At 73.1% G+C, this 56,882-nt stretch carries 47 protein-coding genes, 1 tRNA gene, 1 pseudogene and 1 riboswitch (2 of these 50 only partly in view); of the genes and pseudogenes, 27 read left to right on the forward strand and 22 right to left on the reverse strand.

The window, feature by feature from the left end:
• The 4 genes from ACFVQG_RS13095 to ACFVQG_RS13110 all read left to right on the forward strand — a co-directional run.
• Positions 1–2,484, forward strand: the 3' portion of a protein-coding gene (locus tag ACFVQG_RS13095) for an alpha/beta fold hydrolase (protein ID WP_383380640.1). Its footprint begins 168 nt before the window's first position; 2,484 of the gene's 2,652 nt are visible here — the last part of the coding sequence; its start codon lies beyond the left edge, outside the window; it ends in the stop codon at positions 2,482–2,484.
• The gene (locus tag ACFVQG_RS13100; protein ID WP_383380644.1) at positions 2,481–3,350 is read left to right on the forward strand and encodes an ABC transporter permease; all 870 of its coding nucleotides are present in this window, start codon (positions 2,481–2,483) and stop codon (positions 3,348–3,350) included. Before ACFVQG_RS13095 ends, ACFVQG_RS13100 begins: the two co-directional genes overlap by 4 nt.
• Before the next feature lie 146 nt (positions 3,351–3,496).
• Positions 3,497–5,143 (forward strand): von Willebrand factor type A domain-containing protein, encoded by a 1,647-nt coding sequence (locus ACFVQG_RS13105; protein ID WP_383380648.1) that lies wholly within the window; start codon positions 3,497–3,499, stop codon positions 5,141–5,143.
• 103 nt (positions 5,144–5,246) lie between these two features.
• Complete coding sequence (locus ACFVQG_RS13110; RefSeq protein WP_383380651.1) at positions 5,247–7,169, forward strand: AMP-dependent synthetase/ligase; 1,923 nt, start codon at positions 5,247–5,249, stop codon at positions 7,167–7,169.
• 84 nt (positions 7,170–7,253) lie between these two features.
• Here the strand turns inward: ACFVQG_RS13110 and ACFVQG_RS13115 are convergent, their stop codons facing one another.
• The gene (locus ACFVQG_RS13115) at positions 7,254–7,646 is read right to left on the reverse strand and encodes a rodlin (RefSeq protein ID WP_383380654.1); all 393 of its coding nucleotides are present in this window, start codon (positions 7,644–7,646) and stop codon (positions 7,254–7,256) included.
• Positions 7,647–7,836: 190 nt separating this feature from the next.
• On the opposite strand from ACFVQG_RS13115, the gene rdlA reads away from it, so the two are divergent.
• From rdlA to ACFVQG_RS13130, 3 genes are all read left to right on the forward strand, one after another.
• Positions 7,837–8,226, forward strand: coding sequence for a rodlin RdlA (gene rdlA / locus ACFVQG_RS13120; protein ID WP_383380657.1), 390 nt, complete (start codon positions 7,837–7,839; stop codon positions 8,224–8,226).
• A gap of 241 nt (positions 8,227–8,467) precedes the next feature.
• On the forward strand, positions 8,468–8,719 hold the full coding sequence (locus tag ACFVQG_RS13125) for a chaplin (RefSeq protein WP_383380660.1): 252 nt from the start codon (positions 8,468–8,470) through the stop codon (positions 8,717–8,719).
• A gap of 134 nt (positions 8,720–8,853) precedes the next feature.
• Positions 8,854–9,453 (forward strand): chaplin, encoded by a 600-nt coding sequence (locus tag ACFVQG_RS13130; RefSeq protein ID WP_383381719.1) that lies wholly within the window; start codon positions 8,854–8,856, stop codon positions 9,451–9,453.
• A 66-nt stretch (positions 9,454–9,519) separates the two neighbouring features.
• Here ACFVQG_RS13130 and ACFVQG_RS13135 read toward each other — a convergent pair whose 3' ends face one another.
• Positions 9,520–10,821: an NAD(P)-binding domain-containing protein gene (locus tag ACFVQG_RS13135; RefSeq protein WP_383380664.1), complete on the reverse strand. Its 1,302-nt coding sequence runs from the start codon at positions 10,819–10,821 to the stop codon at positions 9,520–9,522.
• Positions 10,821–12,122, reverse strand: coding sequence for an ATP-grasp domain-containing protein (locus ACFVQG_RS13140; protein ID WP_383380667.1), 1,302 nt, complete (start codon positions 12,120–12,122; stop codon positions 10,821–10,823). The genes ACFVQG_RS13135 and ACFVQG_RS13140 overlap by 1 nt, the downstream gene beginning before the upstream one ends.
• A 149-nt stretch (positions 12,123–12,271) precedes the next feature.
• Between ACFVQG_RS13140 and ACFVQG_RS13145 the strand changes: the two genes are divergently transcribed.
• On the forward strand, positions 12,272–13,507 hold the full coding sequence (locus ACFVQG_RS13145; protein WP_383380670.1) for a glycoside hydrolase family 26 protein: 1,236 nt from the start codon (positions 12,272–12,274) through the stop codon (positions 13,505–13,507).
• A 25-nt stretch (positions 13,508–13,532) separates the two neighbouring features.
• Here the strand turns inward: ACFVQG_RS13145 and ACFVQG_RS13150 are convergent, their stop codons facing one another.
• Genes ACFVQG_RS13150 through ACFVQG_RS13190 form a run of 9 tightly spaced genes read right to left on the reverse strand, consistent with a single transcriptional unit; the run spans position 13,533 to position 23,825 of the window.
• Positions 13,533–14,642, reverse strand: a complete 1,110-nt coding sequence (locus tag ACFVQG_RS13150; protein WP_383380673.1) for a GNAT family N-acetyltransferase — start codon at positions 14,640–14,642, stop codon at positions 13,533–13,535.
• A complete protein-coding gene (locus ACFVQG_RS13155; RefSeq protein WP_383380676.1) occupies positions 14,639–15,313 on the reverse strand; it encodes a lipopolysaccharide biosynthesis protein in 675 nt (224 codons plus the stop codon). The genes ACFVQG_RS13150 and ACFVQG_RS13155 overlap by 4 nt, the downstream gene beginning before the upstream one ends.
• Entirely contained in the window at positions 15,310–16,494 is a 1,185-nt protein-coding gene (locus ACFVQG_RS13160) for a glycosyltransferase (RefSeq protein ID WP_383380679.1), read from the reverse strand. Before ACFVQG_RS13160 ends, ACFVQG_RS13155 begins: the two co-directional genes overlap by 4 nt.
• The gene (locus ACFVQG_RS13165; protein WP_383380682.1) at positions 16,491–17,258 is read right to left on the reverse strand and encodes a polysaccharide deacetylase family protein; all 768 of its coding nucleotides are present in this window, start codon (positions 17,256–17,258) and stop codon (positions 16,491–16,493) included. Before ACFVQG_RS13165 ends, ACFVQG_RS13160 begins: the two co-directional genes overlap by 4 nt.
• Positions 17,242–18,885, reverse strand: a complete 1,644-nt coding sequence (locus ACFVQG_RS13170; protein ID WP_383380685.1) for a lipid II flippase MurJ — start codon at positions 18,883–18,885, stop codon at positions 17,242–17,244. Before ACFVQG_RS13170 ends, ACFVQG_RS13165 begins: the two co-directional genes overlap by 17 nt.
• Entirely contained in the window at positions 18,882–20,138 is a 1,257-nt protein-coding gene (locus ACFVQG_RS13175) for an O-antigen ligase family protein (protein WP_383380688.1), read from the reverse strand. The genes ACFVQG_RS13170 and ACFVQG_RS13175 overlap by 4 nt, the downstream gene beginning before the upstream one ends.
• 6 nt (positions 20,139–20,144) lie before the next feature.
• Positions 20,145–21,557, reverse strand: a complete 1,413-nt coding sequence (locus ACFVQG_RS13180) for an exopolysaccharide biosynthesis polyprenyl glycosylphosphotransferase (RefSeq protein WP_383380691.1) — start codon at positions 21,555–21,557, stop codon at positions 20,145–20,147.
• Positions 21,554–22,732, reverse strand: a complete 1,179-nt coding sequence (locus ACFVQG_RS13185) for a glycosyltransferase (protein ID WP_383380694.1) — start codon at positions 22,730–22,732, stop codon at positions 21,554–21,556. The genes ACFVQG_RS13180 and ACFVQG_RS13185 overlap by 4 nt, the downstream gene beginning before the upstream one ends.
• A gap of 49 nt (positions 22,733–22,781) precedes the next feature.
• Positions 22,782–23,825, reverse strand: a complete 1,044-nt coding sequence (locus tag ACFVQG_RS13190) for a DUF3344 domain-containing protein (protein WP_383380697.1) — start codon at positions 23,823–23,825, stop codon at positions 22,782–22,784.
• A 243-nt stretch (positions 23,826–24,068) separates the two neighbouring features.
• On the opposite strand from ACFVQG_RS13190, the gene chpG reads away from it, so the two are divergent.
• The 8 genes and pseudogenes from chpG to ACFVQG_RS13230 all read left to right on the forward strand — a co-directional run bounded on the left by chpG (position 24,069) and on the right by ACFVQG_RS13230 (position 28,594).
• Positions 24,069–24,308: a chaplin ChpG gene (chpG, locus tag ACFVQG_RS13195; protein ID WP_383380700.1), complete on the forward strand. Its 240-nt coding sequence runs from the start codon at positions 24,069–24,071 to the stop codon at positions 24,306–24,308.
• 186 nt (positions 24,309–24,494) lie between these two features.
• Positions 24,495–25,145, forward strand: coding sequence for a hypothetical protein (locus ACFVQG_RS13200; protein WP_383380703.1), 651 nt, complete (start codon positions 24,495–24,497; stop codon positions 25,143–25,145).
• Positions 25,146–25,256: 111 nt separating this feature from the next.
• On the forward strand, positions 25,257–25,541 hold the full coding sequence (locus ACFVQG_RS13205; RefSeq protein WP_383380706.1) for a hypothetical protein: 285 nt from the start codon (positions 25,257–25,259) through the stop codon (positions 25,539–25,541).
• A 165-nt stretch (positions 25,542–25,706) separates the two neighbouring features.
• Positions 25,707–26,207 carry a DUF5949 family protein gene (locus ACFVQG_RS13210; protein ID WP_383380709.1) on the forward strand — a complete coding sequence of 167 codons (501 nt, stop codon included), beginning with the start codon at positions 25,707–25,709 and terminating at the stop codon, positions 26,205–26,207.
• Positions 26,208–26,280: 73 nt separating this feature from the next.
• A pseudogene (locus ACFVQG_RS13215) lies at positions 26,281–26,556 on the forward strand (vitamin K epoxide reductase family protein); the annotation flags it as partial.
• A gap of 122 nt (positions 26,557–26,678) precedes the next feature.
• Positions 26,679–27,200, forward strand: coding sequence for a hypothetical protein (locus tag ACFVQG_RS13220; protein WP_383380711.1), 522 nt, complete (start codon positions 26,679–26,681; stop codon positions 27,198–27,200).
• A 115-nt stretch (positions 27,201–27,315) separates the two neighbouring features.
• Entirely contained in the window at positions 27,316–27,744 is a 429-nt protein-coding gene (locus ACFVQG_RS13225) for a tyrosinase family oxidase copper chaperone (RefSeq protein ID WP_383380714.1), read from the forward strand.
• The gene (locus ACFVQG_RS13230) at positions 27,728–28,594 is read left to right on the forward strand and encodes a tyrosinase family protein (protein WP_383380717.1); all 867 of its coding nucleotides are present in this window, start codon (positions 27,728–27,730) and stop codon (positions 28,592–28,594) included. The genes ACFVQG_RS13225 and ACFVQG_RS13230 overlap by 17 nt, the downstream gene beginning before the upstream one ends.
• Before the next feature lie 241 nt (positions 28,595–28,835).
• Here ACFVQG_RS13230 and ACFVQG_RS13235 read toward each other — a convergent pair whose 3' ends face one another.
• Positions 28,836–29,141, reverse strand: a complete 306-nt coding sequence (locus ACFVQG_RS13235) for a chaplin (RefSeq protein ID WP_383380719.1) — start codon at positions 29,139–29,141, stop codon at positions 28,836–28,838.
• A gap of 207 nt (positions 29,142–29,348) precedes the next feature.
• Between ACFVQG_RS13235 and ACFVQG_RS13240 the strand changes: the two genes are divergently transcribed.
• The 3 genes from ACFVQG_RS13240 (at position 29,349) to ACFVQG_RS13250 (ending at position 32,751) form a co-directional block, all read left to right on the forward strand.
• Positions 29,349–30,536, forward strand: coding sequence for a hypothetical protein (locus ACFVQG_RS13240; protein ID WP_383380722.1), 1,188 nt, complete (start codon positions 29,349–29,351; stop codon positions 30,534–30,536).
• 184 nt (positions 30,537–30,720) lie between these two features.
• Entirely contained in the window at positions 30,721–30,885 is a 165-nt protein-coding gene (locus ACFVQG_RS13245) for a hypothetical protein (protein ID WP_383380725.1), read from the forward strand.
• Between the two features lie 33 nt (positions 30,886–30,918).
• Positions 30,919–32,751 carry an HEXXH motif domain-containing protein gene (locus ACFVQG_RS13250; RefSeq protein WP_383380728.1) on the forward strand — a complete coding sequence of 611 codons (1,833 nt, stop codon included), beginning with the start codon at positions 30,919–30,921 and terminating at the stop codon, positions 32,749–32,751.
• Positions 32,752–32,777: 26 nt separating this feature from the next.
• On the opposite strand, the gene fxsT is transcribed toward ACFVQG_RS13250, so the two are convergent.
• The 4 genes from fxsT to ACFVQG_RS13270 form a co-directional block, all read right to left on the reverse strand.
• Entirely contained in the window at positions 32,778–37,301 is a 4,524-nt protein-coding gene (gene fxsT, locus ACFVQG_RS13255) for an FxSxx-COOH system tetratricopeptide repeat protein (protein WP_383380731.1), read from the reverse strand.
• The gene (locus ACFVQG_RS13260) at positions 37,294–38,373 is read right to left on the reverse strand and encodes an AAA family ATPase (protein WP_383380733.1); all 1,080 of its coding nucleotides are present in this window, start codon (positions 38,371–38,373) and stop codon (positions 37,294–37,296) included. Before ACFVQG_RS13260 ends, fxsT begins: the two co-directional genes overlap by 8 nt.
• Positions 38,370–39,998 (reverse strand): hypothetical protein, encoded by a 1,629-nt coding sequence (locus ACFVQG_RS13265; RefSeq protein ID WP_383380736.1) that lies wholly within the window; start codon positions 39,996–39,998, stop codon positions 38,370–38,372. The genes ACFVQG_RS13260 and ACFVQG_RS13265 overlap by 4 nt, the downstream gene beginning before the upstream one ends.
• A 103-nt stretch (positions 39,999–40,101) precedes the next feature.
• Entirely contained in the window at positions 40,102–41,307 is a 1,206-nt protein-coding gene (locus tag ACFVQG_RS13270; RefSeq protein WP_383380739.1) for a hypothetical protein, read from the reverse strand.
• Between the two features lie 202 nt (positions 41,308–41,509).
• Here ACFVQG_RS13270 and ACFVQG_RS13275 point away from each other — a divergent pair, with 202 nt between their 5' ends.
• Positions 41,510–42,169: an ArsR/SmtB family transcription factor gene (locus ACFVQG_RS13275; RefSeq protein WP_383380741.1), complete on the forward strand. Its 660-nt coding sequence runs from the start codon at positions 41,510–41,512 to the stop codon at positions 42,167–42,169.
• Here the strand turns inward: ACFVQG_RS13275 and selD are convergent.
• Positions 42,153–43,217 carry a selenide, water dikinase SelD gene (selD, locus tag ACFVQG_RS13280; protein ID WP_383380744.1) on the reverse strand — a complete coding sequence of 355 codons (1,065 nt, stop codon included), beginning with the start codon at positions 43,215–43,217 and terminating at the stop codon, positions 42,153–42,155. The genes ACFVQG_RS13275 and selD overlap by 17 nt on opposite strands.
• An 859-nt stretch (positions 43,218–44,076) precedes the next feature.
• Here selD and ACFVQG_RS13285 point away from each other — a divergent pair.
• On the forward strand, positions 44,077–44,487 hold the full coding sequence (locus ACFVQG_RS13285) for a type II toxin-antitoxin system VapC family toxin (protein WP_383380747.1): 411 nt from the start codon (positions 44,077–44,079) through the stop codon (positions 44,485–44,487).
• A 275-nt stretch (positions 44,488–44,762) separates the two neighbouring features.
• Here the strand turns inward: ACFVQG_RS13285 and ACFVQG_RS13290 are convergent, their stop codons facing one another.
• Complete coding sequence (locus ACFVQG_RS13290) at positions 44,763–45,662, reverse strand: hypothetical protein (RefSeq protein ID WP_383380750.1); 900 nt, start codon at positions 45,660–45,662, stop codon at positions 44,763–44,765.
• 284 nt (positions 45,663–45,946) lie between these two features.
• Between ACFVQG_RS13290 and ACFVQG_RS13295 the strand changes: the two genes are divergently transcribed.
• Positions 45,947–46,717 carry a hypothetical protein gene (locus ACFVQG_RS13295; RefSeq protein ID WP_383380753.1) on the forward strand — a complete coding sequence of 257 codons (771 nt, stop codon included), beginning with the start codon at positions 45,947–45,949 and terminating at the stop codon, positions 46,715–46,717.
• 453 nt (positions 46,718–47,170) lie between these two features.
• On the opposite strand, the gene ACFVQG_RS13300 is transcribed toward ACFVQG_RS13295, so the two are convergent.
• From ACFVQG_RS13300 to ACFVQG_RS13310, 3 genes are all read right to left on the reverse strand, one after another.
• Complete coding sequence (locus ACFVQG_RS13300; protein ID WP_383380756.1) at positions 47,171–48,037, reverse strand: bifunctional 5,10-methylenetetrahydrofolate dehydrogenase/5,10-methenyltetrahydrofolate cyclohydrolase; 867 nt, start codon at positions 48,035–48,037, stop codon at positions 47,171–47,173.
• 22 nt (positions 48,038–48,059) lie between these two features.
• Positions 48,060–48,145: riboswitch (ZMP/ZTP riboswitch) on the reverse strand.
• 207 nt (positions 48,146–48,352) lie between these two features.
• Positions 48,353–49,459, reverse strand: a complete 1,107-nt coding sequence (locus ACFVQG_RS13305; RefSeq protein WP_383381722.1) for a hypothetical protein — start codon at positions 49,457–49,459, stop codon at positions 48,353–48,355.
• A 413-nt stretch (positions 49,460–49,872) separates the two neighbouring features.
• Positions 49,873–49,945, reverse strand: a tRNA-Arg gene (locus tag ACFVQG_RS13310).
• A 321-nt stretch (positions 49,946–50,266) separates the two neighbouring features.
• Here ACFVQG_RS13310 and ACFVQG_RS13315 point away from each other — a divergent pair.
• The 5 genes from ACFVQG_RS13315 to ACFVQG_RS13335 form a co-directional block, all read left to right on the forward strand.
• Entirely contained in the window at positions 50,267–51,874 is a 1,608-nt protein-coding gene (locus tag ACFVQG_RS13315; protein ID WP_383380759.1) for a dynamin family protein, read from the forward strand.
• Positions 51,875–51,877: 3 nt separating this feature from the next.
• Entirely contained in the window at positions 51,878–54,001 is a 2,124-nt protein-coding gene (locus ACFVQG_RS13320) for a GTPase (protein ID WP_383380763.1), read from the forward strand.
• Positions 54,002–54,181: 180 nt separating this feature from the next.
• Positions 54,182–54,667, forward strand: a complete 486-nt coding sequence (locus ACFVQG_RS13325) for a single-stranded DNA-binding protein (RefSeq protein WP_383380766.1) — start codon at positions 54,182–54,184, stop codon at positions 54,665–54,667.
• 359 nt (positions 54,668–55,026) lie between these two features.
• A complete protein-coding gene (locus ACFVQG_RS13330) occupies positions 55,027–56,391 on the forward strand; it encodes a Cys-Gln thioester bond-forming surface protein (RefSeq protein ID WP_383381725.1) in 1,365 nt (454 codons plus the stop codon).
• 6 nt (positions 56,392–56,397) lie between these two features.
• Positions 56,398–56,882, forward strand: the 5' portion of a protein-coding gene (locus ACFVQG_RS13335) for a hypothetical protein (protein ID WP_383380769.1). The gene runs 91 nt beyond the window's last position; 485 of the gene's 576 nt are visible here — the first part of the coding sequence; the start codon lies at positions 56,398–56,400; the stop codon falls past the right edge of the window.

Here is a 56,882-nt window from a genome sequence, read left to right on the forward strand (position 1 = left end):
GTGCGCGTCGACACCTCGTACTTCACCTCGGCCGACTCCGGACGCCGCCCCGCCGTGCTGCTGGGGCACGGCTTCGGCGGCAGCAAGGACGACGTCCGCGAACAGGCGGAGGAGCTGGCTGGGGACGGGTACGCGGTCCTGACCTGGTCGGCCCGCGGCTTCGGCCGCTCCACCGGCGAGATCGGGCTGAACGACCCCGAGGGCGAGGTCGCCGACGTCTCCCGGCTCATCGACTGGCTGGCCGAGCGGCCCGAGGTGCGGCTCGACCAGGACGGTGACCCGCGCGTGGGCGTCACGGGCGCCTCCTACGGCGGCGCGATCTCCCTGCTGGCCGCCGGGTACGACGACCGGGTGGACGCCATCGCCCCGGCCGTCACCTACTGGAACCTCGCCGACGCGCTCTTCCCGAACGGCGTCTTCAAGAAGCTGTGGGCGGGGATCTTCGTCAACTCCGGCGGCGGCTGCGACGCGTTCGAGGCGCGGCTGTGCGCGATGTACGAGCGGGTCGCCGAGTCCGGCACCCCCGACGCCGAGGCCCGCGAACTGCTCGAGCGGCGCTCGCCGTCCGCCGTGGCCGACCGCATCGACGTCCCCACCCTGCTGGTGCAGGGCCAGTCCGACTCCCTCTTCCCGCTCGGCCAGGCCGACGCCGCCGCCCAGGCGATCCGCGCCAACGGCGCCCCCGTCGACGTCGACTGGATCGCGGGCGGGCACGACGGCGGCGACCCGGAGACGGACCGCGTCCGCGCCCGGGTGACGTCCTGGTTCGACCGCCACCTCAAGGGCGACAAGGGCGCCGACACCGGCCCCGCCTTCCGCGTCACCCGCACCGGAGGCATCGACTCCACCGACGGCGCCGCCCTGTTGCGGGGTGCCAGCGCCGACAGCTACCCCGGCCTCGACAGCGGACGCCGCGCGATCCCGCTCACCGGCCGCGAACAGAGCTTCGACAACCCGCCCGGCGCCGCCCCGCCCGCCGTCTCCGCGCTGCCCGGCATCGGCGGCGCCGCGGGCGGCCTGTCCCGGCTGTCGTCCCTCGGCGTCGGCGTGTCCCTCGACTTCCCCGGCCAGTTCGCCCGCTTCGAGTCGGCGCCGCTCGGCAGCGACCTGCGCATCACCGGCTCCCCGAAGGCGACCGTCCACATCGAGTCCACCAGCGACGACGCCGTGCTCTTCGCCAAGGTGTACGACGTCGGCCCGGACGGCACCCAGCAGGTGCTGCCCTCCCAGCTGGTGACCCCGGTGCGGGTCGAGGACGCCAAGGCGGGCCAGGACGTCACCCTGACCCTCCCCGCCATCGACCACGAGGTGCAGAAGGGCCACCGCCTGCGCCTGGTCCTCTCCGCCACCGACCTCGGCTACGCCTCCCCGGCCGCCCCGGCGACGTACCAGGCCTCCCTGCAGGGCGATCTGGAGGTGCCCACCGCCCCCGGCGTGACGACGGCCGCCGCGCCGCTGCCCGCGTGGGTGTGGTGGCTGCCGCTCACCGCCGCCGTCCTCGCCGCGGCCCTGCTGCTCAGCGGCCGACGCCGCACCACCACGCCCGCCCCGGACCCCGCCCTCGCCGAAGTGCCGCTCCAGATCACCGGCCTGAGCAAGCGGTACGCCAGGTCGGCGGACCGGTACGCGGTCCGGGACGTCTCCTTCCGCGTCGAGAAGGGCCAGGTCCTCGGCCTGCTCGGCCCGAACGGCGCGGGCAAGACCACCACCCTGCGCATGCTGATGGGCCTGATCCGGCCGGACGACGGCGAGATCCGCGTCTTCGGACACGCCATCCGCCCGGGCGCGCCCGTCCTCTCCCGCGTCGGCGCCTTCGTCGAGGGCGCGGGCTTCCTGCCGCACCTGTCCGGCCGGGAGAACCTGGAGCTGTACTGGCGGGCCACCGGCCGCCCGCCCGCGGACGCCCACCTCGACGAGGCGTTGGAGATCGCCGGTCTCGGCGACGCGCTAGCCCGCGCGGTGCGCACCTACTCGCAGGGCATGCGCCAGCGCCTGGCCATCGCCCAGGCCATGCTGGGCCTTCCCGACCTGCTGATCCTCGACGAACCGACCAACGGCCTCGACCCGCCCCAGATCCGCGAGATGCGCGAGGTGATGATCCGGTACGCCGCGGCGGGCCGCACGGTCATCGTCTCCAGCCACCTCCTCGCGGAGGTCGAGCAGTCCTGCACGCATCTCGTGGTGATGGACCGGGGCAGGCTCGTGCAGGCGGGCCCGGTCGGGGAGATCATCGGCTCCGGAGACACCCTGCTCGTCGGCACCGCCACGCCCGTGGAGGAACCCGTCGTCGAGAAGATCGCCGCGCTGCCCGGCGTCACCTCGGCCGTCCGCGCGGACGACGGGCTCCTGGTCCACCTCGGCGCCGACGGCACCCCCGCCCGGCTGGTGGCGGAACTGGTCCGCCTGGAGGTGCCCGTCGCGTCGGTGGGCCCGCACCGCCGCCTCGAGGACGTCTTCCTCACCCTGATCGGAGGTTCCGCATGAGCGCCGGGACGCTGACCAAGCACACCGATGTGGCGTCCGGTTACCGGGCGGGCCGCACCCTGCCGCTGCGCGTGGAGCTGATCCGCCAGCTCAAGCGCCGCCGCACCCAGGTCATGTTCGCGATCCTCGCCGTGCTGCCGTTCGTGCTCGTCGCCGCGTTCGCCATCGGCGGCGATCCGGAGGGCCGCGGCGAGGGCATCACCCTGATGGACACGGCCACCGCGTCCGGCGCCAACTTCGCCGCCGTCAACCTCTTCGTCTCCGCGGGCTTCCTGCTGGTCATCCCCGTCGCCCTGTTCTGCGGGGACACGGTCGCCTCGGAGGCGAGCTGGTCGTCCCTGCGCTACCTGCTGGCGGCACCCGTGCCGCGCGCCCGCCTGCTGTGGTCCAAGCTGGTCGTCGGGCTCGGCCTGAGCCTGGCCGCGATGGTGCTGCTGCCGGTGGTGGCGGTCGGCGTCGGCACGGTGGCCTACGGCTGGGGCCCGCTCGAGATCCCCACCGGCGGCACGCTGGACGCGGGCACGGCGGCCGGGCGGCTGGTGATCGTGGTGGCGTTCATCTTCGTCTCCCAACTGGTCACCGCCGGGCTGGCGTTCTGGCTGTCGACCAGGACGGACGCGCCCCTCGGCGCGGTCGGCGGCGCGGTCGGCCTGACCATCGTCGGCAACGTCCTCGACGCCGTGACCGCCCTCGGCGACTGGCGCCACTTCCTGCCCGCCCACTGGCAGTTCGCCTGGGCGGACGCCGTCCAGCCCCACCCCGAGTGGTCCGGCATGATCCAGGGCACCGCGATTTCCATAACGTACGCCCTGGTGCTGTTCGCGCTGGCCTTCCGCGGTTTCGCCCGCAAGGACGTGGTCTCCTAGGTCACCGGAGGATCACCCACCGGTCTCGACACCCCGCCCCCGTGCCCGCATCGAGACCCTTCCGCAACGCCCCGTCCCGCACCTTCGGACTCCCCGCGCCGTCACAGTCACAGAAACCGACGCCGACGCGCACAGGGGAGCCCCGTATGAACACCACCGCACCCGCCGACCGGCAGCCCGCCCCGACGACGGGCGACGACCTGCGGGAGCACCCGCCGCCGAGCGGCGACCGGCGGCGGTGCGCGCGGCGGCTGCGGGCCACGCTGACCGCGCTGGCACTGGCGGGCGGCCTGCTCCTCACCGGCTGTAGCGGCGAGGTCGGGGACCAGAGCTACGCGCCCGACGGGAAGGGCGCCCGCGACTCCCTCGAGGACGGCAAAGCCCAGCCCGCACCCGGCTACGGCCAGGACCACGACACGCAGGACGGCACGGAGGGCGAGCAGGACTCCCGCGACATCGCCCCCGCGCCCGACTACCTCTCCACCTTCGCCCTGGACGTGGACACCGCCTCCTACGGCTACGCCCGCCGCACCCTCGCCGACGGCCGGTTGCCCGACCCCTCGACGGTGCGCCCCGAGGAGTTCGTCAACAGCTTCCGGCAGGACTACGAACGCCCCGACGGCGACGGCTTCTCGGTCACCGTCGACGGCGCCCGCACCCGCTCGGACGACTGGTCCCTGGTCCGGGTCGGGCTCGCCACCCGCCCGGCCGGGGAGGAGAGCGAACGCCCGCCCGCCGCCCTCACCTTCGTCCTCGACATCTCCGGCTCCATGGCCGAGCCCGGCCGCCTCGACCTCGCCAAGAAGTCGCTCGGCGTGATGACGGACCGGCTGCGCGACGACGACTCGGTGGCGCTGGTCACCTTCAGCGACGAGGCGGAGACCGTCCTGCCGATGACCGGGCTCGACGGCAACCGCGACGAGATCCACGACGCCATCGACGGCCTGCGGACCGAGTCCTCCACCAACCTCGGCGCGGGCGTCGAGACCGGCTACGAGACCGCCGTGGAGGGCCTGCGCGAGGGCGCCACCAACCGGGTCGTCGTGGTCTCCGACGCGCTCGCCAACACCGGCGACACCGACCCCGACACCATCCTCGAACGCATCGCGGAGCACCGCCGCGAGCACGGCATCACCCTGTTCGGCGTGGGCGTCGGCAGCGACTACGGCGACGCCCTGATGGAACGCCTCGCCGACCGCGGCGACGGCCACACGGTCTACGTCTCCGACACCGACGACGCCTACGAGGTGTTCTCCGAGCAGCTCCCGCGCAACGTCGACCTCACCGCCCGCGACGCCAAGGCGCAGGTCGCCTTCGACCCCGAGACGGTCGCCGAGTTCGCCCTGGTCGGCTACGACAACCGGCAGGTCGCCGACGAGGACTTCCGGGACGACGCCGTCGACGGCGGCGAGATCGGCCCCGGCCACACGGTCACCGCGCTGTACGCCGTGCGGACCCGGCCCGGCGCCTCCGGCCACCTCGCGACGGCCACCGTCCGCTGGCTCGACCCCGACAGCCGTACCCCGCACGAGGAGTCCGCCCAGCTGGAGACCGCCGCCGTCGACGACTCCCGCGCCACCGCCTCCCCGAGCTTCCGCGTCACCGCGGTCGCGGCCTACTTCGCCGACGCCCTGCGCCACCCCACGCCGGAGGGCACCCGCAGCAGCTCCCTCCCGGGCGCCCCGTCCCTCACCGAACTCACCGAGGAGGCGGAGGACCTGGCGCACGACACGGGCGACAGCGCGGTACGGCAGCTGGCCGACGCCATCCGCCGGGCGGACGCCCTGACCTGAGCGGGGCCCACCACACCACCGTCCGCGCCCGCCCCATTGACTCGTTCTTACTTGCGAGTAAGTTACTGTCGCGACAACATCGTTCGCCGGACCGGGAGCCGCCATGGGCGTACGCAGGGATCTGAAGCGGGCCAAGCAGCACTCCGGCCTGTCGGACCGCACCGGCATCGAGCTGGTCAGGGACGAGGACGGCACCGTGCGCGAGGTGCGGGCCGCGCCGCTCGCACCCCGCCTGGCGACGGGCAGCATCGCCGACATCCCGTACGTCAACGCCGCCGAGGCCCCCGACGCCGTGGTGATGCGCCGCCGCACCCCGGACGGGCGCTGGCGGCCGGTGACCGCGCGGGCCTTCGCCCAGGAGGTCACCGCGGTCGCCAAGGGCCTGATCGCGGCCGGACTCGAACCCGGCGGCCGGGTCGCGCTGATGTCGCGCACCCGCTACGAGTGGACGGTCCTCGACTTCGCGATCTGGGCCGCGGGCGGCCGTAGCGTTCCCGTCTACGCCACCTCCTCCGCCGACCAGGTGGCGTGGATCGTCCGCGACTCCGGCGCCCGTTTCGTCATCACGGAGACCGCCGAGAACGCCGCCACGGTCACCACCGCCACCGCCGACCACGCCGCGCGCCCCCGCGTCTGGGAGCTGGACGCGGGTGCCCTGGACGACCTCACCCAGCTCGGGCGGCACATCGCCGAGGAGGAGGTCACCAAGCGCCGTGGCGCCCTCACCCCCGGCACGGTCGCCACGATCTGCTACACCTCCGGCACCACCGGCCGCCCCAAGGGCTGCGTCCTCACCCACGCCAACCTGCACGCCGAGTCCGCGAACACCGTCGAACTCCTGCACCCCGTCTTCAAGGCGGTCACCCGGCAGACGGCCTCCACCCTGCTCTTCCTGCCGCTCGCCCACATCCTCGGCCGCACCCTGCAGATCGGCTGCCTGCTGGCCCGGATCGAGACCGGCCACTTCCCGAGCGTCAAACCGGCCGAACTGCGGCCCGCCCTCAAGGAGTTCCGCCCCACCTTCCTGGTCGGCGTCCCCTACCTCTTCGAGAAGATCCACGACACCGGCCGCGCCACCGCCGAGAAGCTGGGCCGCGGCGCCTCCTTCGACCGCGCCGACCGCGTCGCCGTCCGCTTCGGCGAGGCGTACCTGAACAAGTTCCTCGGCACCGGCAAGGGCCCCGCCCCCGCCCTCTACGCCGCCTGGGCCCTGTACGACCTGCTGGTCTACCGCCGGGTCCGCAAGGAACTGGGCGGCCGGGTGCGCTACGCCATCAGCGGCGGCTCACCCCTGGACCGCAACCTCAACCTGTTCTTCTACGCCGCCGGGATCATCGTCTACGAGGGCTACGGCCTCACCGAGACCACCGCCGCCGCCACCATCGTCCCGCCCCTGCGGCCCCGCCCCGGCACGGTCGGCCTCCCGGTGCCCGGCACCGCCGTGCGCATCGCCGACGACGGCGAGGTGCTGCTCAAGGGCGGCATCGTCTTCGGCGCCTACTGGAACGACCCCGAGGCCGCCGACGCCACCCTCACCGACGGCTGGCTCCACACCGGCGACCTCGGCGCCCTCGACCGGGACGGCTACCTCACCATCACCGGCCGCAAGAAGGACATTCTCGTCACCGCGGGCGGCAAGAACGTCTCCCCGGCCGTCCTGGAGGACCGGCTGCGCAGCCGCTCACCCGTCGGCCAGTGCATCGTCGTCGGCGACAACCGCCCCTTCGTCGCCGCGCTCATCACCCTCGACCCCGAGGCCGTCGCGCACTGGCTCGCGGTCCGCAAGCTGCCCGCCGACACACCCCTGTCCGAGGTCATCCGCGACGAACGCGTCCGCGCCGACGTCCAGCGCGCCGTCGACTACGCCAACGAGGCGGTGTCCCGCGCCGAGTCCATCCGCGCCTTCACCCTCCTCGACGGCGAGTTCACCGAGGACAACGGCCTGCTGACCCCGTCCCTGAAGATCAAACGCAACGCGGTGACAGAGACCTTCACGAAGGAGATCGACGCCCTCTACGGCACCTGAGAAACCAAGCCACCCGAAGACCAAAAGGGGGCGGGGCCACCGGAAGGATTCCAGCGGCCCCGCCCACACCCACGGAAGCAGGTGTCACTCCTCGCCGTTGTACGACAGGATCGAGACATCCTCCAGCAGATGCGCCAGCGCACCGTCGCGCTTGGACTGCGTGGAGTTCTCGGCACACTGCTGGGTCATTTCATCCGACAGGATCGGCACGTCCTGGATCGGGATCAGGTTGACAACGCTGACGGGAATGTCACTGACGGCAATGCAGGGCTTGTTGAAGGAACCCTGGATAAGCGCCATCTGCGGGCTCATGTTCCCGTAGGTGGCCGAGTTGCCGTAGAACTGTGCGGCACCATTGCCGTTCGCGGAGGCCGGACCGCTGTCATCGCCGATCGCCATCGCCTGCGGAGCGGTGACAGCGGATGCGCCCATGACGGACGCGGCGAGCGCCGCGGTGGCAACAACCTTCTTGATCACTGGCCAGTCCTTTCTGAGGAAACCCCGTCCACCGGAGCTCTCTGGTCAACTGTCCGTGTGCAGTGGGGTTTCTCCCGTTCACTCAGTCGGCCGATATGCGGGCCAACCGGGTGAACCGCCGCAACCAATCCTTCTCCGCCGTGTTGATGAGGCCGTAGGACATGCGTCGCTACGAGGAAAGGAATGCGAAGTGCTCAAGAAGGCAATGGTCGCCGCGGCGGCCGCCGCTTCCGTCATCGGTATGTCGGTGGCGGCCGCTCCCCACGCGCTTGCCGTGGGCGACGACTCCGGCCCGGCCGTGGCCAACGGCAACGGCGCCGAGTCGGCGTTCGGCAACTCGGCGACCAAGGGCGACATGAGCCCGCAGCTCTCGCTGGTCGACGGGTCGCTGAACAAGCCGTGCGTCGGCCTTGAGGACATCAACGTCGCGGTCATCAACCTGGTGCCGATCCAGGACGTGCCGATCCTGTCGGACGACCTGGCACAGCAGTGCACCGACAACTCCACCCAGGCCAAGCGCGACGCCGCCCTGTCGCACATTCTGGAGGACCTGTCGGTTCTGTCGGCGAACGGCGACTGACCCGGCCCCGGTCCAGCCCGGGTGGCCCGCCGCAGTGGTTGCGGAGGGCGCCCGGGCTTTTCCGGAGGTGCCCACCCGAATGCCATGGGAGAAACGGGTGGTGGCGAGCTGCGTTCGGGTGAATTCCCGGACGACTCGCGTTCCACGGTTCCGCCATCCGTCTATCCCTCCTTCTACAGCCTGCCGGTCATGGTGCGAGCCTGTGAAGCTGCGCTCGCTCGGTTTCGGCCGTCATAGGGGCATGACCGCAGAGAAGGGAATTCTCATGAAGAAGTGCGCTGCTGTTGTCGCGGGCGCGATCATGGCTTTGGGCGCGGCGACCCCGGCGTTCGCCGACGCGGAGGCCCACGGCGCCGCTGTCGGTTCCCCGGGTGTCCTCTCCGGCAATGTCGTGCAGGTGCCCGTCCACGTGCCCATCAACGTGTGCGGCAATTCCATCGGCATCGTCGCGGCGCTGAACCCGGCGTTCGGGAACAAGTGCGTCAACGGCTGACGGGGTAACGCACCGGCTCGTCCGGCTGCGTCCCCGGCCGGTCTCGGACAAGGGTTCTCATCCGTCCGAGGCCGGCTGTCCCATTTCTTCACACCAGGAAGACCACGAGATTGCGACAGACCCTGAGCAGGGGAATGGTCGCGGCGGCTGCCGCGACCGGAATTCTGTCCCTGTGCGGCACCGCCGCCGCGGACTCGACGGCCGACGGAGGCGCCCGGAACTCGCCCGGCGTCGCCTCGGGCAACGCCGTCCAGGCACCGGTGGAGGTACCGGTCAACGCCTGCGGCAACACCGTCGACATCGTCGCCGGGCTGAACCCGGCCTTCGGCAACTCCTGCACGAACGCCTCGGACACCCACGATGACGACGGGTACGGCTCCTCCCCCGAGGAGCCGCCGGGCTACGGCGACACGCCCTCCCCCCATCCGAGCACGCCCCCGTCCACGCCCGGCGGCGAGGAGAAGCCGCCCACGGAGGAGGAGCGGCCCCCCGCCCCCGAGGAACAGCCCCCGTCCACGCCTCCGGCGGCCGAACAGCCGCCCGTCGAGGAGGAGCGGCCACCCGCCCCCGAGGAACAGCCCGCCACCCCGCCCGGCGGCGGGCACCACGAAGCACCCCCGGCGCTGGCGGAGACCGGCGGTGGCGCCCTGATCGGCGCCTCGGCCGCGAGCGCCGCGCTGATCGCGGGCGGCGTCGTGCTGTACCGCAGGGGACGGGCCGCCGCGAACCGGTAGCAACCAGCGAGAGAAGCAACCCCGCCGCCCCGGGTGACGACCGACCGTCACCCGGGGCGGCGCCCTTCATCCCCGCGCCTCCGCCCGCGCCACCCACCCCCCGCCACGCCCCGGCGCCGGAATCGCCCCGACGCCCGCCCCCGTGGCCAGCCGCCGCCGCACCCCCCGTACCAGCGTGGGCGCCGTGAAGGCGGCGCCGTGCACGAAGCGCATCGCCGGGCCGAAGGCGCTCGCCGTCGTCAGACCGGCGAGAAAGAGCCCGGGATACGACGACTCGAAGTCACGCCCGACCGCCGGGGACCCGTCGGGCAGCGTGAGCAGGGTGCCGCGCAGGTCGGCGGTGAGCGGGGTGAGCCGGTCGGCGGTGGCGCGGAAACCGGTGGCGGCGACGACGTGCTCGGTCTCCAGCGGCCGGGCCCGGTCGGACCAGCCCGGGAGCGTCTCCGGCCCGGCCTCGGCCGCCCGCGCCCCGGCCCGGTGCCGGACCACCTCCAGGCGTACCCCGCCCGGCACCGGGTGGGCCGCGGCGATGCGGTGCCCGAGGTGGATCTCGACGGACGGCTCGACCCGGTCCCGTACCCACCAGGCGCCCGCGGGCCCGAGGGCGGTGGCGGCGATCCGGGTGCGGGTGAGGTCGGGCAGCCGGTGGAAGAGGCCGGGGTGCGCGGCGTAGAACCAGTTGCGCCAGCCGCGGCCGAGGGCGGTGTGCGGGGCGCGGGCCGAGCGCCACCAGGGGCGGCGCCGGGGCGGGGGCGCGTCGTTCCAGCGCAGCCGTGGCGCGCGGGCCAGGACGCGGACCCGGGTGCCCTGTTCGGTGAGCAGGGCGGCGGTCTCCAGGGCGGCCTGTCCGGCGCCGACGACGGTGACGTCCCGGCCGCGCAGATGGTCCAGGTCGGCATGGTCGCTGCTGTGCGAGACGAGCGCCGGGGGCAGACCGCGCAGGGCGGCCGGGATCTCGGTGAACGGCATGACGCCGACCGCGAGGGCGACGGTCCGGGCGCGCAGGGTGCGGCCGTCGTCGGTGACCGCCTCGAAGCCGCCGGGGCCGGGCGCGAGCCGGGTCACGGTGTGTTCGTCCACGTCGGGGACGGCGTTGCGGGCGAACCACAGGCCGTACTCGGCGAACGTCTCCACCGGGACCGGCTCGCCGTGCCGCACCGGTGTGAAGGCGTCGAGCGGCCAGCGGCCCTCGGGGTCGGCGAGGCTGGACGCCCAGGGCTCCGACTTCAGGAACATGCCGCGGGGCATGTGGTCGCGCCAGGACGCCATCGGGCGGCCCAGCACCCGCAGGGACAGCCCGGCCGCCGCGGCGTGGGAGGCGACGGACAGACCGTACGGGCCCGCGCCGACCACCAGCAGGTCGTACATCACAGGCTGCTCGCTTTCTCGTCGGTGGGCCGGGCCGCGGGGGTGTCCCCCGTGTCGTCGGCCGGGGCGGTGGCCTGGCGGACCACCCGGGGCTGGGCGCGGGCCGGGCCCGCGGGGGCGGGGCGGTGCAGCCGGGTGCGGACGCGGTGGGAGACATGGCGCGACCACAGGCCCCACAGCTCCCGGCCGGGTCCGCGGTCGTCGTCGGCGTGCCAGGCCAGTTCGCGTCCGGCGGGTGCCGGGCGGAGCGCGGTGAGGGGCGCGTAGTTCTCCACCACGAAGGTCCGCCCGGGACGCGGCTTGCCGGTGGGCAGCGGACGGTGGGTCAGGTCCAGGTGCAGGGCGCGTACGACGTCCAGGTCCGCGGTGTCGCTGAACAGCCGGAACTGGGCGCCGGGGCGCGGGTTGAAGTCGAGCAGGTGATAGCGGCCGGTGCGCCCGCAGCGGCGGAAGTCGAGGTCGAAGACGCCCCGGAAGCCCAGCTCGGCGGTGAGGCGTGTGGTGAGTGCGAGCACCTCGCGGTTCGGCGTCCACTCGCCGACCGCCGTCAGGCCCGCGCCGCGTGGCCAGGAGCGCAGCTTGCGGCCCGGACCGCCGCCGCGCACCGTCCCGGAGCGGTCGGCGTACCCGTGGCAGAACCAGTCGCGGCCGGTGCCGGGCGGCAGGAACTCCTGCAGCAGCAGCGCGCTCCCGGCGTCCGGCGTGCGCCCGTACAGTTCGCGGGCCTGTCGCGCGGAGTGGACCAGGGTCGTGCTGCGCAGCCCGGACCCGGCGGGCAGCAGCCAGGGGCGGCTCCACTTCGCCACCATGGGCAGACCGAGGCGCCAGACCGCGTCCGCGGCCCCGGCCGCGCTGTCGGGCACCAGGGTGAGCGGGTGCGGCAGGCCCAGCGCCGTGCACACGGCGGCCAGTTCGGCCTTGTCGGCGAGGCGTTCGGGCAGCGCGGCGGGCAGCGTGGGCAGCAGATAGGCGGGGGCGAGTTCCGCGCGCAGCCGCCCGACCGCGACCGCGCTCGCGTCGTCCATCGGGATCAGCACCGCGGGCCGGGCGATCCGGGCGGCCACCCGGCGCAGCGCCAGCGCGATCTCGTCGGCCGCCGCGCCCGGCCGGGGTGGCGCGTGCACCTGCCGTACGTAGCGGGACGCGCGCACGGGGCTGTCCGCGCAGTCGGCGACCACGTGCACGTCGAGCCCGGCCCGGCCGAGGGAGCGGACGGCACCGAGGGTGCCGTGGTGGAAGGGGTTCCGGTCGATCCGCAGCAGTACGGCGGGGACGCGGGTGTCGAACAGCGACACGGTCATGTTCCTCCGGTCGGTTCACCCGTGCGGGCGAGCGGGGACGCTCCAACGCCGCAGCCGCACTGGCGTACTTCCATGTGATGTGACTGGGTGTCAGTAGTGGACAGAGAACTGGACAGAAGTGATGCGCGCGCGTGGAGAGAGGAGCAGGCATGGCCCCACACCAGCAGCGACGGGCCCGGCCCAGACGGCTGGCACTCCTCGCGGCGACGGTCGCCGCGTCGGCCGTCCTGGCGTCCGGCCCCGGTTTCGCGGCGGGCCTGGGGGTGGTGGCGAACGCCGATCCCACCCCGCCACCGCCGACGGCCCCACCGGCGTCGAACGCCGGTCCCACCACCCCGCTACCGGCACCGAACGCCCCGGAGGCGCCCGCCTTCGGCGCCTACCTCGACTACGGCCCGCGCGGCGTGGCCCGGATGGCCGAGCTGAGCCGCTGGCTGGGCGGCGCCGAACTGCGCGTCGGGCACACCTATCTGCCCGGCGACCGCTGGAGCAACATCGAGGGCGCCCCCACCTTCCTGGAGGCCTGGGCGCGCTGGCGGACCGAGCGGCCCGACCGGATGCTGGTCCTCAACGTCCCCCTGCTGGAGCGCAACGAGGAGGGTGTCCCCGACGCCGAGGTCCGCCGCCAGCTGCGGCGCGGGGCGGCCGGGCGGTACGACCACCACTTCCGCGCCCTCGCCGAACGCCTGGTGGCGCTGAAGGTGCCGGACACCGTGCTCGTGCTCGGCTGGGAGATGAACGGCACCACCTACACCCACCGCTGCGGCCCGGACCCGCAGGCGTGGAAGGCGTACTGGAACCGGATCGTCACCACCATGCGCGCGGTGCCGGGCCAGCGGTTCCGCTTCGACTTCACCCCGAGCCGCGGCCGGGACGCCGTGCCGTGGACCCAGTGCTACCCGGGTGACGACACGGTCGACGTCATCGGCATGGACGCCTACGACCAGCCCGCCGGGCTCTCCTTCGACGACCAGGTCAAGGAGCCCTACGGCCTCCAGGACCACGTCGACTTCGCGAAGGCGCACGGCAAGGCGGTCTCGTACCCGGAGTGGGGGCTGTTCCGCAACGGCGACAACCCGGAGTACATGCGGCGCATGCTCGCCTGGATGGCCGAGCACAAGCCGCTGTACAACACGCTGACCGACTACTGCCCGCACGGCGTGTGGCAGTGCGCCGCCAACCCGAAGTCGGCCGAGGTGTACCGGGCCGCCCTCTCCGGCGGCGGCGAGCAGCCGCAGCCGACCCCCACCCCGACCCCGACCCAGCCCACCGATCCCACCGGGCCCCCGGCCGACTGCTCGCCGGTCGACCTGGGCGACTGGGTGGAGTACTGGCTCGGCGGGAAGCTGTGCATGCGGCTCGACTGGTGGTCGCGGCACCGCTGACCCGGCACGGTGGCGGCGGGCCCGCTCAGGACCTGCCGTCACCGTCGTGTCCTCTCCCTCGGCGCCACTCGGCCCGGCGACGCAGCAGTTCCTTGCCGCGCCGCCGGGCGGCCACGTCGCACACGGTGGCCGCGAGCAGCGCGGCGGTGCGCCGCCGGGCCAGCAACAGCCGCTGGTTGACGACGGGTTCGGGCCGCCAGTGCCGCTTGTACGGCTCGTCGCCGCGCAGCAGGCTCAGCGTGCCGTGGGCGTGCTCACTGGTCGCGTTCAGGAGCATCACCGCCACGTCCGCGCGGCGCTCGCGCAGACACGGGTGGGCGCCGTACAGGTAGCCGCCCGTCAGACCGTGCGAGCGCAGCGTCAGATCGACGGCCACCACGTCGTCGTCCAGCCGGAACTCGGTGACGACGGCGTCCCCGGAGCGCACCATCGGCTCCACCGAGCGCACCAGATGGAGCCGGAACCGCTCCCGCAGGTGCTCCGCGGTCACCTTCCGCCCCCGCCACTGCAACGCGTGCAGTTCCAGCAGCCGCCGCAGTGCCTTGTCGACCTCGCCCGGCGCCACCACGTGCCGCTCGACGCCGAGCGCGGCCAGCCTGCGCAGCTTGGCGCGGGCCCGCTGCTGGGACTTGCCCGACGGCAGCCGGGCGACCAACTGGTCCATGGGCACGGCGGGCAGCTCCAGGCACAGCGAGTCGGACACCCGGTGACGCGGCCCCGACCAGTGCTCGTAGACCCGCTCGGCGGCGCCGCCCGGCCGTACCTCGCGCAGGTCGACCAGCGCGGTGCGGGCGGCCCGCGCGAGCGCCTCGGTGAGCGCCGCGACGGCCCGCGTGCCGTGCCCGTCGTCCAGCAGCACGTCCCCGTAGTCGGAGATCGCCCCGCCGATCGGCACCAGGGACGGCACGGGACGGCACACCAGCGTCAGCGGTGCCGCGGCGACCAGTTCGTCCCCGTCGCGGACGACGACCAGCCGCAGCCGTCCCCGCCTGCCGTACGACAGCCACCAGGAGTGCAGCCAGGCGTGGCTCTGGAACGGGGTCGCGGCTGAGCAGTTGCCGTACAGCCGCGCCCAGTGCGGGGCGAGCGCGGCGAAGGCGTCCTCGTCGGTGACGAGTTCCGGCGTGTACGTCACAGCTGCCGGTGGGCGTCGGCGGCCAGGGCCGGACCCGGTACGGCGGCCGGGCGTCCGCCGTCGTCGGCGGCGCGGCGGGGCCGGACCAGCAGCGCGAGCCCGCCGAGCAGTCCGCCCGCGCTCGCGCCGACCAGCCCGGTCAGCGCGGCCGAGGCGGTGGACGGCTCGGTGGGCTCCACCGCGCGGGCGAACTGCCGCAGTTCCACGCGGGTGGCGTCGGCGCCGTCGCCCGCGTGCCGGGTGAGCGCGCGGGCGACGGCGTTGGCCATGTCGGCGGCGAGGTCGGGGCGTTCGGAGGTGGCGGTCACCGCGACCATCGGCGCGTCCGGTGAGGTCGCCGTGCGCACGCCGTCCCGCAGCGTGCCGACCGGCACGCCCGCCCACACCTGGGCGTCGCCGAGCACCGCGAGCTGGGTGGCGACCCGGCCGTAGGCCTGCGCGAGACCGAGCGCGGCGGACGGGTCCGAGTCCTCGCCGGGTACGGCGATGACGTAGCTGGTCGCCGCGTACTCGGGCGTCTGCAGCGCGCCGTAGGCGCCGCCGAGCAGCCCGCCGGTGAGGGCACCGGCCACGAGCAGCGACCAGGGCGGCAGCGTCCGGGCGCGGGCCAGGACGGCGCGGGCCGCGGCGGCCGGGGCCGCACGGCGTGCCGTGGAGGGGTTGTCGGTCATGACGGGCTGACTCCCTGGGCGGATACGGATCGGGCTTGCCGGGCGGCGGCCGGGACGCCCGGTGGCGCGAGCACGGCCCGGTACACCTCCAGGAGCCGGGCGGCGCTGCGGTCGATGCTGTAGTGGTGGGCGGCGTCGGGCGCGGCGCGCGAGGCCGGGCCCGCCGCCCTGACCTCGGCGACGGCGTGTGCGAACGCGTCCGGCCCCGCGTCCCCGGCGACCCGCCGGGCCCCGGGCGCGGCGTGCGCGGGGAGGTCCTCGACGGCCGGGCAGGAGGCGTACCGCACCGGCAGCCCGGAGGCGAGCGCCTCCACCACCGCGAGCCCGAACGCCTCCTCCGGGCAGGGCGAGGCCAGCACGTCCATCGCGGACAGCAGGGACGGCAGGTCGGGTCCGGGCGAGCCGTCGGGGACGGCGGGCCGCTCGCCGGTGAACAGCACCCGGTCGGCGACGCCCGCCTCGTGGGCGGTGCGGCGCAGCACGTTCTCCTCCGGGCCGCCGCCGACCAGCAGCAGCCAGTGGTCGCGGGGCAGCCGGGCCAGGGCGCGCACGAGGACGTCGAAGCGCTTGCCCGCGGTGAGCCGTCCGATGCCGCCGACGACATAGGCCGTGTCGGGCAGCCCGAGCCGCTGCCGGGTGCGCAGCCGTCCCACCGGGTCGAAGCGGAAGCGGGCCAGGTCGATGCCGTTGGGGACGACCTCGATCCGCGGCGCGGGCACGCCCCAGCGCCTGAGGCGGTCGGCGACCGTGGGGGAGACCGCGACGGTGGTACGGCCGACCCGCTCCCCGGCGAGGTACAGCGCACGCACCCCGGCGGTCAGCGGACGGCCCTCCACCTGGGAGTCGCCGAGGGAGTGCTCGGTGGCGACGATCGCCCGCACCCCGGCGATCCGGGCGGCGAGACGGCCGTAGAGGCAGGCGCGGTACAGGTGGGTGTGGACGAGGTCGTAGCCGCCGTCGCGGATGATCCGCACCAGGCGGGGCAGCGCGGACAGGTCGCGGTTGCCCGCCATGCCCAGGTGCACGACGCGCACCCCGTCGGCCTCCAGCCCGTCGGCGACCGGACCGGGGTTGGTGAGCGTGACGACGTCGCTGTGGACCGGCAGGTGCCGCAGCAGCAGCCGCAGTTGCTGCTCGGCCCCGCCGACCCCGAGGCCGGTGATGATGTGCAGCGCCTTCACCGCGCCGCCCCCGCCCCGGCCACGGGCCGTCTGCGCAGCCGGTGCAGCTTGTACTTCAGCAGCAGGCGTACGGCGGTGTCCCGCTGCCCGATGTGCAGCCGGGGCAGCGCGTGCGGGCCGGTCAGCGGGCCGGGGTCGATGGCGCAGGCGTACGCGTACCCGGCGTCCCGTACGGCGGCGACGGTACGGCGGTCGAGGGTGCCGTACGGGTAGCAGAACCCGGCGACCGGAGCGCCCGTCAACTCCGCGAGCAGCGCCCTGCTGTCGCTGACCTCGGCGTGCAGCAGGGCGTCGTCGGCCTTCGTCAGGTCGACGTGGGTCAGCCCGTGCGAGCCGATCTCGACGCCCTGGGCGGCGGCGTACTGGATGCCGTCGGCGGTCAGCAGGGGCTTGCGCGGGCCCAGCGGGTCCCAGGCGTTGTCGCCGCCGAGCCGCCCCGGCAGCACGAACAGGGTGGCGCCGTGGCCGTGGCGGCGCAGCAGCGGCAGCGCGTGCTCGACGAAGTCGGCGTACCCGTCGTCGAAGGTCAGCCCCACCAGACCGGCGCTCTCGCCGCGCGCCCGCGCGGCCAGCAGCTCGGCCACGGGCACCCCGCGCAGCCCGCGCCGCCGCAGCCAGCCGAGCTGGGCGTCGAGCCGGTCGGGGGTGACGGTGACGCGGTAGGGGTCGTCGGCGCGGTCGCCGACGGAGTGGTACATCGCCACCCAGGGGACCGGGCCGGGGGCCGGGGCCGGGTGGCTGCGGACGTCAACGGGAACGGACATACGGAAGCCTCCGGATCACGGAACGCAGGGAACTCACGGCCAGCGCACAGCCCCGGTCGCCCAGGGCCCGGCCGACCAGCACGAAGACGACGGCGACGGTCACGGCACCGGCGGCCAGACCCGGCGCCGCCGCCTCGGGTCCGCTCGCCGCCCAGGAGCCCGCCGCCGTCGCGGCGACCGCCGCCCGCACCGGCCTGCTCAGCTCGGCCAGCACGGCGCGGCGGCGCAGCGGTACGACCTCACCCGGACCGCCCTGGTGGGCGCCGGCCAGCAGCAGCGCGGCGGTGACGGTGATCCCGGCCGCGTTGGCGGCGGCGATCCCGGCGGTGCCCCACGGGCCCACCGCCCAGGCGCCGAGCCAGGCCGTGGTGAAGATGCCGGCGGTCATCGTGGCGAGCGGGTACCAGGTGGGGCGGCCCGCCCCGAAGTAGCAGCGGATCAGCGCGCCGACCAGGGTCTGGCCGAGCAGCCCGAGGGCGTACACCCGCATCACGGACGCCGTCGCCGCCGTGTCGCGGGCGGTGAACGCGCCCCGCTGGAAGAGGAGTTCGATGATCTGCGGGGCGCAGGCGACGACCGCCGACGCGCCCGCCAGGACCACACAGGCGGCCAGCGCGAGATCCCGCTCCACCCGCTCCCGGGCCCGCTCGGTGTCCCCGTCGGCCAGCGCCCGCGCGACCACCGGGAAGGTGACCGTGCACAGCATCAGCGACAGCGTCATGGGGATCTGCGCGACCTTCTGCGCGTAGTTCAGGTGCGAGATCGACCCGGCGGGGAGGTGGGAGGCGAGGAACCGCTCGATCAGCACCTGCGACTGACGGCACAGCGCGAACAGCAGCACGGTGCCGACGAGGGCGAGCCCGACCGCGGCGGGCGCGCCGGGAGCCCCGGGCCCCCCGTCGAGGACGCTGACGCGCTCACGCAACCGCCCCCACAGCACCGGCAGTTGCACCGCCACCATCAGCAGCCCGCCCACCGCGACCCCGACCGCCGCCGAGCGCACCCCCCAGCGCCCGCCGAGCACCAGCATCGCCGTGATGACGCCGGTGTTGTACGCCACGTAGATCGCCGCCGGGGCCAGGAACCGCCGGTGCGCGCGCAGCGCGGCGCTGGAGTACCCGGCGAGCCCGAAGCTGAGCAGACAGGTCGCGGTGAGCCGGGTGCAGTCGACGGCGAGCGCCCGCTCGGACAGGCCGGGGGCGAGCGCGGCGACCAGGTAGGGAGCGGCGGCGATGGTCAGCGCGGCCCCCGCGACCAGGGCCAGCGCGAGACGCGGCAGCGTGGCCGCGACCAGCGCGCGCACCGGGTCCTTCGGGACGCCCCCCGCCCGCTGGGCCAGGGCCAGACTGAACGCCGGGACCAGCGCGAACGCCAGCCCGTCCTCGATCAGCAGCGTCGCCGCGAACTCCGGCACCGTCCACGCCACGAGGAACGCGTCCGTGTCCCGCCCGGCCCCGAACAGCCGCGCGAGCGCCTGGTCCCGCACCAGCCCGAGCACGGCTCCGGCGATGGAGAGACCGGCGGTGAGCAGGGCGGCCTTGGCGAGGAAGCCCCGGCTCTCGTGCGGACGGTCCGCCGACACGGCCCGCGTCGGCTCGGAGACCTTTTTCTCCGGCGTCACCGTCATCGCGCCCCCACCAGCCCCCACCACGCGGCCACCCCGAAGGTCACCGCCGTCAGCACGGTCGACGGCCCCCCGATGTCGGCGTAAGCGAAGTCGGTGAGCTGCCAGATCAGCAGTCCGCAGGCGACGAAGGCGCAGTCGGGCACGGTGCCGCGCGCCCGGCGTTCCCGCACCAGCCCCCGCACCGCGCACACCAGCAACGCGAGCCAGCTGCCCGTGAGGGCGATCAGACCGATCAGCCCCTGCTCGCTGAGGACCAGCAGGTACATGTTGTGCGGCGAGAGCAGCGGCTGCCGTCGGAAGGCGGCGCCCGCGCCCTCGGTGTCGCTGCCGGAGGAGAGGGCGAGGGTGGCGTGGGCGTCCCGGTGGTCGGGGAAGCCCTTCAGGCCGACGCCGGTCAGGGGCCGCTCGCGCCACATGCCGGTCGCCGCCGCCCACAGGGCGTACCGGTCGGTCACCGACTGGTCGGGCGCGTCGGCGACCTGGGTGATGCTCGCGATCCGCTCCTGGAGCTGCGCCGTACCGACACCGAAGCCGCCCACCAGCACCACGCCCGCCGCGACCACCACGGCCCCCGCCGTCAGCGCCCGCCGCGCCCCGGCGAGACCCAGCAGCGCCGCGCAGGTCACCACCGTGGCGATCCACGCGCCCCGGCTGAAGGACAGCGCGAGGGGCAGCAGCAGCGCGGTGGCGCAGCACGCGGCCACCACCCGCTGCCGCACGGGCGCCGATCCCAGGGCCAGTCCCAGCGCGCAGACCACGCCCACGGACACCGTGCTCGCCATCCCCATGACGTCCTGCGGCCCGAAGGTGCCCACGGCCCGGATCTGCTGCCCCTGGTACGAGGCACCGGTACCGGTCGCGTACTGGTGGACGCCGACCGCGCCCTGCCACCCGGCCAGTCCGACGAACGCCCAGGCCAGCAGCCGCGCGTCCCGCCGGTCGCGGATCAGCAGCAGCACGGCCGCCGGGACCAGCACGAAGACCTGCGCGTAGCGGGCCAGGCCGGTGAGCCCGGCCGTCGGGGAGGCCGCCGCCATCGCGGCCAGCGCCAGCCCCGCCACCGGCAGCCCCAGCGCCACGGCCGCCGTCCGGGGCAGAGGGCGCCCCCGCTGTCGTAGCAGCCGCAGCGCGCACCACCCCACCAGCAGCGCGGACGCCACGTCGGCCGGGGTCGCGCCGCCGTCGGGTGCGTGCGGCAGGGCCAGCAGGGCGACGACGGCCACCACGGGCAGTACCGGCACGGCGAGGCCCATCCGCGCTCAGCTCCCCGTCGGCCGCAGCAGCGCGGCGGCGGTGCGCAGCAGGATGCAGACGTCCTGCCACAGCGACCAGTTGTCGATGTACGCGTTGTCGAACCGGGCCCGGTCCTCGATCGAGGTGTCCCCGCGCAGCCCGTGCACCTGCGCGAGCCCGGTGATCCCGGTCGGCATCCGGTGGCGGGCCGCGTAACCGGGGTGGGCCTGGCTGAACCGCTCGACGAAGTAGGGGCGTTCGGGGCGCGGCCCGACCAGGCTCATGTCGCCGCGGAAGACGTTCCACAGCTGGAGCAGCTCGTCCAGCGAGGTGCGGCGCAGGAAGCGGCAGAACCACGGCATGCCCCGCTCGTCCGCCACGCTCCACCGGGTCGCCGCCTCGTGCGCGTCGGCCGGGCGGTGGGTGCGGAACTTCAGCAGCGTGAACGGCCTGCCTCCCTCGCCGATCCGCTCCTGCCGGAACACCACCCCCGGGCCACCGGTCAGCCGCAGCACCGCCGCGCACACCACCAGCAGCGGCCCCACGGCCACCAGCAGCACCCCGGACACCAGCACGTCCAGCGCCCGCTTGCCGAGCCCGCCGCGCCGCCCCGGCACCAACTCCAGTCGTCGGCATCCGAACCCGGCGAGCAGCTCGGGCGCCCCGTACGCGGGCGAGTCGGCGTCGACCTCCCGCACCGCGCACCCCGACTCGGCCAGCGCCCGCAGCAGCGCCGCCCGCTCGGACCGCACCGAGGGGTGCACGGCCAGCACCTCCCGCACCCCGTTCTGGATGAGCGCCCGCTGCACCTCGTCCCCGGTGGTCAGCACGGGCAGCGTCTCGGTGCCGTCCGGGTCCTCGGCCACGATCCCCACCGGCCGCACCCCGCACTCCGGGTGGCGCAGCACCGCCGCGGCCACCCGCTGGGCGGTCGCCGCGGGACCGACGACGAGCGCGGGGCGCGGATGCCGCAACAGCGCGGCGCGCCGCCGCCGATGCACCAGCGCGCGCCCGGCGCAGTCCGCCCCCGCGTGCAGCAGGAAGCCGGTGACCAGGACCCGGGCGGCCAGTGCGTGCTGCGGGGCGTACGCCGCCACCAGCGCGGCGAGCGCCAGCCAGAGCACCGCGATCCGCCCGCACACCGAGGGCAGTTCGTCCAGCACGCCCCGCGCCGGGCGCGGCGGCCGGTGCGGACGCAGGAGCATCGCCCCGGCCAGCACCAGCGCCCCGAACAGCGGGCGCCGCCCGGCCAGCGCGACGGCGCCGGGCAGCGCGGCCACCAGGTCCACCAGCAGCAGCGGCACCGGCGAGGGGGACCGGGTGGCGGGCCGCCGGGCGGGGAACCGGAAACCGGGCACGCGCGGCGGCCCGCCGCGCCCCTGGCCCTGCTGGGTGCCGGGTGACGGGACGGTACCCGCCGCAACGCCTTCCGCAGTCACGAGTGGATCGACTCCCTGTACTCGTCGGTGAGCGCGTGACCGGCCGTCGGCCGCCCGCCGAGCACCTCGCGGTACACCCGCGCGACCGCCTCGGCCGTGTGCCGTACGTCGTGCGCGGACCGGACGTGGTCCAGTCCCGCCGCGCCGAGCGACGCCCGCAGCCGCGCGTCGCCGAGCAGCCGGGCGATCGCCCGGGCCAGCGCCGCCGGGTCGGCCGCGGGGACGAGGCAGTCCGCCACGGCCGACGGCGGCAGGCTCTCCCGGGCGCCGCCGACGTCCGTCACCACCACGGGCCGCCCGCACGCCATGGCCTCCAGCGGCGCCAGCGCCATGCCCTCCCAACGGGACGGCAGCACGACCACGTCGGCGGCCCGGTACCAGGGCAGGGGATCGGCGACGGCCCCGGCGAACAGCACCGACTCCGGCGCCCGCGCGCGCAGCCGGTCGCCTCCCGGCCCGTCGCCGACGAACGCCAGCCGCGCCCCCGGCACCCGCCGCACCACCGCGTCCCACGCCGCCAGCAGGACGTCCTGCCCCTTCTGCGCACACAGCCGCCCGACGCACACCACCAGCGGTGCCCCCGGCTCCAGCGCCGGAACGAGCCCGTCCCGTACGGCGTCGGCGGGCGCCGGACCGAAGCGCGCGCAGTCGACGCCGTTGGGTACGACCGCCCAGGCGGCCCGCACCCCGGCGCACACCCCCGTGACGCGCTCCGCCTCGCTCACGCACACCACCCGGTGCGCCCAACGCGCCCCGAACCGCTCCCAGGCGACCGCCAGCGCCGCCGTCGCCCCGCCGACCGCCTCGAACGACCAGGCGTGCGGCTGGAACACCGTCGGCACCCGCCCGCGCACCGCCAGCCGCCCGGCCAGCCCGGCCTTCGCGCTGTGCGCGTGCACCAGGTCCGGCCGTACGGTGTCCAGGAGCCGGGCGGCCCCACGCACCTCTCCGGCGAGCGACGGCCCCGGCGCCCGCGTCGCCTCCCAGCGCCGTACGTCCGCGCCCGACTCCCGCAGGGCGGCGGCGAGTGCACCGCCGGGGCAGCCGACCGTGACCCGCAGACCGGCGGCGAGCTGGGCCCGCGTCAGAGCGGCGACGACTTCGGCGACCCCGCCCTCGACGGGCTGGGTGAGATGCAGGACCCGTGGCGGAGGGGAGGTGGCTGTCTGGTGCATACGCGGGCTCTCTCGGTCACGGGGTGCTCGGGACGGGGGAACGGCGCCCTCAGTCGCGGGCGTCGACGGCGGTGAACAGCACCCCGGCCCAGGCCGCGTCCCGCTGGGCGGCGAGCCGGAGGACGGGCCGGTCGGCGCCGCGCCGGGCCCCCGCGCGCAGGGCGAACACGTCGGAGTCGTAGCCGAGCGTGTGCGGGTAGGAGGGGACGCGGGCGGCCGTGGCCCCGCTGATCGTCGAGTTCAGTACGTCGTCGCGGGGGTTGGCGGCGTCCGAGAGCGCCGTGCCGGAGACGGTGAGCGCGTCGCCGGTGCGGCCCCGGTCACCGTTGTAGGCCACGAGCCCGGCGTAGCCGCGGGAGCCCTCGGGCAGCCGGGGGCCGCGCAGCCCGCCCTCCCGGCGCCCCGCCAGCGACTCGAAGCCGTCCCACAGCGACAGCCGCCGCAGCGGCTCCGCCGGGTCCTCGTACGCCGCCACCAGCGTCCAGCCGCCCCACGCCCCGGCCGCGGACCTGCCCATGGCCACGTTCACCTGGGCCACCGTGTAGAGCCCCGCGCCGCTGTCCCGCACCAGCTCCGTGACGTCCGCCGAGGCCTGGAAGGCGTCCGCGCCGTGCGCCACCCGGTGGCCCACCACGGTGTCCGCGAGGACCTCCTTGTAGGCGCCGCCCGGCTCCGCGACCAGTACCCGCCCGTTGTCCTCGGGCGGCTTCTGCTCCCCGACGCGCAGGTTGCCGCCCCAGTACAGCCGCGCGTACGTCACCCGCGCGCCCGCGGGCAGCCGGACCTCGGCACGGGAGGAGTTGTAGGTGTTCGGATCGCGGTCGACGTCGACGTAGAACATGTCGAAGTCGCCGTTCACGCCCGCCGCGCCCCGCCGCACCGCCGCGCACGAGGACGCCGTCGTACGGCAGCTGATGGCGGTGTTGGCGGCGCGGACGATCCCGCCGTGCTGGGTCGCGCGGTACCGCTCGGCGAAGGGCAGCCGCTCCGCGTCCGCCGCGCCCGCCGGGGCCGTCGCGGAGGTCCAGAACGTGGCGAGGGCGAGCATGCCGACCGTCGCACGGCGCAGCATCGGACCCGGGGAATGGCGCATGACCGGCAGTGCCCTTTCGGAAAGCGACAGTGCGATTTGCGTGCTATAGGCGCGTCGGACGGTCCGCAACTCTAGCCGCTATGCGGATTAATACGGTGAAAGCGGGCAAGTGTGTCGGAACGGTGAACTGGGCTTTACCCGAGATCACTCCATTGGCGGCACAACTCCCGCGTTTTCCACGCGTTGACACAACGCCGGGCATCCCGCCCGGATGTTTGTGTCAATCCCAAGGAGCACCTCTCCATGTCGCGTATCGCGAAGGGCCTGGCCCTGACCTCCGTCGCCGCCGCCGCCGTGGCTGGCACCGCCGGTGTGGCCACCGCCGACGCCGGCGCCCAGGGCGCCGCCGCCCACTCTCCGGGCGTGCTGTCGGGCAACGTCCTCCAGGTTCCGGTCCACATTCCGGTCAACGTCTGCGGCAACACCATCAACATCATCGGCCTGCTGAACCCGGCGTTCGGCAACGAGTGCGTCAACGACTGACGTCTAGCCGCACCTTTTTGACCGGCCGTCCTCCCGCACGGGGGGCGGCCGGTTCCCTGTGCCCCCGAATGGGCGGTTGCGGTTGCGGGCGCTGGTGGCCGATTTCACGGTGGGACGCACATCCCTCCACTTCCACGGTGGGACGCACACCCCTCCACACCAGCGAACCAGCGAAAGGAACCCCCCATGCGTGGTCTGCCCATACGACGCCTCGCGTCCACCGCGTTCTGCGCCGCCCTCGTCCTCGGCGTCGCCGGACCGTCCGCGATGGCGGACGACGACGACCCGGCCCGGGAGCGCGGCACCACGGCGTCCCGGGCACCCGTCCCCGGCGCGGACACCCTCCTCGACCAGAGCACCACCCTGGCCGGACTCGGCACCGTGCTCACCCCGGTGAGTGAACTGCTGGGCGCCGTGGCGAAGGCCGACGACGGCCAGCTGAGCGCCGATGACGCCGAGGAACTGGGCGAGGCGGTCAAGGAGGCGATCACCGAGGTCAACGGCACGTCGTCCGTGACGCCGTCCGCCCAGACGCTCCCGGCCGACGTGGCACCGCAGACGCCGAGCATGCCCCTGCTGGACCTCGACCTGGGCCTGGGCCTCGACCTGCTGGGCCTGGACGACGACAAGGCGCCCGCGCCCGACCTCAAGGCCGACACCCTCGGCGCGCTCCAGGTGGCGGTCGACGACCTGCTCGCGGCGACCACCTCCGGGTCCGCCACGAAGGTGGAGCCCGCCGCCCGCTCGGTGGTGACCGGCGCCGTCAACCTGATGGCCGCGACCCAGCTCAGCGGCGGCCTGCCGCAGCCGACCGTCCAGACGCCACCGGCTCCCTGAGCGGCGGATCATATGAGGATGGGAGCCCGGGGTTTCCGGGCCGAACGGGGCTCGTTAGGCACGGCGTCAGAATGCCCTCCGGTGGCGAGAGCCGCCGCAGAAAGGAACACGATGAAGTCCCTGAAGGCTGCCGCTGTCGTTGTCGGGTCCGTGGTCGTCGCCGGTGCCGCCGCGCCCGCGTCCGCCTACGACACCGCCGACCTCACGCCCACCAGCCTCAACGGCGCCGTGAACACCCTCACCAAGGGCCCCATCGACCCGATGATGCCGCTCCAGAACCAGTCCAACGCGCTCGACACCGAGAACAAGGACTCCGTGCTCAGCACCGTGAAGGGCGCCACGCGCACGCTGAACTCCGAGAACGGCCTCCTGGGCGGCCTCCCGCTCAAGCGCTGAGCCGGGCGGCATCAGGTCAAGGGCCGGTTCCCACGCTCCGTCCGCGCGGCGGACCGTGGGAACCGGCCCTTCGCATCCCTCGATCGGGTGGCGGGCCCGGACGCGCTCCGCCGCCCGGGTGACAACCCGGCCGCCCCGCCCCGGCCCGTGGATAGGGTCCCGCGGGTGACCACAACACCCCCCGCAACGCGCCCCGTTCCCACCTCCGACCTGGGCACGCTCGTGATGATGTCCTGGAGTGGCGAGGCCGCCGACGACAAGGACATGCCCTACCTCCTCGCCTGCACCCTCGGCGACGCCCCCGACGGGCCCGAGGCCGCGGGCGCCGCCGTCGAGAAGATGCTCACCGACACCGGGCTGCCGGTGGGCGGCGAACTCGTCGACGGCAACCTGAAGCCGAGCCTGCCGGTCAGCCTGCTGGTCGTGGCGGGGCAGGCCGTCGTCACCATGCCGCGGCTGAACGCCCAGTGCACGGTGGGCGAGGAGTGGCTGGCGGCGGTCGCCGAGCGCGGCTACGCCTATCTGGTCTTCACTGCCCGCCCCTGGCCCGGCGAGCGGCCCGGGACCACCGTCGACCGGGAGGAGTTCGCCGAGTTCGCCACGGCCGACGAGACCCTGAAGGCCGCCGCCCACGTCGTCCTCCCGGCCCGCAGCCTGCGCGGCTGATGGCCCGCCCGGCCCGCAGCCTGCGCGGCTGATGGCCCGGGCCGGGGCGGCGCACGCCCGCCCGGCGCCACCGTCGGCGGGCGCGAGCCCCGGACTCGCCCTCGTGTCCTGGCTGCAGTTCGAGTCGCTGTACCGGATCAACGCGCTGTGCCTGTGGTGCTGTCTGGTGTGGGCGGCGACGATCCCGCTGTTCTGGTACGTCACCTCGCACACCGTCCGCCGCGGCCTCCTTCCCGCGCCACGTCGGCTGCGGTCGCTGTCCGGCGCATTCACCTGGGTGGTCGTGGCGCTGCACGTCGGGGTGATCGGCATGTTGGTCCTGACCCGCTGGTGGGGCTTCTGGACGAGCCGACGGCCGTATGACAGCCGTACTACTGCGGCATGCGGGGGATTCCCGTGCTCGTGCTGTTTCCCGGCTCGTTACGGGTATGCACGCACAGCTTCCCGACATCGGAAAGGGACCGCACCCGAATGAAGCCCACCACCCGAGGAACCCTCGCCGCCGCGATCACCTGTGTGGCCGCCGCGACGGCCGGTGCCGCGAGCGCGTCCCCCGCCGCGGCGGTCACCGCGGTGCCCGTCCCCGTGCCGCTGGGGGGCGTCGAGAAGTCCCTGAACGTCGAACTGCCCGAGGTGAGGGGGGAACTGCCGGTGCCGGTACCGGGCGAGCCGGAGGGCCCGCGCTATGTCGAGGGCCGTCTCCTGCCGGACCGTGCCGTCCCCCAGCTGCCGGTGCACGCCGGACTGCCCGGCGGCGAGGCGCGCGCACCCCTCCCGCACGTCCTCGGCTCCCGCTTCGACCACCTGGCCGTCTCCGCGCCCGCCTCCGACCTGCGCACCCTCGCCCCCGGCGTGACCGTGGACGCGCCGCTCACCCAGCCCGACGCGCACCGCTACGGCCTGCCCGGCACCAAGCTGCCGCAGGCGGGCGTGCTCACGCCGATGCTGCAGGCCGTACCGGCGGCGGCCGTGGTCACGGGACCGGGACTGTAGGGACGTACGCGGTACGACCGTTCCGGGTCCGCCGCCAGGAGGCCCCGCTCCGTGACCACGGGCCCGGCCCGGCGGTTACCGGTACGGAACACCGGAGCGGACGAGGAGCACAGCGATGGCCGTCAGAGTCGGCACAGGGGCGGCGGACCGCCCGCCCGGGCGGCGGCGGGACGCGTTGCGCGCCCTCGCCGCCGCGGTCACCACGGTGGCGCTGGCCCCCCTCGTCGCGGCCTCCCGCCCCCGGCGGTCCGAGCCTCCCGTCCCGGTCGACCTCGCCTTCGAGGAGACCTACCGGGGCCGCCGCCTCCACGGCTTCGCGACGACCGCCGCCGGGCGCGTCCTGGGCGCCCTGGCCTGGCAGGTCACCGTGGACGGACGGCCCCTGCACCTGATGCGCCGGGCCGACGGCAGCTGGCTGAGCGTGCTCGACCACTACGGCTCCTACGACACCCCGCTGGCGGCGGCCCGCGCGGCCGTCGACGAACTGGGGCCCAGGCAGCGGCTGCGCGCCGACGGAGGGGGCCACCATGGTGTACACCCGTAAGGACGTGAGCACCCTGACGGCCGCCGAGAAGCGGCGGTTCGTGGGGGCGCTGCTGGAGCTGAAACGGCGCGGGGAGTACGACGAGTTCGTGCGCACCCACATCGAGTACTACGTCGCCGACGGCGAGGCCGGGCTGCGGACGGCCCACATGGCGCCGTCCTTCCTGCCCTGGCACCGCAAGTTCCTGCTGGAACTGGAGCGGGCACTGCGCCGGGTCGACCCGTCGGTGTCCGTCCCGTACTGGGACTGGACCCGCGACCGCACCCCCACCTCGGCCCCCTGGACGCCCGACCTGCTCGGCGGCAACGGGCGGCGCGGCGACCTCCAGGTGACGACCGGCCCGTTCGCCCACGCCACCGGGAACTGGACGATCAGGGAGAACGTCACCGACGGCACCTTCCTCACCCGCGACCTCGGCCGTCCCCGCGACCCCATCGACCTGCCCACGGCGGCCGACCTGGAGTGGGCCCTGGAGGACCCCGCCTACGACGCCGAGCCCTGGGACTCCACGGCCAGACGCGGCTTCCGCAACAAGCTGGAGGGCTGGGGCGCCGGACGCGGCAAGACCTCCTGGCGCAACCACAACCGCGTGCACCGCTGGGTCGGCGGCGCCATGCTCGGCGGCGCCTCCGTCAACGACCCCGTCTTCTGGCTCCACCACGCCTTCATCGACCTGCTCTGGTCCCGCTGGCAACACCGCCACCGCGACCCCCGCTACCGCCCCGCCACCGCGCCCAGGCCGGGCACCGCCCAGCACGGCCGCATCGTCGCCCGGCACGAGCGGCTGCCGCCGTGGGACCTGACGCCGGACCAGCTGGAGGACCACAGAGGGATCTACCGGTACGTGTGAGAGCCCCGGCGCTCACCGCGATTCCCGCTCCCGTCCCGCGACGCCGCCCGGGACGGGCTCAGCACGGCCGGATCGCCGCCCGGCACGAGTGGTAGCCGCCAAAGGAGGTGACGCCGCATCGGTTGGCGGATCGCGGCGGGAGCCATCGGTAGGGGTACGGGGCACGGTCTACCGGTACAGGTGAGAGCCCCGGCGCTCGGGGAGGGGGCCGGGGCTCTCGGGGAGGTGACGTCGGACGGTGTCAGCTGCCGTAGCCGCCGTCGCCGTTACGGCCGTCGTGCTTGCCGTTGTGGCCCTTGTCGTGGCTGCTTTCGTTGACGCACTCGTTGCCGAACGCCGGGTTGAGCAGGCCGATGATGTCGATGGTGTTCCCGCAGAGGTTGATCGGAACGTGCAGCGGGATCTGGACGACGTTGCCCGACAGGACACCCGGCGAGTGGACGGCCGCGCCCTGGGCGCCCGCGTCCGCCATGGCCAGACCGGCCCCGCCGAGGACCATGGCGCTCGTGCCGAGAGCGACCCCGGTCGCCTTCGCGATGCGAGACATCAGGTTCTCCTTAAGGAATCGAGGAGCGCGACGGCAGGACGCGCCGCCGCACTTCCCGTTCAACGCGGCGGATCTTGCCGGGTCACGGCGATCAGTCCCGGATCACCCTTTTTGAACAGGGAATTCGGCGGGGTGGCGCCGTGCCGGACCCCGGGCGGTATGCCGATCGACTGATTTGGCGCGCCGAAACGCGGGGAAGTACCTGCCATGCTGGACATCTCGCGGTCGGCGCACGCCGTGCTCGTCGGAGTGGAGCAGTACGCGGGCGGTTCCGACTGGCGCCTGGACGGGCCGGTGCGCGATGCCCTCGGCCATGCGCGACGGCTGCTGGACGCCGGGCTGCCGCCGGAGCGCATCACGCTGCTGCTGTCGCCGTCGCCGCGGAACGCCCTCGCGGCGGCGGACCTCGGCCTGGTCCATCGACCGGCCACCCGGGACGTCGTACACGAGGTGCTCTACCGTGAACTCCCCAAGTCCGACGGCGACTTGTTTCTGTTGTCATGGTCCGGGCATGGCCTGCTCGACGCGGGCGGCCACCACCGGCTGCTGTACGCCGACGCGGTCACCGAGGACCTGCGCTGCCTGGACCTGGACGCCGCGCTCGCCGCCTGGCGCTCCGACCTTGTCCCGTCCTTCCCGCGGCAGCTGTGGCTGCTGGACGCCTGCCAGGTGTTCGGCGACCTGAGGGCCGAGCGGGGCGCGCTGAGTCCCGACCCGGTCCCCACCGGGCAACTGCGCGAGCGGCCCGGACAGTACGCGTTCTTCGCCGCCGCCCCCGGGCAGTCGGCGCGCGGCGCGGGCACGGGCGAGTACGGCCTGTTCACGTCCTGGGTGCTGCGGCTGCTGGACGAGCGGGCCGGTACCGGGCACGCCTGGCTGGCCGACCCCGAGGGGTTCGCGGCGGCGCTGCGGGACGGGCTGCGCGGGGCGGTGCCGTACGGGGACGGACTGCAGACGCCCACGTACTTCTGGCACGCGGGACCGGACGGGCGCGACGAGCGGCGGCGACGGACGGGACCCACGGGACCCACGGGACCCACGGGACCCACGGGCTCCACGGGACCCATGGGACCCACGGGCTCCACGGGCCCCACGGGATCTTCCCAGCCCACCAGGGAGCAGCGGCGGCGACTGGTCCGGCTGCTGGAGCGGGTCCCGGCGATGAGTAGTCCCGGTGACCGGACGCGGCTGATCCGGCAGTTGCCGCCGGAGGTCGCGGTGAGCGTGCCGCAGTCGGATGTCACCCGGTTCGCGCTGCTGGACCTCATCGACACCTGTGTGGAGTTTCCCGGCGGGCTTGACGAGTTGTGTGCGGCGTTGGAGATGGTGGACGGGGGAACGGCGGCCTCCGCCGAGTTCGCGGACGCGGTGCGCGAACTGGCCGGAGGGTATTGACCGTTGGCCGGGAGAGAGGGAGGAGGATCATGCTTTTGCCTGCTCAGGGGAGTCCGCCACGGACTCATGGCTCGAAAGGATGTCTGAGACACGGGCTTCCCGCACCTCAGTGGCGCAGTCATGATGGACAACAGTGGGTCGGCGTCGGCGGCATCGGCCCGGATGCTGGGAGGGCAACGGCACCATGGAACACGCCGACAGCATTGTCGAGTCGGACCTTCTTGACCTCGGGGGAGTGACGCTTGATCAGCTACGCGCGATTACAGACCGGGAACGGGCCGACAACAAGCAGCGGCTGCTCCGGAAGCTCGAACAGCCGGATGTCAACTTCGGCGGCGAGCAGAGCTGATCGACGCCTGATGTGGCCGGGGTGCTCCGGCAGGTGACCCGGTACAGCCTGAGCACCGCGGACTTCGACGCCCTGATCGGCGGCGGCGGCACGGCGGAGACGCTGCGCCGGGTCCGGGACGGTGAGCGGAGCCACCGGCTGCTGCTGTTCGATCTCTTCCTCGACCTGGTCCAGGACCGCCCGGAGACACTCGGTCCGCTGCCGCCCGGCGCCACCGCGTGGGACCTGCTCCGCGCGGCGGAGGCCCGGGACCCCGCCGCGGTGGGGGAGTTGCTGCTCGCGCCCGAGATCGGACTCTGGCTCGCCGCGACCCTGCGTCGACTGGGCGGCCCGGGGGAGGGCGCGGCGCCCCTGTGGGCGGACGCCGGACAGTTCCACGCGCTGGCGGTGGCGGCGGCCGTGCGCGCCGGGCTCGACTGCACCCTGACGGTGCCCGCCCGGCACGGCACGGTGTGGCTGCCGTCCCTGGGGCGCGCCGTGACACCGAGGGCCGTACGGCCCTGGGGGACGGCCCGGGTGAGCTGCACCCGCGGCGAGCTGAGCGTCCGGATCGGTGACCGGACCATACGGGTGTCCGCTCCGTACGGCACGGAGAGCGCCCACTGGCAGCCCGCGCGCGCCATGACCGTGCCGATCCGGGGCGCGCACACCCCCGTACTCCTCGACGACCTCGGTACCCACCGCATCGATCCGGCCGCCACGGCCGCACCGCCGCGACGGCTGCCCGGCCGGGAGGCACACGCGTGGGAGGCGCTGCTGCGGGACGCGGTGGCCCTGATGGAGGAGACGGACCCGCAGTCCGCCGTCGACGCGGCGGCGCTGCTGCGCAGCATCGAGCCGTTGCCGTCCCCGGAGAACACCCGCCCGGTCAGCGCCACTTCGGGCGACGGCGTCGGCCGTTTCGCCTCGACCATGCCACCGGACGCCCTGCAACTCGCCGCCGTCGTGGCACACGAGATACAGCACAGCAAACTGGGCGCGCTGATGCACCTGTACGCCCTGTACGAACCGGGCGACACCAGCCTCTGCTACGCCCCCTGGCGCGACGACCCACGGCCGGTGCGCGGCCTGCTGCAGGGCATCTACGCCTTCACCGGTGTGGCCCGCTTCTGGCGGGGCCGGGCGCTGCACCCGGGCACCACCGGCGCGGAGGCCGCCGCGGCACACTTCGAGTACGGCCTGTGGCGGCGGCAGTTGCTGCGGGTCTTCCCGGAACTGCGCGACCACGCGGGGCTCACCGACCTCGGCAGACGCACGGTCCACCGGCTCGGCGAGACGGTCCTCGGCTGGTCGGCCCCGGACCGTACCGGGAGCGCGTACGCCATGGCGGACGCCGCCGCCGACCACCACGCCGCCAGTTGGCGGCTCTACCACGTGCTGCCCGACCGGGCGATGGTGACGGCCCTGGCCCGGGCCTGGCCAGGGCGGCCGGAGCCATGGCGGTACGGTGCCCCGAGGCGCGTGGTGTCCAACCCGCGCGTGCCCCGGCTGGACACGCTGGCCTGTCTGTCCCAGCTCGCGCTGCGGGACCGGGGCGCCCTGGAGCGGGTCGGCGATGATCCCGGCGCGCTCGCCGCGCTGGTGCCGGGCGCCCGGGCGGCGGAGCTGCTGTATGTGCTCGGGGACGGCGAGGGAGCCGTGAAGCTGGCCGCCACCGCCCTCCAGAAGCGGGAGGGCGACGCGGAGTCGCAGTGGGCGGATCTGCTCATCGCCCTGCGCGCCACCGGCAGCGACGCGGCCGGGCCGGTGCTGGAGCGCCCCGAACTGGCCCACGCGGTGTACCAGGAGCTGGACCGGGCCGCCGGGACGGCCCCCGACCCGGTGACGTTCCTCGGATGGCTGAACGGCCAGGTGCCCGGCGACTGACGCTGCCGGGCACCGACGGGCCCGCGCTAGATGGGCATGGGGTCGATGTCGCAGTTGGCGCGCTGCCAGGCAGCCGCGTCGGCGTGGGCGGGGTGCTGCTCGCCGAGCACCTGTGCGATACCGGCCAGGGCGATCTGGTGCTGGGCCTCGGCGTCCTCCGTGCGGCCCAGCGCCTTGAGGTCCTGGGCGACGTTGCTGGTCAGGACCAGCACGGTGGGGTGTTTCGCGCCGAGGATCCCGGTCGCGTGGTGCAGGGTCTCCTCGTCCATCTCCAGGGCCGCGTTCACCTCGCCGTGCGCGAACATGTCGCTGGCCAGGTTGATCCGGCACACCAGGGTGTCGGGGTGCTCCTCGCCGAGGTTCTCGATACAGCGGGCGAGGGCGGCCTCGTTCAGTTCGCGGGCCGCGCCGACCCTGTTCAGCAGCCGGTAGGTGATGGCGAGGTCCATGGCCGTCTCGATGGTGTACGGATGGCCGTCGCCGAAGACCTGGACGTACAGGTCCCTGGTCTGCTCGCCCAGTTGCACCGACTCCTTCAGCTCGTTGAGCTGCCGCAGGTCCACGGAGAGGTTCAGCGAGGCCACCAGGGAGTCGGGGTGCTCCGGGCCGTAGCGGTTGAGGAGTTCCTTGCGTGCCCGGCGGGTGTGCTCCACGGCCTCGGTGTGGCGTCCCGCCTTGCGGAGGGTCACCCCGAGACGGGCCAGGTTGCGCAGGGTGTTCGGGTGGTTCTCACCGGTCTGCTGCCGGTAGCGCTCCGTGATGCTCTCGAACAGCCGCACGGCGGCGAGGTACTCACCCAGTTCGCGACGGTCGAGGGCGACGCTGCTCTCGGTGAGCATGCTGGTGAGCGCTTCCTCGCCGTACATCTGCGACTTGAGCTGCCAGGTCTGCTGGTCCAGCTCCAGCGCTTCCCTGAACTTGCCGTTGACGCGGAGGCTGACGGCGAGGTTGTGGGCGTGCAGCAGGGTCTCCGGCTCGTCGTCGCCGTAGCGCATGGCCCGCTGGTAGACCTCTTGGTTGATCTTGAGGGCCTCCTTGAAGTTGCCCTGGGCGCGGCGGTCGCCCGCCGCCAGGGCCAGGACCCGCAGGAGTTCCTCGTCCGCGTCGGTGTCGGCGTCCGCCTGCTCCAGCACCGCGCGCATGCGCCGGACGACCGCCGCGGCCTCCTCGTACCGGCCCATCTGCGACAGGACGTACCGCAGATGACGGCCGAGCATCAGCGTCTGGCCGTCGCTCTCGCCGCGCAGTTCGCACCACAGGTCGTAGGTGTTCCGGGCGAACTCCCGGGCGGCTTCGTGCTCGCCCCAGTAGAAGAGGTACTCGGCGACGTTCTGCACCATCTGCCGGACGTGCCGGGACGGGGACCGTACGGCCTCCGACACCAGGACGTGCGGGTACAGCTCGCCGAACTTGGCCCAGTTGATCGGGTCCTGCGGGTTCCCCGGCGTGTCCCCCGCGAGCAGCATGTGCGCCCCGTTCTGCATCCGGTCGCGCTGCTCCTGGGACATGCGGGCGATCAGCACCGCCTGGACCAGACGGTGCATCTGGATCGAGTTGGTGCGGTGGTCGATCTTGGCGAGGGAGTAGCGGTTGATCTCCCGGATGGCGCGGCCCAGACGCAGCGGGTCGGTCAGGGCGCGGTCCAGGTCGGGGGCGATGGGCTCGACGGGGGCGCGGGAGAACAGGGAGCGGGAGATGGGTTCCGGCGCCAGGTAGGCGCAAACCTGCAGGAGTTGGAGGGCGGCGGCGTTCTTGCGCTCCAGGTGGTCCAGGGAGACGTTCCAGGCGGTGGCGACGGTCTCCTCGTAGTGGGTGGGCTTGGAGACCGTCATCAGCTCCGCCCGCTTCTCCTCGAACAGGCGCAGGTACTCGGCGGCCGGCATGCCGGTCTCGGCACGCCAGGCGGACGCCTGCTCGACCGCGAGCGGCAGATCGCCGAGTACGGCGGCCAGTTGGTCGGCCTCGACGTCGGGGAGGTCGGGGTTGCGGCGCTGGAGGAGGTGGATGGACTCCTCGCGTTTGAAGACGTCGACCTCCAGGGGATGGGCCAGGGTGTTCCACTGGGGGTTGCGGGAGGTGACCAGGATGGAGCCGATGGGGCCGCTGCCCGGGCTGGTGGGGAAGTAGTTGCGCACCGCCTCCGGGCTCTCGGCGTTGTCGAAGACCAGGAGCCAGTTGCTGTACGGGTGACCGGTGCGCAGCGCCTCCAGGACCGCGGGCACGGCGGTGTTGGCCTCCGAGGTCATCCGCAGACCGAGGCGCTGGGCGAGTTCCACCAGGGCCTGTGCGATCTGCGTGGGCCGTTCGGCGGGAATCCACCACACGACGTCATAGCGGGTGGCATTCCGGTATACGTACTCAAGGGCGAGCTGTGACTTTCCCACGCCGCCCATTCCATGCAGGGCATGCGGCAGCACAGCCGTCGGGCCTTGCCCCAGATTGCGTTCCAGCATGCGCAGCAGATCGGCCCGCCCGGTGAAGAGAGCGTTGCGCGGCGGCATGTTGTTGAGGACCGCTGGGCGGAGCGAGGAGACGCCTTCCTGAGGCTTGCCCAGCGTGACGCCCTCGGGTTCGGGGGCCGGGGTGGCGGTCCCATGGGCAACCGTGGTCACTGTCGTGCCTCCTTGGCGTGTGCTGCTCTCGACCTGCCCGTGGATATCAGAAACGGAGGACAGAAGCTCAGTAGTGCTTCCGCTCTCTGGGGCGTCGGCTGTATTCATGATGCCGGAATCTTTTCTTAAATGATCGGTTATGACTTCGGTGTCCACTCCGGTCCCGGTCGGTTCATCCGATTGGATGTGCGCCGCCGAAAGGAGCCCGTGAATTCGGTGCGCGCGACGGAGATGAGGCCCGGCGAGCGAACTGAGAACGACGTATTCGGTCGTTCGGAAACGGACGTTGTCCGGAGTGATCTCAGTGCGGCCGGTGGTCTCCCGGCCGTCGAAATAGGCGAGCAGTTCCCGCGCCGCGCTGTTTTTCGGCGCGAGGACTTCGGCGGCCCGCCGGGAGGCCCGCAGAGTGGCACGTTTGGTGCTTGCGGCAAGGAGTTCCGCACGGATTCCGGGCAGAAAGCTGTACGACTCGGGACGGCCCGGCCGTGGTTCGATCAGTCCGCTGACGAGGACCTCGGCCAGTTCCACCGGCCCGGAGGGCGGCACCATGTCGCGCTGCACCGCCGTCATCACCGGCAGGTCCAGCTCGACCGCCGCCAGCCTGACCATCAGTTCGAAGGACTCGGGGGACGCCCACACCCGGAACCGGGCCACCTTCTGCGCCGGGCTCTCCTCCAGCGGGGCGGTCTCCATCAGCGGGATCGGCTTGGCGCCCGGCGCCACCATCGTGGCCGCCGCCTCCGCCCAGCGGGGCTCGGTGCCCGCCACGAACCGCGCCCAGGGCCCCACCCAGTGACCGGCCGTCTCCAGCACCGGCACCGGGAACGACCGACGCGGGTGCAGCGGCGCCGACCACTCGCTCGCCCCGTGCGGATTGAGCAGCTCCCAGGTCAGCGCCCCGCCCGCGGCCCCCGGCCCGGCGGCGTGCATCCGGACCCGCTCCGGGAGCAGCCCCGTACGGTCCCACAGGCGTTGGGGTAACGGCGTCAGGATCGCCAGCGGCTGGTACCTGCCCCACACGGCCAGCGCCCCACGCGCCGCCCCCGTGTGCCAGGCGGGCGCCATTCCGTCGGTGAGGACCAGCACGATCCGGCACCCGGACTGGTCCACGAGACTGCGCACCGGCACCGGGCGGCCGGGCCGCCCCGGATGTCCCGGGGCACGTAACAGGATGCCGTCGGGCGTTCCGTCCGCGGTGTCCAGCAGCCGGGTCTCGACGCCGCGGAAGCCGCCGTACAGCCGCAGGTCCCGGGTCAGCGACGCCGCGAGGCCGCGCCAGGCGACCATGTGGGGGGCGGTGTCCACCACGAGGACCACGCTCCAGCGGGCCTCGTGCGCCGGTCGCAGCACGGGCGGCAGCCAGGGGGCCTCGGCCAGCTGCTCGCCGGTGCGCTCCTCGTCGATCTCGCCGACGGGGGAGGTGCGGTTCCGCTGCCGCAGCGCGCGCAGGGCCGGGCCGAGGGACGGGACGGCGGCCGTTCTCCGGCTGGTGCGGCGGCGGGAGCGGCGTAAGCGGGCGCGGGACTCGGTGGGGGCGGGCCGTGGGGGCGCCTCGACGGTGTCCGGGGTCCCGGGATCGTCAGGTGGGTCGGAGGCCTCGGGTGCCTCGGGCGTTCGTGGCTCGGCGGGGAGGTCGTCGTGGTCCTCGTCCTCGCCTCCCGGACGGCGCGCGGTCTCGGGGGGCGGCACCGCCTGGGTCGCGTCAGGCGCGTCGGTACCCCCGGGCTCGCTCGGCCGGTCCGCCTCGGTCTCCCGGTCCGTCCCGGCCTCCCGCTCCGGCTCGTACTCGTCCGGTTCCACGAGCCCGGGGTGTTCCCGGACGAGCCACAGCGCGTCGGCGACCTCCCGCCAGTGCAGGTCGCCGACGCGTAGGCGCTGGTGGTCCGGGGCCGGGCCGCGTGCCGCCCGACCCGCGGACGCGGGGTGGTGTTCAGTCACTCCGCCCAGCCCCATCGGCGTTGAGGGGGTGCCAGATGGCGCTCAGCACCGCCTGCCACTCGGCGTCGTCGCCCTCGGAATAGGTGTACGCGCCAGAAGTGACCAGGTGGGCCGCGTTGAGCAGCATGTCTGCGGCCAGTCCCGAGGATTCCTCGCTGTGGGACTTGAAGGCGCGGATCAACTTTCCCTGCATGTCACCGAGTCGATCGGAGAAGTGGGCGGAGAGCAACTCGGCCAAGCCTTCCGCATCGAGGTCTGCCATGTCCAAACGCAGACAACGGCGCATGAACGCTTCGGGAAATGCGCGTTCCCCATTGGAAGTCATGATCACAACGGGGAAGGCCCGGGCTTTGACCACGCCTTCCTCGACGCGTGCGAAACCGCCCGGATCGGCGGTGTGGACGGTGACGGTGGGGTGCTGCTTCCTCACTCGAACGAGTGGCGGCACAGCGTACCAGCCGTCCTCGAAGAGGGTGAGCAGATCGTTGGGAAGGTCCGCGTCCCCCTTGTCGATCTCGTCGATGAGCAGGACCCTCGGCAGCCTGTACGGCAGCAGGGCGGTGCCGAGCGGGCCCAGTTGGATGAAGTCGCCGATGTCCCGGGCCGCCTCGTCCGACGCGGCACCGTCCCCGTCCCCCTCCCGCGGCGGCGTGAGCCACGGGTTGCGCGACTGGGCCCTGCCGATCGCGTCGTACTCGAAGAGACCGGAGGCCAGGGTGGTGCGGCTGGTGACGGGCCACTGCAGGACCCGGCCCAGGGACAGCTCACGGGCGATACGGAAGGCCAGCGCGGACTTGCCCACTCCGGGACGGCCGGTCACCAGCAGCGGGCGGCGCAGCAGCAGGGCGGCGTTGACCAGCCGGACCTCCTCCGCCGGGGGCTGGCGGGGGACGGTGACCGGGCCCAGGCGGCGGTCCGCCTCGTCGTCGTCGGGTGGTTCGGGCATGGGCGGGCCGCCGTTGAAGCTCCGCCAGCGCGGACCCTCGGGCCAGCTCCGCTCCTCGTACGGAGCGGTGGGAAGTGACCGTCCCGTGCCCTTGTAGGGCAACGCGTTGGTCTCCTGCGCGTTCACTCGGTCCCCCCTATGAAGGCAGCGGGAGCACACGCGTCGCCGTCGAGGAGGTGGTGCGGGTCGTCCCAGACGACACCGAGATGTCTGATCAGGGCCTTGTCGCGCTGGCCGGCGGCACCCGCGGCGGCGTCGCCCCTCCACTGTCGTGCAGTGGACGGCAGATTGGCCAGGCCTTCACCGGCCAACAGCTCCTGCACCAGGCTCAGGAAGGCCTCCGAGGAGGCGGACTCCCGGTGGAAGACCATCACCGGCACGCCGTGGTCGAGCCCCAGCCGTAACTCCCGCAGTCCCATGCCGTTCCTGGTCCGCGGGGTGTCACTGAGCACCATGCAGACCACCCCCTCCTCTTTGCCGATCCGGGCATCCAGTAGCTCAAGGTGCTCGGTGGCGGGCCGCCCCTGGGGATCGCACCAGTGGGCCTGGCCGGTCCCCGGGTCGCTCCGCCACCGTGTCCATCTCCTGCGCCATACGTGATGCAGATCGCGTCGCTGCATGCGCTCCAGACTATGGATGAAAATCTCAGAGTATTTACTCAACAGCGGGTTGGGATGGCCGAGTTGAGGATTTCTGTTCCACCACTCGACCGGTTCCGCGAGCAGCTCGGTAGGGAGGAATATCTCCAGGACGACGTTCTCGTCCCGAGACTGCCACAGCTCGGCGGTCGCGGACAGCAGCTCGGCGACGGCGCTCGGGACCTTGCTGCGCGGAACGGGTGCTTCAGGGTCGCGCCCCACCTGGTGCAGCCGGGTCGACTCCACGTACCGGACCCGGGAGGAGAGCCGGTAGCGGCTCTCCGGCCGCCTCCTTCGCGCCCCCGAGGACTCGAACGGGGTGAGGTCCGGGGCGACCTTGATGAACATACGGATCACCGGGGCGGCGGAGAGGGGTTCGGCCTCGGCGTCGGGCTGCGGGGCCGCCGCCGAGGTGGCCGTGGCGGGGATCAGCTGCTCGGTGTGCTGCTTCTTGTCCATGGTGTGGACCGGGTGCCCGGCATGCGCCGGGTCCATGGGGAGCGGTGGACGGGGCCGGTCGCGGTCGGCCAGTTCCTTGCGGAGCACGCGCAGCCCGGCCGGGCCGCTCTCCGTGCCCCAGGCCGCCGCGAAGTGGTCGTTCCACGCGCGTATCTCACCGACGAGGGCCGCGGCCTCCGTGCGCAGCATCAGGTGTTCCAGCAGCACCATGCTGGGTTCGAGCCCGCCCACGGGCGCGTTGTGGCAGGCGAGGTGGACGAAGGCGTGCCACACCGAGGTGCAGTACGTGGGCAGCCGCACCCGGTCGCCGCTGACCTCGGCGATCAGCGCGGGCAACTCCGGCAGTGAGAAGTCCAGTCCGGCCCGCAGCGCCGTCCAGTCCCGGCCCTCGTACAGATCGGTGGCGTACCACTCGTCGAGCAGCGGACGCAGCCGCGCGGAGAGGGCGGGGGCGAGGAACTCGGTGATGTCCACCAGCCCCTCGAGGCCGCCCTCGGTGCGGCTGCACAGCCGTACGGCCTCCACGAACTCCTGGCGTGGCGTCGGGAAACCGGTCAGCTCCAGACCCTCGAACTCCGCCGCCAGTTCACGGGCCCACTGCAGCCGCCCCCGCGGGTCGGCCAGCGCGGCGGAGGTGCCCAGGGCGTCGACCATCGCGCTGAGGACCCGTTGTCGCGCCGAGTGTTTCCAAGGCCTTTGCTGCACGTGCGTTCCCCCTCGCACTGCCCGACACCCTCATCATCCCGGAACACCCGCGTCATTCGGGAAGGGCCTGGGCCAGAAGTTCGTACAGGCGCGGGTTGGCCCAGTAGGCGCCGTGGGCGGCTGACACCGGCTGTCCATTGTCCACCTCCACGTCCCGTACCCGGGAGCCGAAGATCGGGGAGCCGAGGAAGGAGAGCAGATCGCGGGGGTCGTACACGTTGAGCCACTCGGGGAACCGCGCCGGGAGGCCGGTGCCGTAGGGACGGGAGGGAAGGGCGTCCAGTTCATAGAGGAGGGGTGCCTGGGAGCCGACGGTGATGAGCTGGGCGATGTGGGGCGGCAGCGGCTGGCGGGCCGCCAGCAGGTCGAAGGCGATCACCCCGCCGAGGCTGTGGCCCAGCAGGACGACCGGCGCGGGCAGCGCGCGGGCCAGCTCGGCGACGTAGGCGCGGACCGCCTCGCCGCGTACGAGGTAGCTGAGGATGTCTCCGGAGAAGCCCAGCCCGTGCTCGCTGATCGCCCCGCGCCTGCTGACGACCAGCCGGGAGCCGCCCGACCGCTCGGCCAGCCGCGCGAAGGCCCCCAGGGAGCGGCCGACGACGTCCGCCAGCCCGCGCTCGTCCCCGCCGAGCGCGTCGGTGACCGCGTCCACCGCCGCGTCCCGCTCCGCCACCGGCACGGCCCCTGGCCCCTCCGGCAGCCGCACCAGCGCCCGGGCGACCAGCGAACGCCCGGTCAGCCGGGGCAGACCGCGGCCGGGCCCACCGCCGTCCGGGGCGTCGCAGGCGGAGCGGAAGACGGCCGAGGCCCGTAACTCGCGTACGACATCGTCCAGTTGCCCGGCGAGTCCGGCGGCCTTCCAGGCGTCGCGTACGGCGTCGGCGACCGTCTCCGTCTCCTGCCACAGCCGCTGCCCACCCGGGACGGCGCCCGGCACGAAGGGAGCCGTGCGGTTCGAGGGCCCGCTGAGGGCGAACAGCGTCAGCTCCGCGTCCGGCTCGGCGTACAGCAGCGCCCAGCGGGCCCGTTCCTCGTCCTCCGGGGCCCGTCTGGGGGTGGTGTCGGTCTTCTGGGGGCGGTAGCCGGGGATCGACGCGCCGTCCGCCCGCAGATACGACCCCAGCGCCGACCCCCAGTCGCACTCGGCCACGGTGACATCGGGCCGCACCCGGGCCAGCCCGGCCCGCACGGCACGCAGCGCCGAGGCGTAGGCCGGGGCACGCACGCCCGTGCCGTGGATGAGGAGCACGCTGGTCATGGGGGTGCCTCCGAGATGGCGGTCCGGGTCTTGGAGCGTGCCCCATGAACTGGTCGGTCACAAGAGGGGGTTGTGGGGGAGGGTGGTCCTGTGCGTGGGTCGGCCTGATCTCACCCGTCGACTGCCGGGGGAGCCCCTGCGGGGGCCCCTGCTAGCGTGCTCCTCAAATCCTTGGAGTACCGGAGAAGTGGGACGAGTGGACATGGGAGACACGCGGCTCAAGGCGGATCTCTACGAGCAGTTCGCCCGCGTCGGCAAGGCCCTCGGCAGCGGCAAGCGGCTGGAACTGCTCGATCTGATCGCGCAGGGCGAGCGGACCGTCGACTCGCTGGCCAGGGCGGCCGGTCTGGGCCTGACCACCGCCTCCGCGCACCTCCAGGCCCTCAAGCGCGCCGGAGTCGTCGCCACCCGCCGGGAGGGCACCCGGGTGTACTACCGGCTCTCCGGCGAGGACGTCGCCGCCCTCTGCGTCCTCGTCCGCGGCGTGGCCCAGCGGCACCTGGCCGAGACCGAGCGGGCCCGCGCGGCCTACCTCGGCGAGGAGACCGAGGCCGTCGACCGGGAGGAACTCCTGGCCAGGGTCGCGGAGGGCAGCGTGACCGTGCTGGACGTACGCAGCCACGAGGAGTACCTGTCGGGCCATATCCCGGGTGCGCTCAACGTGCCCCTGGAGGAGCTGGACGAGCGGCTGGCCGCGCTGCCGGAGGACCGGGAGGTCGTGGCCTACTGCCGGGGCAGGTACTGCGTCCTGGCGCATGACGCCGTACGGCTGCTCAGGGAGCGTGGGCGCACGGCGCGCCGACTGGCGGACGGGATGCTGGAGTGGCGGGTGGACGGACTGCCGGTCACCGCCGGACGGTGACGGTGCCCGGGGCCCCGGCGGTGACCCGGCCGATGACGGCGGCGGGCAGACCCTGCCCCTCCAGGGAGTCCACCAGGGCGGTGTCACCCTCTGGCCGGGCGAGCAGCAGGCCGCCGGAGGTCTGGGCGTCGTGCAGGAGGACCGCCAGCGTCTCGGGGACGGACTCCTCGACGGTGACGGCGTCCTGAAGGCGGTTCATGTTGGCGCGGGTACCGCCGGAGACGAAGCCCCGGGCGACGAGTTCCCCGACCCGCGGCAGCAACGGCACGCGCTCCGCGTCGATCGTCGCGGCCAGTCCACTGGCGCGCAGCATACGGTGCAGATGGCCCAGCAGCCCGAAGCCGGTGACGTCGGTAGCCGCCCGCACCCCGGCCGCCAGGGCCGCCGTAGCGGCACCCGCGTTCAGCAGCGTCATGGAGTCGACGGCCGCCCGGACGGTGCCGTCGGCCACGGCGCCCTTCTTCAGCGCGGTGGAGACGACTCCGGTGCCGAGCGCCTTGGTGAGCACGAGCTGATCGCCCTCCGCCAGGCCGTCGAGCCTGAAGAGGCGGTCGGGGTGGGCGAGCCCGACGACGGCCATGCCGTACTTCGGGACCGGGTCGTCCACGGTGTGCCCGCCGACCACCGGGCAGTTCGCGGACGCCGCGACCTCGGCCCCGCCGCGCAGCACCTCGCCCAGCATCTCGACGGGCAGTTCGCCGCCCGGCCAGGCGGCCAGGTTGACGGCGATGAGGGGGGTGCCGCCCATCGCATAGACGTCCGACAGCGCGTTGGCGGCGGCGATCCGGCCCCAGTCCGCCGGATCGTCGACGATCGGTGTGAAGAAGTCCGTGGTGAGCACGATCGCCCGCTCGTCGTCGAGCCTGAGCACCGCCGCGTCGTCGCCTTCGAGGGCGCCGACGAGCAGGTTCCCGGAGGCGGGCTGGAGACTGGCAGTCAGGGGGGAGAGGAGGGACTCCAACTTGCCCATGGGGAGCTTGCAGGCGCAGCCGCCGCCGGGGGAGAGGGTGGTGAGGCGGGGGAGGTGGGGCGTGGGGGGTGAGGGCATCGGGGCTCCGATGATCTCGGGGGTGGGCGTTCTTGTGACGCTAGCAGGGGGTTGGCCGTGACGGGTGGCCGCCGAGCGCGATGGACGACGAGGAGACCGTGAGGCGATCGACTGACCGCCCGTGCCCACGCGATCGAGGAAGTCGGCGACGTAGGTGACCGTGATCCACCGGTGGACCGGCGAGATGGGCGAGGCGGGCGGCGTAACAGCCGTCAAGGGGCCGCGGAGTGCCTGCCATGCTGTCTTAGGACGTGCCCCGCGCGAGGGCCGACCGTCCCGCTCGCGGCACCGGCAGGATGACCGGTCGAGCGGAAGCCGCTGGCGCCGTCCTCCTGCGTGGCGCCCCCGGCAGGAGCCACAAAACAAGGCTGGCTGTGTGTACGGCGCTGACCTGCGCACTTGCGCCACGATGGCGGTCGAGGGGCGGGCGCGGCTGGTCCCGCAGTGCTCGGCGCCTGCGGGAGCCGCACGATCAGGCTGTCGCTGGCGGTGCCGGCGCCGCTGGCTTCTCCCGTGGTGATCGCTCCGGGGTCAGTCGCGTGGCCTCTTGTGCCGGGAGTCTGCGGGGAGGGCTCCGGGCCGCGACATCGCGGTCACCGCGGCAGGCATGGCGACGCTATCGTGGACGTACGGCAGGGCGGAGAGGGAGCGGTCATGACCTCGGCGCATGACTACAGTGACCTGCACGAGCTCATTGATCACTTGGAGCCCGAGCAGGCGGAGGAGTTGCGCCGCCACGCTCTGCGTCTGGTCAGGCCCGCGCCGAGCCGGTTCCGGATACTGCGGAGCTTCGATGGTCCGGCGACCGATCTCGGTGCCCGGGCGAAGGACGTCGTACGGGCGGAGATCGGCGAGGACGATGCTGATCGTTGTTTCCGGTCCGCTCGTCGCCTCCCTCAACCGCAACGATCCTGATCATGAGCGCTGTGCCGAACTCCTGGAGTCGTACGACGGTGACCTCGTTGTCACCCCGTACGTGCTGACCGAGTGCTGCTATCTGGTCGGCAAGTATCTGGGTGCCGAGGCCGAGATCAATCTGGTGGAGTCCGTCGTCGGCGGTGACTTGGTGCAGGTGTTCCCCGATGAGCGGGACATGGCACGGATCGTGGAGCTGATGCGCCGCTATCGGGGCTTTCCGCTGGGCGTGGCTGACGCTTCGGTGGTCGCTGTGGCGGAGCGGCTGAAGCTGACGGATGTCGCGACGCTCGACCACCGGCATTTCCGGGCGCTTGTGCCCGATCACGTTCCCGCGTTCACGCTGCTTCCCTGAAGCGGGGAGGGAACAGCCCGGCCCGCCCAGGGTCGGGAACGAGCGGCTTATCGGAGGCCGTGGCGGTCGAGGCGGTGGGTCAGGCCGGGATGACGCTGATTGTCCTCGCGCAGGCTGGCAAGGCGCTGCCAGAAGTCCTTGTCACGTCCGGTGTGTGTACGCGTCGCGCAGTTCCGTAAGGAGGGTGGCGGCCCGGTCGTAGGCGCTCGTCTTCTTGGTGGCGATGTGGGCCCGTACCTGCTGCCAGAGGGCTTCGACCTCGTGTGCGAGGGCGGTCAGGCGTCGGCCACGGGCTTCGGCCCGCTCCTGTTCTGCACGCTGCCGAGGCTCGTACGCAGGGCGTGGGCAGCGTCCAGGAGGTGCGCAGCGGACCGGTCGCCGGGGGCCGCGATGGGTGCTGTCATGCCGCGCAGGCGGTACAGGAGGTCGGTGCGCAGTTGGGGCTCTGGGCCGAGGGCGAGCCGCAGCAGCAGGGCGTCCTTCTCCTGCTGGGGGAGAGCGGCGATCAGCGGGGCGAGTTCCTTCTTCGTGGGCCTGAGCGGCTCCTTCGGCGCGGTGGGACTGGCCTGGGCCGCGACCGCAAGGAGATCGGCGTCCACGCGCAGGAAGTCCGCGAGCGCGTGCTGCGGTGCGGTCAGCTCGCCGAGCCCGGCCGGGACGGGCGGCTCAGGGCAGGTCTGGTACTCCTCTTCGTCGTCGTCTTCGAGTTCCCAGGCGGCGAGTGCGGAGAGCCAGGCGAGGTAGAGGGGGCGCAGATCGCCGGTGGCGAGTTCGTCACGGACGCCGATGAGGGCGGCCAGTGAGTCGTCGGCGCCCTCGATCCAGTCGCCGCCCTCGTCCTCGCTGGTGAGGTCAAGCACGAGGTGGGTGCGGGTGGTCCAGGCGTCGACGTGGTGGTCGAGGCGGTACGGCCGCACTGCGGGCAGGTCCAGGGTCTGTTTGGGCAGGCGGAGCATCAGTCGGTGGGTGCCCCAATTGGTGACGTACAGGTGGGCGTCGAAATAGCGCTCCACCATGCTGCGCGGATTTCCGCTCAGGTCACCCCAGTTGTAGGTGTTGGTGAAGCTGGTGGCGGTGATCCGCGCCCGGGTGGAGACAGCCCGCAACTGCTCCTGTTCCTCGCGGCTGAGCGGCCGGTCGAGGGCCTGGAACTCGTAGTACTGGTACTCGCTCACGCGGGGGACACTATCGCCGCCGCGGCGGCGGAGCAGACCGGGCGCCGTACTCAAACGCCGTAGGGCGAGCCGAGACGACCGGCTCTGCCGCGCTCATGAGCGCATTGCGCCCTTATACCGCTGGATCACGATTCCCGGCGAAACCGTGCGCCGTCCTGCGAATGCCTTCGCATCCGGACCCACGGGATGTGGCGATGGAAGTAGGGGAGTTCTGGGCGCACTGTGCCCGGGCGCATGACCCGGTCGCTCGGGTGGAGGTGCTTCGTCTTGGCACCAAGTGTCCGGTGCGCGTCAAGGTCCGCTTCACCGCAGACGAGGAGGAGGGGCGTGAAGCTTGGGTACCGCCTTCTCAGCTGCGCGTTCCCTGGGAACAGGTCGACCGCTGGCTTGAGAGAGAACGCCGCTGGAAAGAACTCAGCGCTGCTACACCTTCTCGTGATGTTCCCGAACGCCGTGCGGTGGACACCGTCTTCGAGGTCTGCCCGTGGGACGAGCTGGCGAGGGTCGGCTATTCGCGGCACGGCGACGGCGTCTTGTACGTCTACGACGTGACGGCGTTCGCCGAGGCGCTGGAGGAGAGTGCCGAGTTCCTCACTGGTGATCCGTTGACGGTGTTTCACGATGACGGGAGTGCGGAGGCGCCCTGGTCGGCGACCCTGGCGTGCGCTCGCAAGGGCGCCACCCTGCACGCCGAGCAGGTCATGGCAGAGGTGGCACGCGAGGAGCAACGGGCTCAAAGGGAAGCGATCTACGGCTCGTACACCCCGGGGCGGGGCAAACGGGAGGGGCATCACTTCAGCCCCGAGGTCTGCGCCCAGGCCGACAGGGAGTTCAAGCCTGCCCGAGACCTCGTACGGCAGTGGTGCGGTGCGCAGGCAGTCGAGCCCGATGCCGAACTTCACATCCTGCGGGCGGAGGTCGTCAGGCTCGGCAGGATCGTGGAGCAGGCCGTCGGCATGCTCCGGCAAGCCGGCCGGGAGAAGGACGCCACGAAGATCGAGGCACAGTTCGAGATCCCAGTGGCGGAGTTCCGCAGGATGCAGCCGCCCGGCTGACCCATCCACGGGACGATATGCGCGCTTGGTCGGCGACAGTATCGTCCGCGGTATGCGAGCAGGAGACAGAGATGGCCAAGGAGCCCCTCACCGAGCGGCAGTCTCCACGTCGACCAGAGCCCAGTCGTGGGCGTAGTCGGCCATGTCGGGCACATCGAAGGAGGTGGAGACGAGACTCATGACGGCAAGGATGATCTGATATCCAGCGCCCCTTCAACCCGTATGCCGATTTGCCATCGTTTGGATGGCTGCAACGAGGCGGTCCTACGACGTCGACCGCTGAACCGGCGGGACCACCGGGCGCTGACGCATCCGCAGGCCACGCCTTCTCGGCGGCTTACCGCCCTCACAGGCAGCGAGCCGCCATCAGCAGAACCGCCCGCCAGGCCGACACGCGGGCTCTCGCTCCGAGCGACGACCTTGCTGACACGGCATCACCGGGCTGGCGAGGCGTCAGCGACGCTGCATGCCGAGCTGGCTCGCGGCGGCTTCCACGGTCTGCGCGAGCAGGACGGCAATGGTCATCGGCCCAACGCCACCGGGAACCGGAGTGATCAGACGAGCTCGGGTGAGGGCGGTGTCGTAGTCCACGTCTCCGACGTTGCCCGGGTTGTAGCCGGCGTCGATCACGACCGCGCCGGGTTTGACGTCCTCACCGCGGATCAGCCGAGGCCGTCCCACGGCTGCTACCACGACATCCGCTTCCCGGACGATCGCCGACAGGCCAGCCGTGCGGGAGTGGCAGTACGTGACCGTCGCGTCCTTGGCGAGCAGGAGCATCCCGGCCGGTTTGCCGAGAATCGCGCTGCGGCCCACCACGACGGCGTGCTTGCCGGCGAGTTCGACGTCGTACGCTTCCAGCAACCGCATGATCCCGCCCGGAGTGCAGGACACGAATCCCGGCAGCGCGAAGCTCATCGCGGCGAAGGAATGCATCGTCACCCCGTCGACGTCCTTCTCCGGAGCGATGGCCTCGAACGCCGCTCGCTCGTCGATGTGCGGGCCGCAGGGGTGCTGCAACAGGATCCCGTGCACTTCCGGATCGCTGGACAGGCCCGCGAGGGTGTCGATCAGTTCGGCGGTCGTGGTGGCGGCGGGCAGACCGATATGCCGGGACTGGATGCCTGCCTTCGCGCACCGCGCCCGTTTCATGCGGATGTACGTGGCCGACGCGGGATCCTCTCCCACCATCACCGTCGCCAGGCAGGGACTGGTCCCCGCTCGTCGTGAGATCTCTGCCGCCTTGGCAGCAGCCTCTTCGACGATGCGTTTGGCGAGGCTGGTGCCATCCATGAGCTGGGCCGTCTGAGTCGCGGACATCGTTGCCCTCCAGGCGTTGCTGACCACTCGCCCAGGCGCACGGCAACGACGTCTCGTCAGACCGCTCCCCGGTGGTGCTCCACCTCAGCGCCAGTCACGGCCCACGCTGAACTGTAGTAGACGCAGCATGCTCACACCCGACCAGCGTGCTCGGCCGGGAGCGACCTGCGAAGGCGCACCTCCTGCAGTGACGTCATGTCACGTGAACATCCCAGACGCGCTTCCACCTGTCGGATACCTCCCGAACTCACAGACAGATGCTGCAGGAAGTGAACGAAGCCAGGCGGGTGGCGCTGTCCGCTTGCCATGCGGCGGCTAGAAGATGTCGACCGATGCATCCTGCGTGAGGTTCTCGAGGATCGTGCGTATCCACGGGCTGCGAACGGCTGGTAGCCGGACCAAGGTGTGCTCGAACGTGCCCCGGTCGGCCCGGAACAGGTAGTTGGGGCGCGGAGGGAGCGGGTCGTCGCGGAGTACGTCCTGGGGTATGCCGCCCGACGCGGGAACAGGCAGGTACGGCTCGGGGGAGACCAGCCACAGCCACACCCCCAGCGGCAGGGGCACCGGGTACGCCGATGCCGCCGGGCCGGCGGGGGTCCAGGTCTGACCCGTCTGAGGATGGACCGGTACGAGGAGGATGTCGACTCCCGCACTGGCGGAGGGTTCTCCCGGTCCGGCCAGGACGGCGTGCCGCGTTGGCGGGGCTGCGGGCAGCAAGGCGTCGAGCGCGCGTTGGAACACGTCCGCGGTCAGACCGCCCGGGACCTTCACGGGCTGCCCTTTGGAGGCCACCAACAGGTGGGCGAGCGCCTGGCCGGCTGCCGCCTCCCATTGAGGACTCCACGACCAGTAGTGACTCGACCCAGACCGTCCTCCCCATGTGCCGATCGGCTCGAACGGGGGCGTGCGCTCCGCCCTCTCTGCCAATTCCGTCCAGGAGAACGGCGCGGTGCGGACGCCGTCGACGAGGACGCGGCGCACGGCGTCTGAGCTGAGCCGCACTGCCTGCCAGAGCGAGCAGTCGTCGACCCTTGTTGCTACGGGCAGGTCGCACGCCTCGCAGGCCATGTTGGGCCCCTCGGCCCCGTCGAGGCCACAGCAGGCACCGCCGCGTTTCTCGGGAATCAGCCGGGTACCGCGGATGTCACCGGGAGCAATGACGATTGCCCCGGGCGTGTTGTCGGACAGGGCGTAGACCGGCGCGTAGATGCCGCGTGCCTCCGCCTCGCCCGGATCGATCTCGTCCCCCATCCGCCATGGCCCTCCCCATGGGTCCGGGTCCACGGCAAACGTCCCTGCCTCCATGAGTACCGGTAGTTGGACCCCATTCCCGTACTTCTGACGGGCATGGGACGGAAGGGAGACCTGGGACAAAGGGACTGTCAGCTCGACACCGCAACGCGCACAACTGAAAACGAACAAAGGCACCCTCCGTAAGGGATACAGCTGCATGGTCGCAGCTCAGAGGTGGCCCGCCAACGTGTTTTCATCCGTCTGGCAATGGCACCTGCCACAGTCAGGGAGCGTCGACGCAGCGGGGGTGAGTGCCAGCCGCCGCCGATGACGCGGGCGCACGTCTGCGCGGCCGAGGGCGATGCTTGTGGGCCGACCACAGACCGTGGCGTTGGTGAGCGGTTCGACGGCAAGAGAGCGCACCGAAACTTCGGGAAGTCTTCGGGAAGGGCACCCGCCGAGGGCCGGACGAGATCGTCTCCAGCCGGACACCAGCCAGCTCCGCCCGAGGATCCACCCGCACCCGCGAAGCTGCTCGGCCGGGCCCGATAAACGGCCCTGAACAGCAAAAATGCCCTCCCGATGGGAGGGCGGAAAGAGGGCGCCCCCGGCAGGACTCGAACCTGCGGCCAAGCGCTTAGAAGGCGCCTGCTCTATCCACTGAGCTACGGGGGCCTGGTGTGGTGGCCTCTGTCGTGGTGCCCGGGTGTGGGCTGATCCTTGACGCTGCCGGGGACAAGGATAGGGCTCCCGGATCCATGTCCCTGTCGCTTCGCCTCCGTGGCTCGATGTGGAGGTTCGGTGAAGCGGTCCTGATAATCGCAGGCAGGTACGAATCGTGCAGCGCTTTTGGCGTCCCGCGTCCCGGGTGTTGTGCACTCGTTATGCCTCGGCTGTGGCCATGTCCCGGTCGCCCCTTCCGTCCCTTGTGTTCCATCGGCGCGCAGACATGTCTATATGCTTCAGAATTCCCCTAAAATTGGGCATTCTTCACATGTGGTGACCTTGGACGTACGGCCTCAGCTGCTCGACGCACTCTCCGCCCTGCGCGACCGTGTCGCCGCCGCACGCTTCCCGCTGCCCCTGGCGGGGGCCCCACGCGCGCGTGCCAACCGCGACGAACTGCTCGCGCAGCTCGACGACTACTTGGTGCCCCGGTTGAGGGAAACCGAAGCACCATTGCTGGCCGTCGTGGGGGGCTCCACCGGCGCGGGCAAGTCGACGCTCGTCAACTCCCTCGTGGGGCGGCGGGTCAGCGAGGCGAGTGTGCTGCGGCCCACGACCCGGACGCCGGTGCTCGTCTGCCATCCGGAGGATCATCACTGGTTCAGCGGCATGCGCGTACTGCCCGACCTCACGCGCGTGTGGGTGCCCCAGCGCGAGACAGGCGACGATCTCCTCCTCCCCGGGGAGGACCCGATGCGGGTGCTCCGGATCGAGACCGCCGACACCCTGCCGCCCGGCCTCGCCCTCCTCGACGCCCCCGACATCGACTCCCTGGTGGCCGACAACCGTGTCCTCGCCGCCGAGCTGATCTGCGCCGCCGACATCTGGGTCATGGTGACCACGGCCGCCCGGTACGCCGACGCCGTGCCCTGGCATCTGCTGCGCACCGCGAAGGAGTACAAGGCCACCCTCGTCACCGTTCTCGACCGCGTCCCCCACCAGGTCGTCTCCGAGGTCTCCCGGCAGTACGGGGCGCTGCTCACCAAGGCCGGACTCGGCGACGTACCCCGCTTCACCGTGCCCGAGCTGCCCGAGTCCGCCTGGGGCGGCGGACTCCTGCCCGCCACCGCCGTGGCGCCGCTGCGGACCTGGCTCCTCCACCAGGCCCAGGACGCGGGCGCCCGCCAGCACGCCATGGCCCGTACGGCATACGGCGTCCTGGACTCCCTCAAGGCCCGCATGCCCGAGCTGGCCGGTGCCGCCGCCGCGCAGTACGCCGCCGCGCTCCGGCTCACCGGCGCCGTCGACACCGCCTACGACAGCGAGCACGCGCGCGTACGGGGCCGGTTGCAGGCCGGTGCCGTACTCGCCGGTGACGCGCTCAAGCGCTGGCGCGCCTTCCCTCTCGACTGCACCGCTGGCGAACTCCTCGACGCCCTCGGCGAGAGCCTGTGCGAGCTGCTGCTGTGCGCCGTCACCGCCGCCGACGAACGCGTCGACGACGCCTGGCGGCGCGAACCCGCCGCGGACGCCCCGGAACTCACCGCCCAGGAGCCGACCACGGAGCCCGTCGAGCACCGCATCGGGATGACCGTACGGCGGTGGCGGCGCGAGGTGGAGGAGTACGCCGAGGAAGAGGTGCGCGAGCTGGACCGGAGCGTCGCGCCCGACCCCGAGGTGATCGCCGCGCTGGTCGCCACGGCCCTGCTGGGCGGTCGCCGGGCGCGCACCGCGGGCGAGGGGCTCGCCGAGCGGATCGGCGCCCACGGCGCGCTGCGGCTGCGCGACCGCGGCGGGCGGCTGCTCATCGACTGCCTGGACCGGGTGATGAACACCGAGCGCGAGCGCCGTCTCGCCCCGCTGGACGCGCTCGAGGTCCATCCGGAACCGCAGGCCGAACTCATCGCCGCGCTGTCCGTACTGCAGAAGGAGAGGTGACCGGTGACCGCCGTCACTGACCAGGACCACACGGAGCACGCCGATCACACGGAGCACAGGGATCACAGCGATCACACCGAGAACGTCGATCGTGCCGTGGAGACGGAGGCGGAGGTGGAGAAGGAAGCAGAGACGGAGAAGGAGCCGGAGCGCGAGGAGCCCGGCTCCGGCAGCGGGGACGGCGTACCTGCGGAGGGTGGCATGGGGGAAGAGGAGAGCCCAGGGGCGGCGCGCAAGGACAGCCCGCGCGTGACGGAGCGTCCGGCCGACCGGCCCGCCGAGCCCCGCCCCATCCCCGATCCCCCCTCCTACCGCCCTACGGTCCGCCCGCCTGAGCCTCCCGCCGACCGCCAGGGCAAGACCCGTACGTCGACCAGTACGGCCCCTCAGGGGGACGCCGAGGACTCGGCGGAGGCCTGGGACGACGGGCTGATCGCGCGGCGGGTGAACGAGGACGCGGAGGCGCCGGAGACGGCAGCCGTGGTGGAGACCCGGACGCCCGGGCCGCGGACCGTGCCGCCGCTGGCGTACGACGGGTCGCTGCGGTCACGGCTGGACGCCATGCGCGAGCTGGTCGGCCTGTCCCGGGCGCGGCTGGACGGCCGGACGCTCGGCGAGGCGGGCCGGGTGCTCGACGAGGCCGCCGCGCGGCGCAGGCTCTCCGGACAGCACACCGTCGTCGCCATCGCGGGCGCGACGGGCAGCGGCAAGTCCCAGCTGTTCAACGCGCTCGCCGGGGTGACCATCTCGGAGACCGGCGTACGACGGCCCACCACCGCCTCGCCCATCGCGTGCAGTTGGAGCGACGGCGCCGCGAGCCTGATCGACCGGCTCGGCATCCCCGGGCGGCTGCGCCGCCGCCCCGTGCAGAGCCCGGAGGCGGAGGCACAACTGCGCGGGCTCGTCCTGGTGGACCTGCCCGACCTCGACTCGGCGGCCGTACAGCACCGGGAGCAGGCGGACCGGGTGCTGGCGCTGGTGGACGCGATCATCTGGGTCGTCGATCCGGAGAAGTACGCCGACGCCGTACTCCACGAGCGCTATCTGCGGCCCATGGCCGGTCACGCGGAGGTCATGTTCGTCGTCCTGAACCAGATCGACCGGCTGCCCGGGGAGGCCACCGAGCAGGTCCTCGACGATCTGCGGCGGCTGCTGGACGAGGACGGCATCGCCCTGGGGGAGTACGGCGAACCGGGCGCGACCGTGCTCGCCCTGTCCGCGCTCACCGGGGACGGCCTCGGGGAACTGCGCGAGGCGCTCGGCCAGTTCGTCGCGGAGCGCGGCGCGGCGGCCCGGCGGATCTCCGCCGACCTGGACGCCGCGGCCGTACGGCTGTGGCCGGTGTACGCCACGGGACGGCGTACGGGGCTCAGTGAGCGCGCGCGGGACGAGTTCTCCGCGCGGCTCGCGGACGCCGTCGGTGCCACCGCCGCCGGTGAGGCCGCCGAACGTGCCTGGCTGCGCAACGCCAACCGCGCGTGCGGTACGCCGTGGCTGCGGCTGTGGCGCTGGTACGAGGAGCGTCGGGAGCCGTCCACGGGCCGGTTCCCGCAGCGCCCGCAGCCGGAGGAGGAGGTCACCGCGCGGCAGCGCGTCGAGCAGGCGGTGCGGACGGTGGCCGACCGGGCGTCGGCGGGGCTGCCCGCGCCCTGGGCGCAGGCCGTGCGGGAGGCCGCCGTACGCGGCTCGCAGGGGCTGCCGGAGGCGCTGGACGAGCTGGCGTCGCGGGCCGGGTTGCCGCCGGGTCGGCCGCCGCGGCCGGGCTGGTGGCCCGCCGCGGTGCTGGTGCAGGCGTCGATGACGCTGCTTCAGGTGATCGGCGGGCTGTGGCTGGTGGGGCAGATCGTGGGGTTCATGTCGCCGAACCTCGGGGTGCCCGTGCTGCTGATGGTGCTCGGGATCGTCGGCGGGCCGATCGTCGAGTGGAGCTGCAGGATGGCCGCCCGGGGACCGGCACGGCGGTACGGCCTGGAGGCGGAACGGCGCTTGCGGGACGCCGCGGCCGGGTGCGGGCGGGCCCGGGTGCTCGATCCGGTGGCGGCTGAGCTGCTGCGGTACCGGGAGGTGCGGGAGCAGTATGCGCGGGTGATGGGGGCGGAGGTGGTGGGGGCGGCCGGGGGGAGGTGAGGGGGCCGCCGGGCCCCTGCCCTTGTGGGCGCGTCACCCGTTCGGGTGGCGGAGTTTTCCACAGGTGGGGAGCGGTCCACAGCGCTCAGCGGGCCCGGCGCGGCGGAGGCAGTCTGGCCTTGCGGCGATCGCGACGGACGCGGTCGCCTCGGCAGACACAGCCGCATGGAGGGGACAGCGATGAACGAGACGGTGATCTGCGTGGTGGGCAACGTGGCGACGCAGCCGGTGTACCGGGACCTGGCGTCGGGACCTTCGACGCGCTTCCGGCTGGCGGTGACCGCGCGGTACTGGGACCGGGAGAGGAGCACCTGGACGGACGGGCACACCAACTTCTTCACGGTGTGGGCCAACCGGCAGCTCGCCACCAACGTGTCGGCCTGCCTCTCGGTGGGCGATCCGGTCGTCGTGCAGGGCAGGCTGAAGGTACGGACGGACGTGCGCGAGGGTCAGAACTGGACCTCGGCGGACATCGACGCGCTGGCGATCGGCCATGACCTCGCCCGGGGCACCTCGGCCTTCCGACGCGCACAGGCGAGGAGCGACACGGCAGCGGCCTCGACGACGCGGCAAACGGAACCCAACTGGGAGACACCGGCGCCCAGTTCGGAGGACCGGGAAAGGCAACCGAGTCAACAGGCCCCGGAGCCAGCTCTGGTGACGTGAAGTCGGCTCCCCCGTGACCGCCCAACCGCCGTCGCCCGAACTGCGGCTTATCGACGAATGTGCACCGAACAACCCGCAGTGATTTGTCGATAAGCCCTGCTCGCGGGGGGTCCCCGCGATAACGATTCCGATTCGGATCGGTTGGCTGACGGGCTCACGGGGAAGCGCGGCGCGAGCCGTACCTAGGATGCCGGAAATAGCTCTTGGGGCTACTGATTCTGCTGGTGGGACCGCACCCCCACGTCAATGGGTCCTGCTCGAAGGGGAATTACGTGCTTTCTTCGTCCTCCACGCCGTCCCTGCCGTCGGCGCCGTCCGCTCCGTCCACCCTGCCCGGGCAGTCGGCGCGCAGACAGCGGATGGCTCGCCGTGCCGCCGGGGCGGCGCTGGTCGCCGGGCTCGTCGCCACCGGTGTGACGGTGGGCGCGGGCTCGGCCGCCGCCGAGGACGGGACGGCCCCCACCCGGGGCGGGGCGACGGCCACCATCGGCGGCCTGAAGACGTACGGCGGTGCGGTGGTCCACACCGAGGGCGGGGACCTGGACGTGTCGGCGGGCCTGTTCGAGATGTCCGTCGAGGGCGGCGGCACCCTGCAGACCTACTGCGTCGACCTGCACAACCCCACGCAGAAGGACGCCAGGTACCACGAGACCCCGTGGAGCGGCACGTCCCTGGGCGCCAACAAGGACGCGGGCCGGATCCGCTGGATCCTGCGGCACTCCTACCCGCAGGTGAACGACCTCGCGGCGCTGGCGCGGAAGGCGGGCATACGCGGCGGCCTGACCGAGCAGGACGCGGCGGCCGGTACGCAGGTGGCCATCTGGCGGTACTCCGACGGCGCGGACGTCGACGCCGTCGACGCGGAGGCGGAGAAGCTCGCCGACTACCTGGAGAAGAACGCCCGCGACCTGACGGAACCCAAGGCCTCCCTCACCCTCGCCCCGCCCGCGGTCTCGGGCCGCCCCGGCGAGCTGCTGGGCCCGGTGACGGTGGACACGGACGCCGACACGGTCACGGTGAGCCCCCCGGCGGACGCCGTCACCAGCGGCGTACGCATCGTCGACGCGAAGGGTGAGCCCGTCACCTCCGCCGCCGACGGCGACCGGCTGTTCTTCGCTGTGCCGAAGGACACCGCGGACGGCTCGGCGGACCTCACCCTGACCGCCACCACCACCGTCCCGGTCGGCCGCGCCTTCGCCTCCGAGAGCCGTAGCCAGACCCAGATCCTGGCTGGTTCCAGCGAGTCGACGGTGTCGGTGACGGCGCGGGCGACCTGGGCCTCGGCGGGCGCCATACCCGCCGTGTCCGCCCGGAAGAACTGCGCCGAGGGCGGCCTGGACATCACCGCGTCCAACGTCGGCGACGAGGACTTCACCTTCGAGCTGATGGGCATCGAGCACAGCATCGCCGCGGGCGAGACCCGCACGGTGACGGTCCCCCTGCGGGAGGACCAGCCCTACGACTTCACGATCACCGGCCCCGGCGGCTTCGAACAGCGCTTCACCGGCGTCCTGGACTGCAAGACCCAGGGCACCGACACGGGCATCACCACCCAGACGCTCAACGAGCCCAGCCCGACCGTCTCCACCCCCACCGACGACGACCTGAACCTCGCCGCCACCGGATCCTCCAACGCCACACCGTTGATCGCGGGCGCGGCCATCGGGTTCGTGGTGATCGGTGGGGCGGCGCTGGTAGTCGTACGCCGCAGGAACGCTCAGTAGGCGACCTTGCCCCCCGCCCTCTCCACCGCGGCAGGCCTCGGGCTCCCGGCCCTCGCCGCCGTGGCGAGTTGGAGCAGCCTCCTGCTGGTCGTGCAGGGCCGGGTGGTCCCCGGCTGGTGGCTGAGCGCGGCCCTCCTGACCCTCTCGCTCCTCCTCCACCGGACCCTCACCCGACGCGGCACGGAGGCCCCGGGCCTCCCGCCCAAACGGGCGGCATGGACCCGGCGGGGTGCCCGCCTGCTGATCGGCACGGCGGTCCTCGGCACCGCGTGGGGAGCGGCGGACGACCTGATCTCGGGCGCCCAGTACCACGTACTGCGCCCCGAGGGCCCGGACGGCTGCACGGCCGTGGTCCGCGAGACGTCCTACCTCGCGATCGCCAACGGCGAGGCGTACGCGGTGGGACACACCGGCCTGGCCCTCGGCACATCGGGATCCTGGACGGTCGACGACGGCTACCGGCCGATCGCCGCGGGCACGTACAAGCTGAG

Origin of the sequence: Streptomyces sp. NPDC057877 (genome assembly GCF_042796855.1) — a bacterium.
Classification (GTDB): Bacteria; Actinomycetota; Actinomycetes; order Streptomycetales; family Streptomycetaceae; genus Streptomyces.

What these genes read in the sequence shown, in the direction of transcription:
- ACFVQG_RS13175 (WP_383380688.1), bottom strand. Translation starts at nt 20,138, where the DNA reads ATGGGCCTCGCCGTGCCGGTACTGCCCGTGGTGGCCGTCGTCGCCCTG.
- ACFVQG_RS13165 (WP_383380682.1), bottom strand. Translation starts at nt 17,258, where the DNA reads ATGTCCGTTCCCGTTGACGTCCGCAGCCACCCGGCCCCGGCCCCCGGC.
- ACFVQG_RS13100 (WP_383380644.1), top strand. Translation starts at nt 2,481, where the DNA reads ATGAGCGCCGGGACGCTGACCAAGCACACCGATGTGGCGTCCGGTTAC.
- ACFVQG_RS13110 (WP_383380651.1), top strand. Translation starts at nt 5,247, where the DNA reads ATGGGCGTACGCAGGGATCTGAAGCGGGCCAAGCAGCACTCCGGCCTG.
- ACFVQG_RS13285 (WP_383380747.1), top strand. Translation starts at nt 44,077, where the DNA reads ATGCTGATCGTTGTTTCCGGTCCGCTCGTCGCCTCCCTCAACCGCAAC.
- ACFVQG_RS13190 (WP_383380697.1), bottom strand. Translation starts at nt 23,825, where the DNA reads ATGCGCCATTCCCCGGGTCCGATGCTGCGCCGTGCGACGGTCGGCATG.
- ACFVQG_RS13225 (WP_383380714.1), top strand. Translation starts at nt 27,316, where the DNA reads ATGGCCGTCAGAGTCGGCACAGGGGCGGCGGACCGCCCGCCCGGGCGG.
- ACFVQG_RS13240 (WP_383380722.1), top strand. Translation starts at nt 29,349, where the DNA reads ATGCTGGACATCTCGCGGTCGGCGCACGCCGTGCTCGTCGGAGTGGAG.
- ACFVQG_RS13300 (WP_383380756.1), bottom strand. Translation starts at nt 48,037, where the DNA reads ATGTCCGCGACTCAGACGGCCCAGCTCATGGATGGCACCAGCCTCGCC.
- ACFVQG_RS13200 (WP_383380703.1), top strand. Translation starts at nt 24,495, where the DNA reads ATGCGTGGTCTGCCCATACGACGCCTCGCGTCCACCGCGTTCTGCGCC.
- ACFVQG_RS13245 (WP_383380725.1), top strand. Translation starts at nt 30,721, where the DNA reads ATGGAACACGCCGACAGCATTGTCGAGTCGGACCTTCTTGACCTCGGG.
- ACFVQG_RS13170 (WP_383380685.1), bottom strand. Translation starts at nt 18,885, where the DNA reads ATGACGGTGACGCCGGAGAAAAAGGTCTCCGAGCCGACGCGGGCCGTG.
- ACFVQG_RS13155 (WP_383380676.1), bottom strand. Translation starts at nt 15,313, where the DNA reads ATGACCGACAACCCCTCCACGGCACGCCGTGCGGCCCCGGCCGCCGCG.
- ACFVQG_RS13220 (WP_383380711.1), top strand. Translation starts at nt 26,679, where the DNA reads ATGAAGCCCACCACCCGAGGAACCCTCGCCGCCGCGATCACCTGTGTG.
- ACFVQG_RS13265 (WP_383380736.1), bottom strand. Translation starts at nt 39,998, where the DNA reads ATGGTCGACGCCCTGGGCACCTCCGCCGCGCTGGCCGACCCGCGGGGG.
- ACFVQG_RS13125 (WP_383380660.1), top strand. Translation starts at nt 8,468, where the DNA reads ATGACCGCAGAGAAGGGAATTCTCATGAAGAAGTGCGCTGCTGTTGTC.
- ACFVQG_RS13130 (WP_383381719.1), top strand. Translation starts at nt 8,854, where the DNA reads ATGGTCGCGGCGGCTGCCGCGACCGGAATTCTGTCCCTGTGCGGCACC.
- ACFVQG_RS13140 (WP_383380667.1), bottom strand. Translation starts at nt 12,122, where the DNA reads ATGACCGTGTCGCTGTTCGACACCCGCGTCCCCGCCGTACTGCTGCGG.
- ACFVQG_RS13325 (WP_383380766.1), top strand. Translation starts at nt 54,182, where the DNA reads ATGAACGAGACGGTGATCTGCGTGGTGGGCAACGTGGCGACGCAGCCG.
- ACFVQG_RS13105 (WP_383380648.1), top strand. Translation starts at nt 3,497, where the DNA reads ATGAACACCACCGCACCCGCCGACCGGCAGCCCGCCCCGACGACGGGC.
- ACFVQG_RS13275 (WP_383380741.1), top strand. Translation starts at nt 41,510, where the DNA reads ATGGGAGACACGCGGCTCAAGGCGGATCTCTACGAGCAGTTCGCCCGC.
- ACFVQG_RS13235 (WP_383380719.1), bottom strand. Translation starts at nt 29,141, where the DNA reads ATGTCTCGCATCGCGAAGGCGACCGGGGTCGCTCTCGGCACGAGCGCC.
- ACFVQG_RS13330 (WP_383381725.1), top strand. Translation starts at nt 55,027, where the DNA reads ATGGCTCGCCGTGCCGCCGGGGCGGCGCTGGTCGCCGGGCTCGTCGCC.
- ACFVQG_RS13270 (WP_383380739.1), bottom strand. Translation starts at nt 41,307, where the DNA reads ATGACCAGCGTGCTCCTCATCCACGGCACGGGCGTGCGTGCCCCGGCC.
- ACFVQG_RS13205 (WP_383380706.1), top strand. Translation starts at nt 25,257, where the DNA reads ATGAAGTCCCTGAAGGCTGCCGCTGTCGTTGTCGGGTCCGTGGTCGTC.
- ACFVQG_RS13185 (WP_383380694.1), bottom strand. Translation starts at nt 22,732, where the DNA reads ATGCACCAGACAGCCACCTCCCCTCCGCCACGGGTCCTGCATCTCACC.
- ACFVQG_RS13230 (WP_383380717.1), top strand. Translation starts at nt 27,728, where the DNA reads ATGGTGTACACCCGTAAGGACGTGAGCACCCTGACGGCCGCCGAGAAG.
- selD (WP_383380744.1), bottom strand. Translation starts at nt 43,217, where the DNA reads ATGCCCTCACCCCCCACGCCCCACCTCCCCCGCCTCACCACCCTCTCC.
- ACFVQG_RS13145 (WP_383380670.1), top strand. Translation starts at nt 12,272, where the DNA reads ATGGCCCCACACCAGCAGCGACGGGCCCGGCCCAGACGGCTGGCACTC.
- ACFVQG_RS13135 (WP_383380664.1), bottom strand. Translation starts at nt 10,821, where the DNA reads ATGTACGACCTGCTGGTGGTCGGCGCGGGCCCGTACGGTCTGTCCGTC.
- chpG (WP_383380700.1), top strand. Translation starts at nt 24,069, where the DNA reads ATGTCGCGTATCGCGAAGGGCCTGGCCCTGACCTCCGTCGCCGCCGCC.